The 57,671-nt window shown below is 54.0% G+C and carries 44 protein-coding genes and 2 pseudogenes (1 of these 46 running past the window's edge); 24 read left to right on the top strand and 22 right to left on the bottom strand.

The window, feature by feature from the left end; translation table 11 throughout:
- The 3 genes from ACFPMF_RS25640 to ACFPMF_RS25630 all read left to right on the top strand — a co-directional run.
- On the top strand, positions 1-370 hold the 3' portion of the coding sequence (locus ACFPMF_RS25640) for an NAD(P)-dependent oxidoreductase (protein WP_379850550.1). Its footprint begins 974 nt before the window's first position; only the last 370 of its 1,344 coding nucleotides appear in the window; its start codon lies off the left edge, out of view; the stop codon is at positions 368-370.
- A gap of 94 nt (positions 371-464) precedes the next feature.
- Entirely contained in the window at positions 465-1,733 is a 1,269-nt protein-coding gene (gene preA / locus ACFPMF_RS25635) for an NAD-dependent dihydropyrimidine dehydrogenase subunit PreA (RefSeq protein WP_379850547.1), read from the top strand.
- Positions 1,734-1,886: 153 nt separating this feature from the next.
- On the top strand, positions 1,887-2,081 hold the full coding sequence (locus ACFPMF_RS25630; protein ID WP_379850545.1) for a cold-shock protein: 195 nt from the start codon (positions 1,887-1,889) through the stop codon (positions 2,079-2,081).
- Positions 2,082-2,140: 59 nt separating this feature from the next.
- Here the strand turns inward: ACFPMF_RS25630 and ACFPMF_RS25625 are convergent, their stop codons facing one another.
- The 3 genes from ACFPMF_RS25625 to ACFPMF_RS25615 all read right to left on the bottom strand — a co-directional run bounded on the left by ACFPMF_RS25625 (position 2,141) and on the right by ACFPMF_RS25615 (position 4,296).
- Positions 2,141-2,725, bottom strand: coding sequence for a peptidylprolyl isomerase (locus ACFPMF_RS25625; RefSeq protein WP_379850543.1), 585 nt, complete (start codon positions 2,723-2,725; stop codon positions 2,141-2,143).
- 108 nt (positions 2,726-2,833) lie between these two features.
- On the bottom strand, positions 2,834-3,484 hold the full coding sequence (locus tag ACFPMF_RS25620; protein WP_379850541.1) for a DedA family protein: 651 nt from the start codon (positions 3,482-3,484) through the stop codon (positions 2,834-2,836).
- Between the two features lie 20 nt (positions 3,485-3,504).
- Positions 3,505-4,296, bottom strand: a complete 792-nt coding sequence (locus ACFPMF_RS25615) for a phosphosulfolactate synthase (protein ID WP_379850539.1) — start codon at positions 4,294-4,296, stop codon at positions 3,505-3,507.
- A 141-nt stretch (positions 4,297-4,437) separates the two neighbouring features.
- On the opposite strand from ACFPMF_RS25615, the gene ACFPMF_RS25610 reads away from it, so the two are divergent.
- On the top strand, positions 4,438-4,884 hold the full coding sequence (locus ACFPMF_RS25610) for a PaaI family thioesterase (protein WP_379850538.1): 447 nt from the start codon (positions 4,438-4,440) through the stop codon (positions 4,882-4,884).
- Positions 4,885-4,973: 89 nt separating this feature from the next.
- Here the strand turns inward: ACFPMF_RS25610 and ACFPMF_RS25605 are convergent, their stop codons facing one another.
- Positions 4,974-5,999: an aldo/keto reductase gene (locus ACFPMF_RS25605; RefSeq protein WP_379850536.1), complete on the bottom strand. Its 1,026-nt coding sequence runs from the start codon at positions 5,997-5,999 to the stop codon at positions 4,974-4,976.
- 220 nt (positions 6,000-6,219) lie between these two features.
- Here ACFPMF_RS25605 and ACFPMF_RS25600 point away from each other — a divergent pair, with 220 nt between their 5' ends.
- From ACFPMF_RS25600 to ACFPMF_RS25530, 15 genes are all read left to right on the top strand, one after another.
- Positions 6,220-7,572, top strand: a complete 1,353-nt coding sequence (locus ACFPMF_RS25600; RefSeq protein ID WP_379850534.1) for a sensor histidine kinase — start codon at positions 6,220-6,222, stop codon at positions 7,570-7,572.
- A 60-nt stretch (positions 7,573-7,632) separates the two neighbouring features.
- Positions 7,633-8,007 (top strand): response regulator, encoded by a 375-nt coding sequence (locus tag ACFPMF_RS25595; RefSeq protein WP_379850532.1) that lies wholly within the window; start codon positions 7,633-7,635, stop codon positions 8,005-8,007.
- Positions 8,004-9,050: an adenylate/guanylate cyclase domain-containing protein gene (locus tag ACFPMF_RS25590; protein WP_379850530.1), complete on the top strand. Its 1,047-nt coding sequence runs from the start codon at positions 8,004-8,006 to the stop codon at positions 9,048-9,050. The genes ACFPMF_RS25595 and ACFPMF_RS25590 overlap by 4 nt, the downstream gene beginning before the upstream one ends.
- 255 nt (positions 9,051-9,305) lie before the next feature.
- Positions 9,306-9,923 (top strand): TetR/AcrR family transcriptional regulator, encoded by a 618-nt coding sequence (locus ACFPMF_RS25585; RefSeq protein WP_379850528.1) that lies wholly within the window; start codon positions 9,306-9,308, stop codon positions 9,921-9,923.
- Between the two features lie 41 nt (positions 9,924-9,964).
- Positions 9,965-11,350 carry a TolC family protein gene (locus ACFPMF_RS25580; protein ID WP_379850526.1) on the top strand — a complete coding sequence of 462 codons (1,386 nt, stop codon included), beginning with the start codon at positions 9,965-9,967 and terminating at the stop codon, positions 11,348-11,350.
- Positions 11,351-11,416: 66 nt separating this feature from the next.
- Positions 11,417-12,478 carry an efflux RND transporter periplasmic adaptor subunit gene (locus ACFPMF_RS25575; RefSeq protein WP_379850524.1) on the top strand — a complete coding sequence of 354 codons (1,062 nt, stop codon included), beginning with the start codon at positions 11,417-11,419 and terminating at the stop codon, positions 12,476-12,478.
- A gap of 112 nt (positions 12,479-12,590) precedes the next feature.
- Positions 12,591-15,665 (top strand): efflux RND transporter permease subunit, encoded by a 3,075-nt coding sequence (locus ACFPMF_RS25570; RefSeq protein WP_379850521.1) that lies wholly within the window; start codon positions 12,591-12,593, stop codon positions 15,663-15,665.
- 210 nt (positions 15,666-15,875) lie between these two features.
- Positions 15,876-16,286, top strand: a complete 411-nt coding sequence (locus tag ACFPMF_RS25565) for a DUF2141 domain-containing protein (protein WP_379850519.1) — start codon at positions 15,876-15,878, stop codon at positions 16,284-16,286.
- 57 nt (positions 16,287-16,343) lie between these two features.
- Complete coding sequence (gene guaB, locus ACFPMF_RS25560; protein WP_379850517.1) at positions 16,344-17,816, top strand: IMP dehydrogenase; 1,473 nt, start codon at positions 16,344-16,346, stop codon at positions 17,814-17,816.
- A 333-nt stretch (positions 17,817-18,149) separates the two neighbouring features.
- The gene (locus ACFPMF_RS25555) at positions 18,150-18,485 is read left to right on the top strand and encodes a hypothetical protein (RefSeq protein ID WP_379850515.1); all 336 of its coding nucleotides are present in this window, start codon (positions 18,150-18,152) and stop codon (positions 18,483-18,485) included.
- A gap of 125 nt (positions 18,486-18,610) precedes the next feature.
- A complete protein-coding gene (gene nuoL / locus ACFPMF_RS25550; protein WP_379850513.1) occupies positions 18,611-20,524 on the top strand; it encodes an NADH-quinone oxidoreductase subunit L in 1,914 nt (637 codons plus the stop codon).
- Between the two features lie 30 nt (positions 20,525-20,554).
- A complete protein-coding gene (locus tag ACFPMF_RS25545; protein ID WP_379850511.1) occupies positions 20,555-22,219 on the top strand; it encodes a complex I subunit 4 family protein in 1,665 nt (554 codons plus the stop codon).
- Between the two features lie 208 nt (positions 22,220-22,427).
- Positions 22,428-23,378: an NmrA/HSCARG family protein gene (locus ACFPMF_RS25540; RefSeq protein ID WP_379850509.1), complete on the top strand. Its 951-nt coding sequence runs from the start codon at positions 22,428-22,430 to the stop codon at positions 23,376-23,378.
- 241 nt (positions 23,379-23,619) lie between these two features.
- Positions 23,620-24,525 carry a prohibitin family protein gene (locus tag ACFPMF_RS25535; protein WP_379850507.1) on the top strand — a complete coding sequence of 302 codons (906 nt, stop codon included), beginning with the start codon at positions 23,620-23,622 and terminating at the stop codon, positions 24,523-24,525.
- A gap of 82 nt (positions 24,526-24,607) precedes the next feature.
- Positions 24,608-25,762 carry an acyltransferase family protein gene (locus ACFPMF_RS25530; RefSeq protein WP_379850505.1) on the top strand — a complete coding sequence of 385 codons (1,155 nt, stop codon included), beginning with the start codon at positions 24,608-24,610 and terminating at the stop codon, positions 25,760-25,762.
- 77 nt (positions 25,763-25,839) lie between these two features.
- Here the strand turns inward: ACFPMF_RS25530 and ACFPMF_RS25525 are convergent, their stop codons facing one another.
- The 4 genes from ACFPMF_RS25525 to ACFPMF_RS25510 are packed head-to-tail and all read right to left on the bottom strand — an operon-like array spanning position 25,840 to position 30,394.
- Entirely contained in the window at positions 25,840-26,766 is a 927-nt protein-coding gene (locus tag ACFPMF_RS25525; protein WP_379850502.1) for an alpha/beta hydrolase, read from the bottom strand.
- A 44-nt stretch (positions 26,767-26,810) separates the two neighbouring features.
- Positions 26,811-27,446, bottom strand: a complete 636-nt coding sequence (udk, locus tag ACFPMF_RS25520) for a uridine kinase (RefSeq protein ID WP_379850500.1) — start codon at positions 27,444-27,446, stop codon at positions 26,811-26,813.
- A 28-nt stretch (positions 27,447-27,474) separates the two neighbouring features.
- The gene (gene porZ, locus ACFPMF_RS25515; protein ID WP_379850498.1) at positions 27,475-29,733 is read right to left on the bottom strand and encodes a type IX secretion system anionic LPS delivery protein PorZ; all 2,259 of its coding nucleotides are present in this window, start codon (positions 29,731-29,733) and stop codon (positions 27,475-27,477) included.
- A gap of 19 nt (positions 29,734-29,752) precedes the next feature.
- The gene (locus ACFPMF_RS25510) at positions 29,753-30,394 is read right to left on the bottom strand and encodes a thymidine kinase (RefSeq protein ID WP_379850496.1); all 642 of its coding nucleotides are present in this window, start codon (positions 30,392-30,394) and stop codon (positions 29,753-29,755) included.
- 210 nt (positions 30,395-30,604) lie between these two features.
- Here ACFPMF_RS25510 and ACFPMF_RS25505 point away from each other — a divergent pair, with 210 nt between their 5' ends.
- The gene (locus ACFPMF_RS25505) at positions 30,605-31,780 is read left to right on the top strand and encodes a hypothetical protein (protein WP_379850494.1); all 1,176 of its coding nucleotides are present in this window, start codon (positions 30,605-30,607) and stop codon (positions 31,778-31,780) included.
- Here ACFPMF_RS25505 and ACFPMF_RS25500 read toward each other — a convergent pair whose 3' ends face one another.
- The 3 genes from ACFPMF_RS25500 to ACFPMF_RS25490 all read right to left on the bottom strand — a co-directional run bounded on the left by ACFPMF_RS25500 (position 31,781) and on the right by ACFPMF_RS25490 (position 34,079).
- Positions 31,781-32,635: a TraB/GumN family protein gene (locus tag ACFPMF_RS25500; RefSeq protein ID WP_379850492.1), complete on the bottom strand. Its 855-nt coding sequence runs from the start codon at positions 32,633-32,635 to the stop codon at positions 31,781-31,783. It abuts the gene before it with no gap.
- An 18-nt stretch (positions 32,636-32,653) separates the two neighbouring features.
- Entirely contained in the window at positions 32,654-33,079 is a 426-nt protein-coding gene (locus ACFPMF_RS25495; protein ID WP_379850490.1) for an ABA4-like family protein, read from the bottom strand.
- Positions 33,080-33,278: 199 nt separating this feature from the next.
- Positions 33,279-34,079, bottom strand: coding sequence for an SMP-30/gluconolactonase/LRE family protein (locus tag ACFPMF_RS25490; RefSeq protein WP_379850488.1), 801 nt, complete (start codon positions 34,077-34,079; stop codon positions 33,279-33,281).
- A gap of 1,310 nt (positions 34,080-35,389) precedes the next feature.
- Here ACFPMF_RS25490 and ACFPMF_RS25485 point away from each other — a divergent pair.
- Entirely contained in the window at positions 35,390-35,830 is a 441-nt protein-coding gene (locus tag ACFPMF_RS25485; RefSeq protein WP_379850486.1) for a helix-turn-helix domain-containing protein, read from the top strand.
- Positions 35,831-35,890: 60 nt separating this feature from the next.
- Here ACFPMF_RS25485 and ACFPMF_RS25480 read toward each other — a convergent pair whose 3' ends face one another.
- From ACFPMF_RS25480 to ACFPMF_RS25470, 3 genes are all read right to left on the bottom strand, one after another.
- Positions 35,891-37,099 carry an exo-alpha-sialidase gene (locus ACFPMF_RS25480; protein ID WP_379850484.1) on the bottom strand — a complete coding sequence of 403 codons (1,209 nt, stop codon included), beginning with the start codon at positions 37,097-37,099 and terminating at the stop codon, positions 35,891-35,893.
- Positions 37,100-37,283: 184 nt separating this feature from the next.
- On the bottom strand, positions 37,284-37,925 hold the full coding sequence (locus ACFPMF_RS25475) for a hypothetical protein (protein ID WP_379850482.1): 642 nt from the start codon (positions 37,923-37,925) through the stop codon (positions 37,284-37,286).
- A gap of 79 nt (positions 37,926-38,004) precedes the next feature.
- A complete protein-coding gene (locus ACFPMF_RS25470; protein WP_379850480.1) occupies positions 38,005-38,634 on the bottom strand; it encodes an MgtC/SapB family protein in 630 nt (209 codons plus the stop codon).
- Positions 38,635-38,761: 127 nt separating this feature from the next.
- Between ACFPMF_RS25470 and uvrA the strand changes: the two genes are divergently transcribed.
- A complete protein-coding gene (gene uvrA, locus ACFPMF_RS25465; RefSeq protein WP_379850478.1) occupies positions 38,762-41,689 on the top strand; it encodes an excinuclease ABC subunit UvrA in 2,928 nt (975 codons plus the stop codon).
- Between the two features lie 64 nt (positions 41,690-41,753).
- Here the strand turns inward: uvrA and ACFPMF_RS25460 are convergent, their stop codons facing one another.
- From ACFPMF_RS25460 to ACFPMF_RS25450, 3 genes and pseudogenes are all read right to left on the bottom strand, one after another.
- A complete protein-coding gene (locus tag ACFPMF_RS25460; protein ID WP_379850476.1) occupies positions 41,754-43,232 on the bottom strand; it encodes a RagB/SusD family nutrient uptake outer membrane protein in 1,479 nt (492 codons plus the stop codon).
- A 15-nt stretch (positions 43,233-43,247) separates the two neighbouring features.
- Positions 43,248-46,238 (bottom strand): annotated as a pseudogene (locus tag ACFPMF_RS25455) (SusC/RagA family TonB-linked outer membrane protein).
- 625 nt (positions 46,239-46,863) lie between these two features.
- The gene (locus tag ACFPMF_RS25450) at positions 46,864-47,316 is read right to left on the bottom strand and encodes a hypothetical protein (RefSeq protein WP_379850474.1); all 453 of its coding nucleotides are present in this window, start codon (positions 47,314-47,316) and stop codon (positions 46,864-46,866) included.
- 157 nt (positions 47,317-47,473) lie between these two features.
- On the opposite strand from ACFPMF_RS25450, the gene ACFPMF_RS25445 reads away from it, so the two are divergent.
- Positions 47,474-48,484, top strand: coding sequence for a bestrophin family protein (locus ACFPMF_RS25445; RefSeq protein ID WP_379850472.1), 1,011 nt, complete (start codon positions 47,474-47,476; stop codon positions 48,482-48,484).
- 43 nt (positions 48,485-48,527) lie between these two features.
- On the top strand, positions 48,528-50,114 hold the full coding sequence (locus ACFPMF_RS25440; protein ID WP_379850470.1) for an N-acyl-D-amino-acid deacylase family protein: 1,587 nt from the start codon (positions 48,528-48,530) through the stop codon (positions 50,112-50,114).
- 74 nt (positions 50,115-50,188) lie between these two features.
- Here the strand turns inward: ACFPMF_RS25440 and ACFPMF_RS25435 are convergent, their stop codons facing one another.
- The 5 genes and pseudogenes from ACFPMF_RS25435 to ACFPMF_RS25415 form a co-directional block, all read right to left on the bottom strand.
- Positions 50,189-51,148: a hypothetical protein gene (locus tag ACFPMF_RS25435; RefSeq protein WP_379850468.1), complete on the bottom strand. Its 960-nt coding sequence runs from the start codon at positions 51,146-51,148 to the stop codon at positions 50,189-50,191.
- A 410-nt stretch (positions 51,149-51,558) separates the two neighbouring features.
- Entirely contained in the window at positions 51,559-52,167 is a 609-nt protein-coding gene (locus tag ACFPMF_RS25430; protein WP_379850466.1) for a short chain dehydrogenase, read from the bottom strand.
- A gap of 358 nt (positions 52,168-52,525) precedes the next feature.
- Positions 52,526-53,971, bottom strand: a complete 1,446-nt coding sequence (locus ACFPMF_RS25425) for a DUF1501 domain-containing protein (protein WP_379850464.1) — start codon at positions 53,969-53,971, stop codon at positions 52,526-52,528.
- Between the two features lie 161 nt (positions 53,972-54,132).
- Positions 54,133-57,333, bottom strand: a complete 3,201-nt coding sequence (locus ACFPMF_RS25420) for a DUF1553 domain-containing protein (RefSeq protein ID WP_379850462.1) — start codon at positions 57,331-57,333, stop codon at positions 54,133-54,135.
- Positions 57,334-57,510: 177 nt separating this feature from the next.
- A pseudogene (locus tag ACFPMF_RS25415) lies at positions 57,511-57,671 on the bottom strand (RagB/SusD family nutrient uptake outer membrane protein); the annotation flags it as partial.

Below are 57,671 nucleotides of genomic sequence, written 5' to 3'. Positions count from 1 at the left end.
CTGGCTGGCGGCACCGCATGAAATCCGGGGCGTTGATGGGCAGGTTACGGAATTGATGGGCCGACGAATGCAGCTCGGCGAACCCGACGCCAGCGGCCGCCAAACGCCCGTCGAAACCGGGGAGACATTTTCGCTGGACGTCGATATGGTCATCAAAGCCACCGGACAACTACCCTTTGAGGAGTTGATCAACCAGTGTCAACTGGAAAACCGAAACGGAAGAGTGACCACCAATCACGGCTGCGCCACCAACCTGCGGGGTGTCTTTGCGGGGGGCGATTGCGTGAACGGCGGTAAGGAAGTCGTAGACGCGGTTCAGGCCGGAAAAGACGGTGCCCAGGCCATTCTGAGCTTTTTACAAATTTTATAACGGTATACGGTTTTCAGTGGGCTGACGTCTTCCAGCCACCGTAAAAAACGATAAACCGAAAACCGTATACCGAAAACTGTAAACCGTATACCGTATGGCGGATTTATCAGCAAATTTTCTCGGCATCAAATCCCCGAATCCGTATTGGCTGGCGAGCGCGCCACCGACGGACAAGAAGTACAATGTGCTGCGGGCGCTGGAAGCCGGTTGGGGAGGGGTGGTATGGAAAACGCTGGGCAGTCAGATCAAAAACGTGTCGTCGCGCTATTCGTCCGTCGATTACAACCGGACGCGGATGATGGGACTCAACAACATCGAACTGATTTCTGACCGCCCCCTGGCGCTGAACCTCCGCGAAATTGCGGAATGCGTCCGCGAGTTTCCCGACCGGGCGATGATCGTTTCGCTCATGGCCGACAACACCCGCGCGAAATGGCACGAGCTGATTGCCCAGGTGGAAGATACCGGCGCGCACGGCCTGGAACTGAATTTTGGCTGTCCGCACGGCATGAACGAGCGTGGGATGGGCGCGGCTGTCGGCCAGGACCCCGACATTGCCCGCATGGTGGTGGAATGGGTGATGGAAAAAGCCACGATTCCGGTCATTACGAAGCTGACACCCAACGTGCATTCGGTGGTTCCGGCGGGCCGGGCGGTGGTGGAGGGCGGTTCGAACGGATTATCGCTCATCAATACCATTCAGTCCGTAACCGGCGTCGATCTCGATACGCTGGTGCCGAACCCGAACGTGGCCGGACAGTCGGTTTTTGGTGGTTATTGCGGTCCGGCGGTCAAACCGATTGCCCTGAAAATGCTCACCACCCTCCGCCAGGACCCGGTCACGGCGCGGGTGCCGGTGTCGGGTATCGGCGGTATTAGCACCTGGAAAGAGGCCGCCGAGTTTCTGTTGCTGGGCGCTTCGACCGTGCAGGTTTGCACGGCGGTCATGAAACACGGTTTTCGCATCATCGACGACCTCTGCGAAGGACTCAGCAACTGGATGGATGAAAAGGGCTTCCGCACCCTCAACGACTTCATTGGCAAATCCGTACCGACTCTCACCCAGTGGGAAGACCTCGACCTCAATCACCACCTTGTGGCCCGCATCGACCCCGCCAAATGCATTCGCTGCGGTCTTTGTTACATTGCCTGCGAAGATGCGTCGCACCAGTCCATCCGGCTGGAATACGGAAAGCCGTACAATACGTACACGGTTGTCGAACCGGATTGCGTCGGTTGTAATTTGTGCAAACTGGTATGCCCGGTCGAGCCGTGCATTACGATGGTCGAGCAGCGCCGGAGCGAAGAGTATGTCAACTGGGCGGAATTTCAGCGCCGGGGGATGCCGCTGAACGACCATTGAAAATACGCCCTTAGCCGCTGTTTTTCGAAAAAATCCAGCTTTTTGATGGCAAAATATGCCTTTAACGAAACCTTACCATAATTTTTTGTACAGACAGCAGAGAACTAAAGTCAGAAACGCTTATTTTACAGCTCCATTTTATTCTGCAATGTCATGCCAACAGGTACAGTAAAATTTTTTAATGAAAGCAAAGGCTTCGGGTTTGTTGTACCCGATGACGGAAGTAGTGATGTTTTTGTCCATGTTTCTGCCTGCCAGGATCAAATCCGGGAGCGCGACAAAGTCACTTACGACGTTGCCCAGGGTCCAAAAGGACTAAACGCAACCAACGTAAAACTGGTGCGGTAAGCCGTCGCGAGCCGGTTGGCTTTTGGATGTTCTTCCGTTATAAAGCTAACCGGCTTGCCTTAATTCACCCGCCGGGCGCTGCGAATGATAACCGGTTTTTGGAGCCATTGCCCCTGGCCCTCCGCCGGTCCGGTAGTGCCCCGCTGAATTCGACGCACGACGTCCATTCCTTCCACCACCCGCCCGAAAGCGGCAAACCCCTGTCCGCCGGGGTTTCGTTTCCCGCCAAAATCCAGTTCCGGCTGATCGTTGATACAGATAAAAAACTCGGAAGTTCCGCTGTTCGGCGTCGTTCGGGCCAGCGAGAGCGTGCCGTCCCGGTGTTTCAGACCGGTTTTTTGGGTCGTTTCCTGCGGAATGGGCGGCAACTGCCGGGTCGTATCGTCCTCAAAACCGCCCTGAATTACTTCAATTTTTACGGCATTCTGCGGTTGATTATCCCGCCGGACCACGCGGTAAAACCGGCTGCCGTCATACCGGTTTTCATCGACATACCGCAGAAAATTAGCCACCGAGATCGGCGCTTTGTCCGCGTATAGTTCCAGCAAAATGGATCCGGCGTCTGTCTCCAGCCGAACGCGCTGGGCGTTGACCTGCCCCAACCCGCCCGGAAAAAGAAGGAGAAAAAGCAAAAGGTGTTTCATACGCTTCGGACTTGGTTTCGAACGGTGCAGCACGTCAACAACAAAACCGGGTGGCCGATCAGAACTGTCCTGAACAACCACCCGGTTTTATCTACAGGCTATGGAAACTCAGGCCGTTGCCCGGCCAAACTTCGCTTTGACAAATTGATAGATAATCGGCGCAATCGATAACCCGATGATCCCGAAGATGACCAGTTCAAAGTTATTCTTGATAATGGGAATATTACCAAACAGATAGCCCAGCATGGTCACGCCCACAACCCACAGAATGGCACCAGCGATGCAGTAGCCAATGTATTTGCTGTAGTTCATGCTTCCGGCACCGGCCACGAAGGGCGCGATCGTCCGGACGATCGGAATAAACCGGGCCATGATCACGGTTTTACCACCGTGTTTGTGGTAGAAATTCTCCGTTTCGGTGATGTATTCCCGTTTAAAAAACAGAATTCGCTCCCGCATCTTGATCTGATTGCCCAGGAACTTGCCGACAATATAATTGACGTTATCACCCATCAAAGCCGCCAGAATCAGCAACGGCATCAGGATTTTGACATCCAGCGCCCCGGTCGAAGCCGCGAGGGCTCCGGCGGCAAAAAGCAGCGAGTCACCGGGCAGTAACGGCATGACAATCAGGCCGGTTTCCACGAAAACGATCAGGAATAAAATCACGTAGGTCAGCGTCCCGTACTCGTTGATAATATCGGCCAGGTGCTTGTCCAGGTGTAAAAAGAAGTCGAGAACCGACTGGATAAATTCCATATGTGTAATAGATTGGTGGATTAATGACCCGACCCGAAACCGTTCAGCCCCAGGCCGTCCAGGAAGTGGGTAAACGTATCCCCACGAAGCCCTAACCGGATGGTTTCCAGCGGAATGGCTTCATTGGGTGATATATTTCCCAGATTGACATTGGCCCCCAGCAGTTTTACAAACCAGACCTGCTGTTCCTTCTGTGGGGCTTCCCAGATAATTTTTTCGAAGGGAATCTGCGTCAGAATTTCTTCCACCAGCCCCTGCCGCACTTCCCCGCTTGATCGGAATAAACCAACGGTTCCGCCTTCGCGGGCTTCACCGATCACTTTCCAGGCCCCGGCTTCCAGTTCGGCTTTCATCAGCTGAATCCATTTGTAGGGCGGAATGATCTTGGCTTCGTCCTTAGAACCCACCTCCGACAAGACCGTCACCTGTTTGGCCAACTGACTGATGTAGTTACACTTATCATCGAGATTCATCTCGATTGAACCGTCCGACACTTCGGCAAACTCCAGTCCGTAGACATCGAGCAGCCGCCGGTAATCATCGAACTGTTTCCGAACGACGAACGCTTCAAATAGTGTTCCGCCAAAATAAACCGGAATACCGGCCTCTTTGTAAACCTGAAGTTTCTCTTTCAAATTGGGGGTTACAAACGACGTAGCCCAGCCCAATTTTACGATGTCGACGTAAGCCGCCGAGGTAGACAAAAAATCCTCGACCTGCCGGATACTGAGCCCTTTGTCCATTACCATTGTCAGGCCGTGATCGCGGGGTTTTGTAGTTCGTTCCGGAATGTGGGAAAGCGTATAATTCATTTTGAGGGGATGGCGTATTGACGCAAAAACGCCTAAAATTAACACAAGTCCTGCTACCCCCCAAGAAAAGCCACATATTATACTTGAAAAAACCGGATCAGGCTTGGTTAAATACTATTTTTGTGAAAACATTTTTTGATCATGGCCACCCCCGAAACGAATTCCCGTCTGCCGTTTTTCCGCTCGCTGATCGGTCAGGATTTGCGGCATAGCCCTTCTCCGCTGGGTCGCTGGCTCAACGGCACGGTACGAGCCGCCGAAGAAGGGTCATTGACCGTCGAGTATGAAGTCCGGGAAGAAATGACCAATCCGATGCGGATTCTGCACGGTGGTGCCCTGGCCGCCATTCTCGATGACCTGATCGGAGCCACGGTCTATGCGCTGGGCCGGGAATACATCTATACCTCCGTCAACCTGAATGTCGATTTTCTGCACAGCGCCCGGCTGGGCGAAACCGTCACGGCCCAATCGCGGATTGTCCGGGCGGGTAAAAACATCATCCACGCCGAATGCCAGGTGACAGCCACCGACGGTAAAATCATTGCCAAAGCGGCTTCCAACCTGGTGCAGACGTCGATAAAGCACTGAGGAGCGGTATACAGTTTTCGGTATTCGGTAGCTGACGCGTTCGCTTTTGCTTGCGTCAGCCACTGAAAACTGTATACCGTAAACCGTCCTTATACCGGCAGCGGGTTCAGGTCCGGGTTGTTACGCTGGTGCCAGTAGGGGTAAATGGTGGGCTTGTCGCTCACCGCGTCCAGCCGGGCCACCTGCTCGCGGGTTAAATTCCAGCCGACCGCCCCCAGGTTTTGCCGCAGCTGTTCTTCCGTCCGGGCGCCGATGATCACGCTGGAAACCGTGGGGCGTTGAAGCACCCAGTTCAGGGCCACCTGCGCGACGGTTTTGCCGGTTTCGGCGGCCAGTTCGTCCAGCGTATCCATGATCGAAAACCAGTAGTCTTCCGGAATGGGCGGGCCTTCCCCCCCACCTTCCGCAATCCGGCTACCCGCCGGGGCGGGGTTGTTCCGGCGGTATTTGCCACCCAGCCGGCCGGCGGAGAGGGGACTCCAGACCGTCGTGCCCACGCGTTGATCGAGGCCCAGTGGCATCAGTTCCCATTCAAATTCCCGACTCAGCAGTGAATAATACGCCTGGTGGGTAACGTATTTCGCCCAGCCGTAACGTTCGGAAACCGACAGGGACTTCATCAGGTGCCAGCCCGAAAAATTGGAGCAGCCAATGTAGCGTACTTTGCCGCTCCGAACCAGATCGTTCAGGGCACTCAGCGTTTCGTCGACCGCCGTGTTGCCGTCGAAACCGTGCATGTAATAAATGTCGATGTAATCGGTTTGCAACCGGCGCAGGCTGTCTTCGCAGGATTTGACCAGCCGAAACCGCGAGGAGCCGAAATCATTCGGGCCATCGCCCATTTTAAAGGTGGTCTTGGTCGAAATCAGGGCCTTGTCACGCCGACCCGTCAGCGCCTTGCCGAGAATTTCTTCCGACAAGCCCCGGGAATAAACATCCGCCGTATCGAATAAGGTCAGCCCGGCCTCCAGACACAGATCCACCAGCCGGGTTGCTTCATCCACCTGGGTAGTACCCCAGGCTTTAAAAAATTCGGTACCGCCCCCGAAGGTGCCCGTACCAAAACTCAAAACCGGAACCTTCAGTCCCGAACCTCCTAATTGTCGATATTCCATAGTAATGGCAAATCAGGTTGTACTATGCGTTAAGATCGACGTCAAGTTAGAAAATCCTGTCGTACCGACAGGATTTCGTCCGGAAAAACCGTGTATAAATACGCGTTCGGTCCTGCTCTGCCCCGCCCCGGCCTGAAGTCCGTCGGTACGTTTATTGTAACTTTTCGCCGGAAAACTTAATTTGAGGGTCTAAACCAGATTTTGTGCCCACGGATTGCCTATGGAAATAGCCTCGTTTCTGATTGTCTTTTTTATGGTTCGGTACATCCGGACGTCCCTCCAGACGGCCGTACGGTTTCCGGAGTGGGACCGGATGCTGGTGATGGCCCAATACGCCGGCATGGGGCTGCTAATTGCGGATGTATTTATCGATGCCGATTTCATCAAATGGCTCTGGCACTTTATTCTGATCGCGATGGTCGGGGCCGCCTATCTGCTGAAGGACTTCCGGCCCGTCCGGAACGTCTGGCTGGCGGTGGGGCCATACATCCTGATTTCTTTGTTCAACGACATTGTCGAACTGATCAGCAAAGACTTTTACAACTCGATTGACGACGCCATTGCCATTGCCCAGGTGTTTGCCCTCGTCTGGCTGGTGGCTACCTGGATCAGTGGTCAGAAACAGCAGAAAGCCCTCGAAAAAGAACGCCTGAAACGCCAGCAGGAAGAAGAACAAAACCGCATCATTGCCAGCCAGAACGTGATGCTCGAACAGATCGTAGCGGAACGGACGGCCGAACTGACCCGCCAGAAAGAAGAACTCGAACAAACACTGTCGGAACTGAAAACCACGCAGGATCAGCTCATTCAGCGCGAAAAAATGGCTTCCCTGGGGGAACTGACCGCCGGTATTGCCCACGAGATCCAGAATCCGCTGAACTTCGTCAACAACTTTTCGGAAGTGTCGGTGGAGCTGATTGAGGAGCTGCGGGACGAACGGAAAAAAGAGGAAAGGGATGTGGAACTGGAAGAGGAAATTCTGAACGACATTGCGCAAAACCTGCAAAAGATTACGCACCACGGCAAACGGGCCGACTCGATCGTGAAGGGCATGCTGCAACACTCGCGCGCCAGCACCCACGAACGCGAGCCCACCGACCTCAACGCCCTGGCCGACGAATACCTCCGGCTGGCGTACCACGGTCTGCGGGCGAGCGACAAGTCCTTCAACGCCAGTCTGGTCACCGATTTCGACCCGAATCTGGGTTTGATTTCCGTGGTCCCGCAGGACATGGGGCGCGTGCTGCTCAACCTGTTCACCAACGCCTTTTACGCGACGGAGCAAAAACGAAAAACCGGTCTGGCGGGCTTCCAGCCAACGGTGAAAGTCGGTACGCGACAGCTGGGCAACGACGAAATCGAAATCAGGGTGCGCGACAACGGCTGTGGCATTCCGCAGGCGGTTCTGAACAAAATTTACCAGCCTTTTTTCACCACCAAACCTACCGGTCAGGGCACTGGTTTGGGCCTCTCGCTCAGTTACGACATCGTTACCAAAGGCCACGCGGGCGAACTGGCAGTCGAGACGGCAGAAGGAGAATTTACCGAGTTCATTATTCGGTTACCAACATAAAGACCGGGTTTCCGTATCTTTGAAAGTAAACCCATTGCCCCCTATACAAAACTCGCGCAGATGAAAGTATTGGTTGTTGACGACGAAACGGACGTACAAGTATTGTTTGAACAGCGCTTCCGGCGCGAAATCCGGGCGGGCGAATTCCAGTTTGCCTTTGCCCATTCGGGTGAAAAAGCAATGGACTACCTGAACCAACAATCGTCGGAATACATTCTGATTCTGTCGGACATCAACATGCCCGGCATGAGCGGCCTGGAATTGTTGCAGAAAATCCGGACAATTTACCCGACCTCTCCGCCCACGGTTATGATGATCACGGCCTACGGCGATGCCGACAGTTACAATCAGGCGATGCAGCTCGGTGCCGACGCGTTTCTGACCAAACCGCTCGATTTTACGAACCTGAAAGAAAAACTGAAGAGTGCCTTATGAAGTCTAAAATTCTGGTCGTGGACGATGAAACCGATCTGGAGCTGCTGATCCGGCAGAAATTTCGGCGCCAGATCCGCGAACAGCGATACGAGTTTGTTTTTGCGTACAATGGTGTCGATGCACTGGTCAAAATCCAGGAGCACCCCGACATCGATATTGTACTGAGTGATATTAATATGCCCGAAATGGATGGCCTGACCTTGCTGGAAAAACTCAGCGAAGTCAGCCCGCTGACCAAAACCGTCATTGTGTCGGCCTACGGCGACATGACCAACATCCGGACGGCCATGAACCGGGGGGCGTTCGACTTTATTTGTAAACCGGTTGATTTTGACGATCTGGACGTGACGATGCAGAAAACGATCCGGCACGTCGCCCAACTCCGCGAAACGCTCAAAGCCGTCAAGGAGAACAACATCCTGCGGATGTACGTCGATGAGTCCGTCCTCAATTTCATGGACCGCCGGGAATTTGAATCGTCGCTGATGCTGAGTGAAACCGTGGACGCCACGGCGGTTTTTATCGATATCTGCGGGTTTACGGCCATCACGGAACGCGAAAGTGCCGATACCGTGGTGAAGCTGATCAACCTGTATTTCGACGTGATGGTCAAGGAAATTATTGCGCAGGGCGGTTTTGTCGATAAGTTCATGGGCGATGCCGTGATGGCGGTTTTCCGGGGCGAATACCACCTCGACCGCGCCATCGAAACCGCGCTGGCCGTTCGGAACCACATTGAATTGCTGGAAAAAACCGTCCCCGGCGAACCGGTTTATACGCCTAAAGTAGCCATCGGCATCAATACCGGCGAAATGATTTCGGGCAACATCGGTTCGGCAACGCTCCGGCGGCTCGATTATACCGTGATCGGCGATGTCGTCAATACCGCCCAACGGCTGCAATCGGTGGCGCAGGAAGGCCAGATCATCATCAGCGATGCCGCGTATCAACTCGTCAAAGACTCCTTCCATTGCGAACCGCTGGGCGAAGTGAAGCTGAAAAACAAAGCCAATCCCGTGGCGATCTACGCCGTGCTTGAATAACCACCCGCCGTTCGGGATTTTTAATTCCGCACAAACCTGCCACCTGCTGTTCGGGATTTGTAATCCCGGACGAACCTGCCGCCGATTTGTAATCGCCCCCACCCCGAAAACGCCAGGATTCCGCAACTGTTCAATCCCCTTCCCGACGGTTTACACCCGATTTTTGCCGATTCAGCCTCCATTTTTATGCCATTCAGTAAACACTTCTTGCTTACTAAACAGCGTTCAGTACATTTGTAACGTTACTTAACAAGTATGGGAATTCTCGAGCGTAAAGAGCGCGAAAAAGAAGAAATGCGGAAGCGGATTCTGGATGCGGCCCAAAAGCTGTTTCTGGAAAACGGTTTCGAAAAAGTCAGTATTCGGAACATTGCCGACGCGATTGAATACAGCCCGGCTACGATCTACCTGTATTACAAGGATAAAAACGAGTTGTTGTACGCCATTCACCAGATTGGGTTCAACAAAATGGTCGGGGAATTTCAAACGGCCCTACAAGTCGAAAAGCCGTTTGATCGACTGGTCGAAATGGGGCGCCGGTACGTCCAGTTTGCCTTCGAAAACCCGGAACTGTTTGACCTGATGTTTATTATGACGGCGCCCATGGATGCCCTGGCCTGTAAGAACGACATCTGGGACGAAGGCAAAATGGCGTTCAATATGCTCGTTACCTGTGTCCAGGACTGCATCGATACCGGCGTATTCAAAACGCAGGATGCGGACGTAGCCTCGCTGATGATCTGGAGCTCCGTGCACGGCTATACGGCTCTTTTTCTGAGAAAACGCCTGGAAATGTTTGAAGAAAACCGCCGGAAAGAACTGATGGAAGGGGCATTCGATCTTTTTGTTGAAACCATCCGACGGGGTCTGTAAAAAATTTTTACTTCCAATAAACACCGTTTAGTTTATAACGTATGATTACCAACCTAAGAGTCAGCTACTTGCTGATGGGAATCCTGGCGGCACTGGCCCGGGTGGGTGCGGCCCAATCTGCCGAAAGCACATCGGCCATTCTACGTACGTATATTCAGGAAGGCTTGCAAAGCAATCTGGCACTCAAACAGGAATCGCTCGAAATCAACCGGGTGACAGAGTCGCTGACTCAGGCCAAAGCGCTGTTTTATCCCCGGCTGACGTTTAACCCCACCTACTCCCTGGCGGCTGGGGGCCGGCGGTTACAATTTCCGGTTGGGGACATGATCAACCCGATCTACGCAACGCTTAACCAGCTGGCCGGTTCCGACCGCTTCCCGACCAATATCCCGAACGTCAACGAACTCCTGGCTCCCAACAATTTCCACGACACCAAAGTCAGTGTGCAATATGCGGTTTTCAACACGGACCTTCAATACAACTACCTGATTCAAAAAGATTTACTGTCGGCCCAGGAAGCCCGCAAACGCGTAGTCGAAAACGAGCTACGGTACAACATCGCTACGGCATATTACCAATACCTGCAAACGCTCGACGCGCTCCGGATTTACGATAACAACCGCCAGGTGCTGAACGAACTGGCCCGGCTGAACGAAAAACTCGTCAAGAACAATGTCGCCACGAAAGACGTGGTTACCTCTACCCGCTACGAAATCAGTAAGCTGGACCAGCAACTGGCTCAGGCCGATAAAAACCGGCAGACCGCCAAAGCGTATTTCAATTTTCTGCTTAACCGCGACCTGACCGCCGACATTCTGGTGGATTCGCTGCTGACCCGGACCTTGCCAGCCGCGCCCGCTTCCCTCGCGGAACTGCAACAAAGCGCCCTGCAAAGTCGGCAGGAGTTAAAGCAGCTTGGCGGTTCGCTACGGGCGTCGCAAAACGCCGTTAAACTGAACGAAGCGACTATCAGACTCCCGAATGTTTACGTGGGTGGAAACGCCGGTTTTCAGGGCTTTGGCTACACGTTCAACAACCAGGCCTACGTGGTCGGACAGGTCGGTTTATCCTGGGATCTGTTTAAAGGCTACGAAAAACGCTCGAAAGTGCAACAGGCCAAAATCCAGACCGAGCTCGTACAGACTAAACTCACGGAGGTAGAAAAGCAGGTTCAATTACAGGTATTGCAGGCATATTACGAACTGGATGCGGCCAACGAAAGTCTGGCGGCTTCGCAAACCGGCCTGATCAATGCCGAGCAGACCTTCCGGCTCATCGATAGCAAATACCGCAACGGACAGGCGCTGCTGGTTGAATACCTGCGCTTTCAGAACGACCAGCAAACCGCCCAGATTCAGCAGGTCCTGACGCGCTACGATCTGTTGATCAAGCGGGCTGCGCTCGACCGGGTCACGGCCCTTCCGTGATCGTACCAGGCTTTCCCGCCCCTCTAACCACTATCAAAGCATACGGATTATTAACTCATTATTCTCATGAAAGTCCTTCAATTCATACTGATCTCCCTGGTGACCGGCGGTCTGTGGGCCTGCGGCACAAAAGCCGGGAACAGCCCGGAAAAGAAACCGGCGGAGCAAACGGACGACACGTCGGTACCCGTCAAACGTACCAAAGTTGAATCGGTTGTTCGTTCCGAACCGGTAATCGCGTCAGGGCTGGTATCGTCGGCGGAAGAAGCCCGGCTGTCGTTCAAGATCGGCGGTATCATCGAGAAAGTATACGTCGATGAAGGCCAGGCGGTTCGAAAAGGCCAACTCCTGGCAACGCTGAACCTGACGGAAATCAGTGCGCAGGTAAGCCAGGCGGAGTTTGCCAACGAAAAAGCCGAGCGTGATCTGAACCGGGTCAAAGCCCTGTATGCCGATACAGCCGCTACGCTCGAGCAGCTCCAGAATGCGACAACGGGCCACGAAGTTGCCAAACAAAACCTGACCATTGCCCGGTTTAACCAGAACTACGCCCAAATCCGGTCGACAGTGGACGGCACCGTGACGCGCAAACTGATGAACGAAGGAGAGTTAGCGCCCGCCGGGTCGCCGGTTTTTCTGGTGTCGTCGAACCGCCGGAGCGACTGGGTGGTGCGCGTTGGCGTTTCCGACAAAGACTGGGCCCGGCTGAAAGCAGGCAACCGCGCTACGATTACGCTGGATGCCTACCCCGACCAGACGTTCACCGGCACCGTTAGCGAACTGGCCCAGGCCGCCGATCCCGTCAACAAGCTGTACGATGTCGAGATTCGGATCAATCCCGGCACGGTCAAATTTGCCCCCGGTTTGTTTGCCAAAGTGAGTTTACAACCCGCCCAGAGCCGCCGTTACGCCCTGGTACCGATCGAAGCCATTGTGGAAGGCGACGGCAAAGACGGTTTTGTCTTCGTTCTGACCGACGACCGGAAGCACGTCCGCAAAATCCCGGTTCAGATTGGGTTCATTGATAACGACAAAGTATTGATAACGAACGGACTGACCGACATCTCCAACGTCATCACCGCCGGATCCGCCTACCTGACCGAAACCTCCACCGTCATTCTCCAATGACCCTCTGATCACCTCTGATACTCCCTGATTAACTCTGTGTAACAACCTTTTCAATGATTACACAGAGTTGATCGGAGGACATCAGAGGTGATCAGAGAAACTACTTCATGCCATGAATCTCTCTGAATTTTCCGTCAAGAACTGGCAATTCATGCTGGTCGTCTTCATCGCCGTGGTGGCGCTGGGCGTCAACTCACTGCTGAATATGCCACGGGGCGAAGACCCCGAGTTTACGGCTCCTTCCTTTGCGGTGATCATCGTCTACCCCGGCACCGACGCTCAGGATATGGAAGAACTGGTCGTGGATCCGGCCGAAGCCCGGTTCAATGCCCTGGACGATATTAACCACGTAATCACCACCATCGACGACGGCCTGGCGGTGCTGCGCGTGGAGTACGATTACAATTCGGATCCCGACGAAAAATACCAGGAAATGGTGCGGGAAGTGAACGCCCTGCGCGCCCAGTTGCCTCCTGACATTTTCAACATCGAAATCCAGAAATTCTCGCCGACCGATGTGAATATTGTGCAGGTTGCGCTGCAATCCGAGGTGGCCTCCCACAAGGAGCTGGGCGATTATGCCGATGAGCTGAAGGAGCGGCTGGAAAAAGTAAAAAGCCTGAAAGGTGTAGAAGACTGGGGATATCCGGCCAGCACGGTTCGGATTTCGCTGAACATAGAGCGCATGGCGCAGGAAGGCATTCCGCTAAACCGCCTGGTGGGAGCTTTACAGGCCGAAAACCTGAACATTCCGGGCGGGAGCGTGCAGGCCGGAACGCGCAAATTCAACGTCAAGACCAGCGGAGATTACCAATCGCTGGACGAGATCCGCAATACGGTAGTTTCGACCAACGGCCAGAAAATCATCCATTTGCGCGATGTCGCTGAGGTAGATTTTAATTACGAAGACGAAACGCACATCACGCGCCTGAACGGCCACCGGGCGGTTTTGGTGACGGCGGGACAGAAGATCGGCGAAAACATTGCCAAGGTGGGCGAGCAAATCAACCCGGTGATCGACACGTTCGCCAAAACCCTGCCGCCCCACATCAAACTCGTCAAGAATTTCGACCAGGCCGCCAGCGTCAATGCCCGGTTGAGCCGGTTTGCCAAGGATTTCGGTATTGCCATCCTGCTGGTGGCCCTGACGCTCTTGCCGCTCGGCATTCGGGCCGCCATTGTCGTGATGATTTCCATTCCGCTGTCGTTGTCCATCGGACTTTCACTGCTGAATCTATTTGGTTTCAGTATCAACCAGTTGAGTATTGTTGGACTGATCGTCGCCCTCGGAATTCTGGTCGATGACTCGATTGTAGTGGTCGAAAACATCGAGCGGTATCTGCGCGAAGGATTTTCCAAACGCGACGCGGCCGTTCGGGCTACGAAACAGATCACGCTGGCCGTTATGGGCTGTACTGTCACGCTGATTCTGGCGTTCCTGCCGCTGATGTTTCTGCCCGAAGCTTCCGGTGATTTCATCCGGTCGCTGCCCACCGCCGTCGTGACCACCATTCTGGCGTCGCTGCTCGTCTCGCTCACCATTGTGCCTTTTTTGTCGAGCCGGATTCTGAAAGAAGAGCACAATCCGGAAGGCAATATTTTTATGCGGGCGCTGAAGCGGTTGATCAGCGGATCCTACAGCCGGCTGTTACACACGGCCTTACGGCATCCGGTCCTCACGCTGCTGGGCGCGCTGGCTATTTTTGGCGGAGCTTTGGCGTTGGTACCCAAGGTCGGTTTTGCCCTGTTCCCGGCTTCCGAAAAACCGCAGTTTCTGATCAACATCGAAACGCCGGAAGGCACGAGTTTGCAGGAGACCAACCGGATTGCCCGCTACGTCGAGAGCCAGTTGGGAACCGAGCCGGAGGTCAGGTATTTTACGACCAACGTGGGCAAGGGTAATCCGCGGGTTTATTACAACATTGTTCAGCGGAACGAGGCTACCAACTTCTCGCAGTTCTTTGTGCAACTGCACGATATGCCCCCCGCGCAAAAGCGACAACTCATTGATAAACTGCGGGATAAATTCAAGTATTATCCCAACGCGAAGATCGAAGTCAAAGATTTTGAACAAGGCCCCGACCAGGAAGCCCCGGTTGCCATCCGGGTGTTCGGCGAGAACCTGGACACGATCCGAACCGTAGCCGCCAACGTGGAAAAAATCCTGAAAACGACCCCCGGTTTGATTTACGTCAACAACCCGCTGGCCACCCGAAAAACCGACCTGCGCGTTAAAATCAACAAAGAGAAAGCCGGCCTGCTGGGCATGTCCGTCGCCGACATCAACCGCACGATCCGGCTGGCTATTGCCGGTCTGAACGTCGGCACCTTCAAAGACCGGAACGGCGATGATTTTGTGATCAACGTGACATTGCCCAAAGGCAAGACCACCGACCTCCGCATTGTCAACAGCCTGTATGTCAATACCCTTACCGGCGGCTCGGTCCCGCTGCGCCAGATTGCCGACCTCCAGTTCGAAACCACCACCAATCAGATTCGCCACTACGACAAAGACCGGTATGTAACCGTGACGGGGTTTGTAAAAAGCGATTTTCTGGTCGATAATGTGTATAACGACGTCATTCAGAAACTCGACGCGCTGAAATTTCCGGACGGTTTTCGCTACAAAGCCGCCGGTGAACTGGAAAGCCGCGAAAAATCGTTTGGCGGCTTGGGCACCATCATTCTGATTACGGTTTTTGGTTTTCTGGCGGTATTGATTCTGGAATTTGGAACCTTCAAAAGTACGCTGATTGTCCTGTCGGTCATTCCGCTCGGCATCATTGGGGCCATTGCCGCGCTGTTGCTGTCGGGAAATCCGTTCTCGTTCGTCGCCGTGATTGGGCTGATTGCCCTGATTGGGATCGAAGTCAAGAACTCTATTCTGCTGGTCGATTTCACGAATCAACTCCGCGAAAGCGGCATGCCGCTGATTGAAGCTATCGAGCAGGCGGGCGAAATCCGGTTCGTGCCCATCGTCCTGACCTCGCTCACGGCCATTGGCGGTCTGATTCCGCTGGCGATTGAAGGCAATCCGTTGTATTCTCCCCTGGCGCTGGTGCTGATTGGCGGGTTGATCAGTTCGACACTCCTGTCGCGGATAGTCACCCCGGTTCTGTATAAATTACTTCCCCCTCGCGTTGAGGTAAAGGCCCAGCCGGTTGTGCAGGAACCGGAATTAATTTAAGGTAACCAAACAGGTTTATCGTAACTTAGGGTTTACGATAAACCTGTTTGGCATTAAAACGTATAACAAGCCCATAGAATAGCGCTTATCCAAGTGATGCCGGTAAGGGCTGTTTTGACGCTGCGATGTGTACCATCCCTCCCGGTTGGATTGAATCTAAAACATCAGCCCGCCAATCGGGTTTCCTACTAAACGCTCTTTCCAACCGATATGCTATCCTGGTTCGTTTTTCACTTTTTCACCCTCGTTTATTTTCATTCTGAAGCGACGTTAACGATCAACGTTCAAAACATCAACCGCCAAACCGGACAAATCCGCGTTGCTCTCTATGCGCCCTGCGACGGTTTTCCGTCGAATTGTCAGCCGGTTGCCGGCCAGGTTATCGACCCAACCGGTAATAGTGTCCGCGTCACCTTTGCGGTTAAACCGGGTGACTACGCGGTTGCTCTTTATCAGGACTTAAACCGGAATGGCAAGCTGGATACGAAGCTGTTCGGAATTCCGAGTGAACCGTACGGTTTCAGCAATAATTTTCGCCCCAAGCTGTCGGGACCTAATTTTGACGACTGCCGGGTGCGCATCGACGAGGCCGGAAAAACGATTTCAATAAAATTAATCTGAAGGTTGACAATTTTTTAGTAACTTTACCCGGCAAATAAGATATCCTGTTTATTTGCCATGAGCTTAGACTCCTCGAAATTCCTCTACGAAGCACTTACTTACGACGACGTTCTTCTTTTGCCTGCCTTTTCGGAGGTACTTCCCCGCGACACTCAGACCAACACCCAGCTTACCCGCAACATTCGGCTGAATATTCCCTTGATTTCGGCGGCTATGGATACCGTTACGGAATCGGAACTGGCGATTGCCATGGCTCAGGAAGGCGGGATTGGAATTATCCACAAAAACATGAGTATCGAGGCCCAGGCGGAACAGGTTCGGAAAGTAAAACGCTCGGAAAGCGGAATGATTATCGACCCGATTACGCTGACCGAGGGCGCCACGCTGGCCGACGCCCACCAGATCATGCGGGAATCCAAGATTGGTGGCATTCCGGTGGTCGATATGTCCAATAAACTGATCGGGATTCTGACCAACCGCGACCTGCGCTTCCAGACCGAGCTGTCGAAGCCCGTTACGGACATTATGACCCGTACCAATCTGATTACGGCCCGCGAACGCATCACACTCGAAGAAGCCGAAAGCATTCTGCAACAGTATAAAATTGAAAAACTGCCGATCGTCGACGCCGACAATCACCTCGTCGGATTGATTACCTACAAGGACATTCTGAAAAAGAAAAACCACCCCAACGCCTGCAAGGACGAACTGGGACGGCTGCGCGTGGGGGCTGCCGTGGGGGTGACGCCCGACCTGCACCGCCGGATCGAAGCTCTGGTGAAAGCGGGCGTGGATGTGATTAGCGTGGACACCGCGCACGGTCATTCGCAGGGAGTTATCGACGCCGTCAAAGGCATTAAAGAGCGGTTTCCGAAACTGGAAGTGATTGCCGGAAATGTAGCCACCGGTGAAGGCGCCAAAGCCCTGGCCGACGCTGGTGCCGATGCCGTGAAAGTGGGCGTCGGACCCGGTAGTATCTGTACGACCCGGATCATTGCCGGCATCGGGATGCCGCAGTTAACGGCGGTTTACGAATCCGCCAAAGCCCTGAAAGGCACGGGTGTTCCGGTGATTGCCGACGGCGGCATTCGCTTTTCGGGCGATATTACCAAAGCCCTCGCGGGCGGTGCCTATACCGTCATGGTCGGTTCGTTGCTGGCCGGTACGGAAGAAGCACCGGGCGAAGTGGTGCTGTACGAAGGCCGTCGCTTTAAAACGTACCGGGGCATGGGTTCCGTCGAAGCGATGGAAGAAGGTTCCAAAGACCGGTATTTTCAGGATGCTGAAGACGATATTAAAAAACTCGTGCCGGAAGGAATCGTGGGCCGGGTTCCCATCAAGGGCCGCGTGGCCGAGATCATTTACCAACTGGTCGGTGGCTTGAAAGCCGGTATGGGCTACTGTGGCGCCCGGGATATCGAAACCTTGCAGGAGGCCAAATTTGTAAAAATCACCTCTGCCGGGGTGCGCGAAAGCCACCCGCACGACATCCAGATTCAGAAAGAAGCGCCGAACTATTCATCCCGGTAATAAAAACCGTATCTACCGGACGCATTGATTTAAACGAATGAACCGCCGAGTTGGCCCTTTATCAACCCACGGCTTTAGCGGTGGGAAAAGCGAAAAGAAACCAACTGGTCGCCAACCGTTCTAACGGTTCGGTTCCTACTGACGCCCTATGGCACCCGGTTTTAACCGGGGTTGATCTAAGGCCAGTTCGGCGGTTCGTTCATTTAAATCAAGTAGGCCGTAACTTGAGGCCCAGGAACAAACGAACGGCCTGAAGGCCGTCGATCCGAAAATTTTATGAACAATACTCCCGCAATTTTTCGAGGCAGGCAATAAAAACCGGGTTTGCCCGTTATGAAAAAGCAATCCCAGACGATTTACGAAGTCACGATCCAGTACATTGGCTCCCTCAATGCGCTCCGTCAGCGCGAACCTTTCGTTGTTTTTTTCTCGAACCTCAAAAAGGCCGTTGAAACCATCATCGGTCAATTGGCGCTGAACGGCTGGCCCCTCAAGGTTAACTACACGGCTGTGTATCGCAGCCTCAAACAACGCGGCAGTTACCAGTGCGATTTCGACGTGGCGGGGGCCAAGGTCTTCCGCATCCGAATCGTCCCCCAAATCCTGAACCCGGTTTTGACCACGATGGGCATTGACGAAAAACCGGCTGAGCCGACGCGCAAGAAGTAATTCGCCGGCCGGCCTCACGCCCGGGAACCCGTGAGTTTCCAACCGCCCGACAGCGCTACCGTTTTTTTATTGAACCGTTTATTCAGGATATTTGCCCCGCCGACGATCCACCGCTATCTTGCGCCATGCTTGACGAACATACCGTCCACAACCTCCTCTGGCTTCTGGTGTTGCTGCCCTTTTTGAGCGGTAGTGTCTGGCTATTGGCCGGTCGGCGTACCAACGGCTGGGTTGGGTCTGCGGCTGCGGTTCTGACGCTGACGGGGCTGGTGGTATCCGGCTGGCTGGTTACGCAAACCGGTGCCGAAACTCTCACCTTACGCACGGAATGGCTCGTGATGCCGGGTCGCGCGGTCCCCATCACCTTCCGCGTCGATGCCCTGACGCTGCTGATGCTGGTCATTGTGCATTTCATCGCCTTGCTGGTGCAGGTGTATTCCCTTTCGTACCTCCACGACGAACCGGACCGATACCGCTATTTCGGCTTCCTGAGCGTTTTCGTCGGCTCCATGCTCGGCCTGGTGCTGGCCGGAAACCTGATTGTCATGTACGCCTTCTGGGAATTGGTCGGGCTGTCGTCGTACCTGCTGATCGGGTTCTGGTTCCGAAAACCGGAAGCGGCTGCGGCTGCCAAAAAGGCGTTCATCATGAACCGCATCGGCGACGCCGGTTTTCTGCTCGGGATTTTTCTGCTGCTGTTTCAATCCGGAACAACCGACCTTGCTGAACTCCCGGACTTATTCGTTACGAACGGCCCGCTGGCAACCCTGACCGGTTTTTGCCTCTTCTGCGGCTGCATCGGTAAATCGGCCCAGTTTCCGCTCACCACCTGGCTCCCCGACGCAATGGAGGGTCCAACGCCGGTTTCGGCCCTGATCCATGCCGCGACGATGGTGGCCGCCGGTATTTTCCTGCTGGCCCGGATTCACTTTCTGCTTACGCCCGATGCCCTGCTGCTCATCACACTCGTCGGTACCATCACCATGCTGATGGCGGCTTATGCGGCTCTTTATCAAACCGATATCAAAAAAGTACTGGCGTATTCCACCATCTCACAGCTCGGCCTGATGGTGATTGGCATGGGAACGGCCAACGTCCCCGGCGCTCTTTTTCATCTGACAACACACGCCTTTTTCAAAGCTGGCCTGTTTCTGGCGGCCGGTTCGGTGATCCACGGCGTCCATACGCAGGACATGCGCCGGATGGGCGGTTTGCGAACCGCGATGCCGCTGACCTTCGCGGGCTGGGCGGTTTGCGCGGCTGCGCTGGCCGGTCTGCCGCTGTTTTCCGGTTTTTTATCGAAAGAAACCATCCTGGCCGGGGCTTTTCACTGGGCCGGGCAAACCGGCGGTTTTGCCTACCTGATTCCGATTTTGGCGGTTCTCTCATCCGGCCTGACGGCCTGCTACATGGCCCGCCAGGGCAAACTGGTTTTCTTCGGAACGCACCGCCCGATCGAACCGGCGCACCCGGCCGTCCACGAATCCGGTTGGCTGCTGACGATTCCCATCCTACTGCTGGCGGTTTTATCCCTTGGCTTTGTCTTTTCCGGAAACCCGTTTTCCGCCGGACACAGCTGGTTTTTCGGGCTTTTCCCGCCGGTTGGCGCATCGGAAGAACACCTCTGGATTGCGGTTTTATCCGTATCCGTTGCGGCCCTTGGAAGCTGGCTCGGCTGGCGGATGCCGGTGGTTCCAACGTCCACCTCGCTCAGTCGCCTGTCGGAGCATAACTGGTACCTCGACGGTTTTTATAAACGAATGATTGTCTGGCCTTTTGTTCAGTTCGCCCGGTTTTCGTTCCGGTTCGACCAGCGGATCATCGACCGCCTGGTTGACAGGATCGGGATGGGTAATGTCGTGCTGGCGCACATGGTCAACTGGTTCGACCGGGCCATTGTCGATGGCGTCGTCAACAGCGCATCGTGGCTGGCCCACCGGCTGGGCAGCCTGACGCGTTCGGTCCAGAACGGGCGGGTGCAATCGTACATTGCCAGCGCGGTGGTTGGTTTATTAGTCATTCTTTGGTTTTTGATTTAGTCGGTTCCGGTTTGGTAACCGAAAAATAGTATGCTGTTATCCTTACTGATTTTCCTTCCGTTACTGGGCGCCCTGCTGGTGGTTCTGCTCCCCGACAGCCTGAAAACCGTTTATAAATGGATTTCCCTGACGGTTTGCGGCCTCGAGCTCCTGGTCGGTGGCCTGGTGTATGCCGCTTTCGATCCGGCCCAGTCCGGCTACCAGCTCCTCGAACGCGCCGACTGGATTACCCTGCCGCTGGGTTCGCTCGGGCTGGTTTCGATTGATTATCTGGTCGGAATCGATGGCATCAGCCTGCCGCTGGTGCTGCTGTCGGCGGTCGTGATGCTGGTCGGGGCGGTTTCGTCCTGGACCATCGACAAGCGTCTGAAAGCCTATCACTCCCTGTATTTATTGCTGACAGCCACGATCATCGGCTGTTTTGTGGCCCTTGATTTCTTTCTGTTTTTCCTGTTTTTCGAATTCATGCTGCTGCCGATGTATTTTCTCATCGGTTTGTGGGGGGGGCCGCGCCGGGAATACGCTTCGATCAAGTTTTTCCTCTATACGCTGGCCGGTTCGGTCCTGATTCTGCTGGTCATGATCAGTCTGTATCTGTCGGTCATGGACCCGGTCGAAACCGCCCTGCAAATCGGCCTGATCGGCGACCGGTCGGAAATAACCGGGGAAATCATTCGGCAGGTTCAGTACCTGCTGGCCGATTACAAACTACCGTCGCAGCAAATCGTGCATACGTTTGATCTGCGCTACATGGCCCACGGCGGGAATTACCTGCCCGATTCGTTCCTCGGCCCGACGGGCGAAATCGTACTGTTCGGCATTCCGTCGCGGATGCTGGCGTTTCTCTGCGTCTTTCTCGGTTTTGCCATCAAGCTGCCGGTTGTGCCGGTACACACCTGGCTGCCCGACGCCCACGTTGAAGCCCCAACCCCGGTTTCGGTCGTACTGGCGGGCGTGCTGCTCAAAATCGGGGGATACGGTTTTCTGCGGATTGGCTGGGGATTGTTTCCCGACGGTGCGGCTGAATACGCCCTGCTATTGGCCGGTCTGGGCGTTATTTCCATTGTCTACGGCGGCTTTAACGCCCTGGCTCAGAGTGACCTGAAGAAAATGATTGCGTACTCGTCGGTATCGCACATGGGTTTCGTACTGCTGGGTATTGCCTCGCTGACGCCCGAAGGAATCAACGGCGCGGTGTACCAGATGGCCAGCCACGGCGTACTGTCGGCCATGTTGTTTCTGCTCACCGGCGTCCTTTACGACCGCACCCACGACCGGCGCATCGACAATTACCGGGGGCTGGCCAGCGCCATGCCGGGTTACACGGCCTTAACCGCCATCGCCTTTTTTGCTTCGCTGGGCTTACCCGGTTTTTCCGGTTTTGTGGGTGAACTCTTCACCCTGATGGGTAGTTTTCAATCGCTCTGGCTGCCCGGCTGGATGACCGCGCTGGCCACCCTGGGCATCATTCTGGCGGCTGCCTATTTTCTCTGGACGCTCCAGCGCATGTTTTTTGGCCCACTCTGGTTGCGCGCCGAAACCGCCGGTTCGCTTACCGACCTCGACGCCCGCGAACGGCTGATGCTGATCCCGCTGGCCGCCCTGGCGCTGCTGCTCGGTTTGTTTCCCAACCTGCTGTTCAACCTGACGAATTCCACCATTGCGGAATGGATTCAGCGGTTTAGTGTGGAATAAAAACAGGCCCCCGATGGAACAGACCGGCGCGGATAGAAATCCGTTTTGATCCGCGGGATCGGTTGCCTCCGCGTTCCTATCTTCCCTGGCTAATGACGCAAAATCAGGGAAGTAGTTGACAAAGAACCAATTATTGTCATAACTTGAGGGTTCTGTCCCGTCCTGGACGGGATTTTCTGTTTCTAAACCATAAAGAGCCTACATTCCCATGTCAGAAAAAAAGATTATTGCCGTTTTCGGTGCTACCGGGGCCCAGGGGGGCGGAGTTGCCAGAGCCATCCTCCAGGATAAAAACAGTGAATTTGCGGTTCGGGCCGTGACCCGGGACGTCAGTTCAGAGAAAGCGAAAGAGCTGGCTCAACTGGGCGCTGAAGTGGTTGCGGCTGATATTGATGATGAGCAAAGCCTGCAACAAGCCCTGGAAGGAGCCTATGGCGCCTTCTTCGTGACATTTTTCTGGGCCCATTTTTCGCCCGAGCGGGAGTACAACGAAGCGCGCAGTATGGCCCAGGCGGCTAAACAGGCCGAGCTGAAGCATGTGATCTGGTCAACGCTGGAAGATACGCGCCAGTGGATTCCGCTGGACGACGACCGGATGCCAACGCTGCAAGAAAAATACAAAGTACCGCATTTTGATGCGAAAGGCGAAGCCGACCAATTCTTTACCGATCTGGGCGTTCCCACGACCTTCCTGAGAGCTTCTTTTTATTGGGAAAACTTTATCTATTTCGGGGCCGGGCCCAAAAAGGGGCCAGATGGTAAGCTGTACCTGACCTTACCGATGGCAGACAAGAAGATGGCCGGGGTCGCTTCGGAAGATATCGGTAAATGCGCTTACGCCATCTTTAAAAGAGGCCCGGAACTGATTGGGCAGACCATCGGCATCGCGGGCGATCAGCTGACGGGTCAGGAAATGGCTTCGAAACTCTCCGCAGCACTGGGCCAGGAGGTCATCTACAACTACGTCACGCCGGAGGTATACCGGGGCTTTGGCTTCCCGGGAGCCGATGACATGGGCAATATGTTCCAGTTCTACCGGGATTTCGACGAAGTGTGCAACAGTGTGCGGGATGTACCGTTTTCCCGGGAGTTGAACCCTGAATTACAGTCGTTTGATACCTGGGTGGCGCAAAACGCAGCGCGTATTCCGCTGGATTAACCACCCGAAAATGCACCGCTCCCGATGATAGCCCCTGGGTGGTTAGGCCGCTGAGGGGCTATCCGTTTATGAGCCCCATCTCCATAAGGCGGTTTTTGTTTCTTTCGCCGTGGCCTTTGTCTTATTCGGCCTAATAGGGTTGGTTTTAATTGATAAGTCGGCGTAAATCTGATAAATTACTTGGGCTAAGCCGACCCGACCGGCGGTTTCCCAAACCACTTTCCTAAACTCACCACCAAAAATGTTCTTCTTCGTTCTTGGCCTACTGGCCCTCATCATCGGTTTTGCCGTTAATACGCCTTCGTTAACCTTTTCCCGGTTTTCCCGCCCATTGAAAGTGGTCGGAGTAATTCTCATTCTTATCGGGCTGGCTTCGTCTTCCGTCCGCCAGATCGACGCCGGAACGGTGGGTGTGCAGAGCCTGTTCGGCAGTGTGCAGGATCGGGTGCTGGAAAGTGGGCTGAACTGGGTCAATCCGCTCGTTACGGTCACGGACTTTGACATCAAAACCCAGAATTATACGATGTCGGGCGCGCACGACGAAAGCGGCCAGCAGGGCGACGACGCCATCCGGGTACTGACCGCCGACGGGCTGGAAGTGGTGATCGATCTGACGGTTTTGTACCGCGTTATCCCGACGGAATCACCCAAGATTTACCGCAGCATCGGTGCCGATTATTCCAACAAAGTGGTTCGACCCATCACCCGGACGCGCATCCGCGACAATGCCGTGTATTACGATGCGGTATCGCTGTATTCGACCAAACGGGATGAGTTTCAAAACCGGATCTACAAAACCATCGAGTCGGATTTGCGCAATCGGGGCATTCTGCTCGAACAACTGCTGATTCGGAACATCAACCTGCCCGCTTCGGTAAAAACCACCATTGAATCGAAGATCAACGCTGAGCAGGAAGCGCAGAAAATGCAGTTTGTCCTGCAAAAAGAACGACAGGAAGCCGAGCGGAAACGCGTGGAAGCGCAGGGCATTGCCGATTACCAGAAAATTCTGGCCACGGGCCTGTCCGACAAACAGTTGCAGTACGAACAGATCAAGGCCCAGCGCGAACTGGCGGCATCGCCGAATTCCAAAATCGTGGTGCTGGGCGGTCGTGGCAGTGTGCCGTTGATTCTCAATGATAAGTAACCTCTAAACCCGCTTGCCGCCAGCCAATAGCCCATTCTTGGGTCAACGCAGTATTAGAGAAGGTTCCTTGTTATTATTTGGTATGCAATCAACTTCTACAGCCGCTACTGAGCCTGCACTTGCCCAACCCGCCCCCGTCCGGCGCCTGATGTCACTGGATGCCCTGCGGGGTTTCGATATGTTCTGGATTGCGGGGGGAGAAGAGATTTTCCACGTGCTGGCCAAAACCACCGGCTGGGCTTGGGCCTTTTTCATGGCCGAACAGTTTACGCACGTCGAATGGGACGGTTTTCGGCCTTACGACTGCATCTTTCCGCTTTTCCTGTTCATGGCGGGCGTTTCGACGCCGTTTGCCGTTGGCAGCCGGCTGGAGCGGGGCGTACTGAAAAGCGAGTTGGCCCGGAAGATTATCACGCGCGGCCTGCTTTTAACCCTGATCGGGATCGTCTACAACAACGGTCTGTTTGTCCACCCAATCAGTGAAATGCGGTTTCCGAGCGTACTGGCCAGGATTGGTCTGGCCGGAATGTTCGCGCAGTTGATTTATCTGTATTTCCCGAATCCGAAGGTGCAGTATAGCTGGTTTGCCGGGATACTGCTGGGGTATTGGGCCGTGATGAAACTCGTCCCGGTACCGGGTTGCGGAGCGGGGCTGTTAACCCTGGATTGCAGTCTGGCGGGTTACATCGACCGCTCCATTTTACCGGGCCGTCTGTACCTGAAAGTACACGATCCGGAAGGCCTGTTCTCCACCATTCCTGCCATTGGAACCGCCCTGCTGGGCATCTTCTCCGGGCAGTTGCTGCGCAGCGAGGGGCCTTCTGCCCACCGCGACCAGAAAACGCTGTGGCTGGTGCTGGGCGGTGTTTCCTGCCTGATTCTGGGGTATAGCTGGGGCTGGATTTTCCCGATCAACAAAAACCTGTGGACCAGTTCGTTCGTGTTGGTGGCTGGTGGCTGGAGCATCCTGATGCTGGCCTTGTTTTACTGGATCATCGATGTAAAAAAAATCAGCGGCTGGGCGTTTTTCTTCACCGTCATCGGAATGAACTCCATCCTGATCTATATCGCCGGGGACTTTATCGACTTTGAATTTACGGCCAAATACTTCTTCGGCGGTCTCCTGAGTTTCTTCTCCGAACCCATCCGGGCCGTGGGGGCGGTTTTGGCGCTGCTGGCCGTGAAATGGGCCTTCCTGTATTTTCTGTATAAGAAGAAGGTTTTTTTGCGGGTGTGAGGTTAATTACCCAGCGTTTATCAGAGGGAATCAGAGCTTATCAGGGCTTCCTCTGATAAACGCTGGGTAATAACATTTTATTTCTTCTCCAGCAATCCCAGCGACCGCAGCCAGTTGTCGCAGGCGGCAGGCCAGCCTTCAATCGAGCCTTTGCCTTTGACCCGGAGCGCGTAGCCGTGGCCGCCCGTCGGATAGAGGTGCATCTCGGCCGGAACGTTAAATTTCTTCAGCGCCAGGTAGTAATCGATGCTGTTTTCCACCGGCACGCCCTTGTCGTCTTCTGCATGGACCAGAAAGGTCGGCGGGGTTTTCTCGTCCACCTGCAATTCATTCGAGTAATACGCCACCTGTTCCGGGCTGGCATTCTTACCCAACAGTTTCTCCCGCGACCCCACGTGCGCTTTCGTTCCAAAAGTCACCACCGGATACATCAGAATCGCGAAGTTCGGTTTGGCGTCTTCGCTGGCGCCGGGTCCCCGGTGGTAGTGCGTCGATAAGGTCGAAGCCAGGTGCCCGCCCGCCGAAAAACCGATCACACCCAGCCGGTCGGCGTTGATGCCCCATTTGGCGGCATGCTGGCGAATGAGCTTCATGCCCTGCATGGCATCGGCCAGCGGCACTTCGTGTTTGTTGGTCTGCGTGCGGTCGTCGGGCAGGCGGTGTTTCAGCACAAAAGCCGCAATACCGCGTTCGTTGAACCACTTCGCCATTTCTTCGCCCTCGTGTCCGTAGGCCAGAATGCTGTAGCCCCCGCCCGGAATCACCATGATGGCGGCTCCGGTCGCTTTGTTTTTGGGCGGTAGAAAAGCCGTCAGCGTGGGTACTTTCACGTCGCTGATGCGGAGAATACCATCTTTGCCCAGTTCTGCTTTTTCCTGAACGGCATCGTTGGCCACGGCATTGGGAATCTGATTCGTGGGCCAGAGATCGAGGGTTTCCGGTTTTTGCGCCATAACGGTGGTGGTCAGCAGGGTCGCTGCGAGCAGCGTAAGTTTAGAGGTCATAGGGGTCAGGAGGTTAAGGATCGCCAAAACGGCATACGGTTTTTCTAGTTCGGAGCCAAATTAGCGACTTTCCCTTTCAAATACCCAATCACCACGTCCAGCCCTTTCTGGTAATGGTGGTTGTTGGGAATCACAATATCGGCTTTGGCTTTGTGCGGTTTGATGTATTCGCGGTAGGTTGGACGAACGTGGTATTCCCACTGGTGCTTGATCATTTCGGGCGACAGCGCACGCTCGAGCTGATCGCGGGTCATCCGCCGTTGGAATTTGATTTTATTGCTGGCGTTGATGAAAATCTTCAGGTCCAGCTGCTCGGCCACGTCCTCAAAATGAAAGGCAAAAATACCTTCCACCACGATGATGGGCGTCGGACGGAGGACGAGTTTCTGGGGAACGGCGTTCGGATTGTTGAACGTATACTCCACGGTTTCAACGATTTTCCCTTCGTGCAATTGCCGGATGTGTTCCGCAAATTGGTGATGATCAATCGTTTCCGGCAAGTCAAAATTGGGGACGCCGATCTCGTCGCGCGGAATCTGATCGATGGTTTTGTAATAATTATCCTGCGAAATCAGGCAAATTTCGTCTTCCGAAAAGGCGTCGATCAGCCCTTTTAAAAACGAGGTCTTTCCGGAAGCACTCCCGCCCGTGATTCCGACAATGAATGGTTTGTTGATCATTCTACAAAAATAAACCATCGGCGCAGAATTACCGCACGACCGCCAATTTCCCGGCCAGCCCCTCCTTCCCGTCCGCCGTGACCGCAAAGACGAAGTAAATCCCGGTTTCGGCCGCACGGCCCCGGTAGTCACGGAGATTCCAGGTCGCCATCCCACCCTGCGAACGGGTTTCGTAAACAAGCTGTCCACCCGCATCCATGATTTTGACGACGGTATTTTCCACCAACCCCCGAACACTGACCAGTCCGCCGAAATCGGGCCGAACCGGATTCGGGAAAATCGTGATTCCGGCGAAAACCGGTACCGGTTCGCTGGCGGTTCCGCCGTATGAAACCAGACCGCTGGTGGTTGCAATAAAGACTTCGCCGTTCGTCGGCTCAATCGCCAGCGCACGGATCTGCGACGACGGCAGTGGGCTGTTCTGGCTCGTAAAATGGTCGATCAAAACCGTACCGTCTTCATTGAAAAGGTACAGCCCGTTCACCGTTCCGATCCATTTCCGGTTGCCCCCATCCACCGCCAGCGCCGTGACGGACTCTCCACTCAGAAGCCGGTTTCGGTCAAAAATCGGGCGGTAGGCCGTCACGGTTCCGGTAAAAACCGCCATCGGATTGTCAAAAACCGCCACGCCATTGTCGGTTCCGACCCAGATCAGGCCGTCGCGGTCCCGGACCATGGCCCGCACGTTGCGATCCGGCAAACCGCCCTCGCCCAACTGGTCGTACAACAGCCGCGTTCGGTTCGTAGCCGGATCGAACACCTGCATGCCTCCACCGTTGGCCGGACTGAGCCGCATCCAGACAAACCCATTGTCGGCGATGAGCAGCTGCTGAACGTCGCCCCGGCTGGGTGTGAAGGGGTCAAACTGCCCGGTTTTTCGCCGGACCGAAACCGTCGTTTGTCCAACATTCAGGCTCGGTGTGGCCAGCCAGAGTTCCCCGTTCGGGTCAACGGTCAGACTGCTGATGTTCGCCAGCGCCCGGTTGACGACTTCCGGCGGATTTTCACCCGAATACGACCATAAACCGCCCCCAAAACTGCCCAGATAGGTTCGCTGATCGGTCGGATTGTATACCGCCGTGCTAAAGTCCGTCGGCAGGGAGGTTGTTAAAACGTTTTGCCATCGGCCCTGTTGAAACCGGTCGAAACCCCGCCGACGGCGCAACGGTTTCAGTTCGTCGGTAAAACCGCCCGGCAACGCCAGCATCTGTGCCATGGGGCCCACCGAAGCCAGTTGCTGAAAAACATCCGAAGCCGGACCATCCGGACTCACGGCCTGTACGGTGGTTCCGGTGATCCGCAGCAAACCGGACAGCGAATCGGCGACCCAGAAACTTCCGGCGGCTTCCACGATTTCTTTCGGTTCGCCGACCAGCGCATTTTGCAGCAAACCGCCTGACGGTCGCAGCAACTGATCGGGTGCCGTCGCCACCCATTCCGTAGCCGTTGGCAGTAACCCGGTAATGGCGGGAATGGATTGAATCACCACCCAGCGTCCGCCCTGCCGCTGGGCCACACCCTGACCCGGAACGGCCACATATACCTGATTGCCAACGCCAACCACCGAACGCACCGGCGCACCCGGCGGCAGAGGCACGGTTTTCCAGCTGCCGAAAAACGCCAGATTGACCGAGGGAGCAAACCGGGCCGCCAGCAGCCCGCGCGAGGTAGCCGCGTAGATGGAATCATTGGCAAAGGCCGTGGCATACACCGCCACGGACGTGCCATTTGGGCCGATGTTGCGGTATGTATCCCGAATCTCCGTTTTCGTCACGTCCAGCACGACAATGCCGAAGTCGCAGGCCAGATACGCATCGGTGCCGGTACGGGTCAGGAGATGAATGCGCTTGCTGCCGGTAATCTGCGTCGCATCGCGTATAAGGGTAATCGTCTTTACATCAACAGGTTCGCCCGCGTCGGATACCGTCAGCAAATCAAGGGTGCCGCTGCGGTAGCCAATCAGCAGGCGTTTCTGGTCGGCGAGGTACGCCAGTTGGCTGACGCCGGTTTCACTAAAACCATCGTCGCGACTCAGGCGCGTGGCTTCGTTGGCCGTCGGATCGTACGAGAAAAAACCGTTCTCCGACGCGCAATAAATCCGGTTCTGAACAGCCGCGACGGTTTGCGCCGATCGATAACTGGGGTGCAGGTGCCAGGTGCCGGGCTGGGCTAAAGAGTGAAGAGTGAAGAGTGAAGAGTGAAGAATTAAAAAAAGAATATAGGTCAGACTCCTTCCCGGCAAAGCCGGTTTTAACCGATTCCAGCTACCTTCAAATCCATACCGCATAACTCATAATTCTGAACTCTTAACTCTTAATTCTCAACTCATTACTGTCTTCATACACCCATTCCTTGCTCACGACCTGCGAACCCAGGTTATAACAACGGCGGCAGCGGGCTTCGTAGCTCTCGGTTTCGCCGAGCAAGACCTTTTCTTTGGAAGGAACCAGCCGGTAGGAATAATTGGCAATGTCGCCACAAACAACGCAGATGGCGTGGACTTTCGTGACGTATTCGGCAATGGCCATTAGTTGCGGCATGCAGCCGAACGGTTTGCCTTCAAAATCCATGTCGAGCCCGGCCAGAATGACGCGCCGGCCTTCGTTGGCCAGGGTGTTGCAGACTTCGATCAGTTCTTTATCGTCGAAAAACTGGGCTTCGTCGATGCCCACCACCTCGCTGTCTCCGGCCAGCGCCAGCATCTCCCGTGCCGACAGAACGGGTTGCGACCGGATCGAGTTGGCGTTATGCGAAACGATGTTTTGCTCGTGGTAGCGCGTATCGACCAAGGGCTTGAAAATGACAACCTTAAGCCGGGCAATCACGGCCCGATTCACCCGCCGGATCAGTTCCTCGGTTTTCCCGGAAAACATCGATCCACAGATCACTTCAATCCAACCCGTACGAAGGTGGGGCGGTTCACGTCGGCGGTTGGGTTCAATAAACATACGTTTTGTAGCGTTGAATAAAAGAATTGAACACCTGGCAACAGCCGTGGTAACAAAGACACTGATAAAGCCCGACAACCACGTTATTTCTCACGAATCTGGCATTTTTCTTGTTGTGACAAAAAAGCCGCCCTTCCAATAATTTCACCAATGTCCGAACGGAATTTTCTGAGCGAAAACCATATCTTTACAAAGCAAAGATATTTTGATATGTCGAACAAGTTCAATTCTTCTTCCCTCACCGAATATTGTAAATCGTACGCTCGCAAAGTGGCCGGTGATTTCTTTGCCCATCACACGGTCATCAGCGGTCAGGAGTTGTTGAAACTAAGCCCGGTCAGCCAGGTCAACTTGTTTGTCATCAGTACTTTATCCGAAAAATGGCGCAGCGATGCCGAGCGTTTTCGCAGCCCGTATTTCGATTTTGAACACCCGGATGTCCGGCAGGCCATGCAGGTGTTTATGAATACCATCTCGCAGCACATTTCGGTACGCCGGGAACACCTGGAACCGTTGCTGGCTGATGCGACCCGCCGGACGTTGATTCTGATTTTCGATCCGCGTCATTATTTCGACGAAGCCCTTCGGAATCAGCCCGATTTCTCGCTGTCGGCCGATGCGGCTCACCAGCTGACGCGCTATACCCAGATCAATAAATTTGTTCCGGCGGCTCTCGAAGAGCGGATGAAAGGCAAGAGCGTGGTGTACGTCAACCAGGCGTTGAACTGGCTCGATGAGATTTTGATGCAGCGCGGCCGGGAACTGGAAAAACCGGAGAAATACATCCCGCTGTTTTCCGAAAAAGTCCTGCTCGACCCGGGCGTTTTGCTCCGTAAATCATCCTACGACTTTGCGCCCCCGCAACCGGTTTCGACCGCCAATAAGTCGTTTTTCGATACGGAAGTTGACGATCCGGCGGTTCCGCCAACGAACGGTCTGGAAGTTGTCGTTAATGGCAGCGGAGCGGATTCGGAAACCACTATAAAACCGCATTTTCTGGACAATTCGGGCCCCTCTGCCGAACCGCAGGCCCCCTCGATGCAGCCCAGTCAGGCGACGACGCATTTGAGCGAAGTTTCCACGGTGAGCCCGAAGGGGGATGAAGAGTCGAGCGGTCCGGTTACCATCGGCGAAACGTTTTACCGGGCCCCCATCGAGAGCATCAGCAAAAGCATTTCGCTGAACCAGAAGTTTATGTTTATCAATCAGTTGTTCAACGGCAACGCAGCTTCCTACAACGAAGCGATTGAAGAACTGAACCGCGCCACCAGCTACGATCAGGCCCGGGATCTGGTTTCGTATCGCTATGCCGCCCAGTACCTGTGGGACATGAGCAGCGACGAAGTCGCGATGCTGATCGATATTCTGAAACGGCGGTTTGCGTAGTTACTGCGGTTCGACTGTATAACCTTCTTTTTTGAGGAGTTCGATCAAGCCGTTGGGGCCTGGCAGGTGTAGCGCGCCCACCGCCACGAACGTGGGCCGGGCCGCCATCAGACCCGGCAGACGCTTCATCCAGTTGTGATTGCGCTCATCGACCAGGTACGACATATCCCCGAAGGATTTGCCCTGTTTTTCGCTCAGTTTCCACATGCCCTGCAAGTCTTCCTTCAGGTAAAGCTCTGTAACGGATTTACCCATATCGTACATATCCGCTTTACTTTTGACCATCTCCACCAGTTGCTGCGCCTGTTTTTCAACCGGGTCGTGGTCGAGCAGGAAGGACATTTGCTCTTCCATCGTTTCGAAGGTCCCGATGGTTTTGTTGCGTTTCCGGCCGTCGCTGGCAAAATACAGATCGATGGGCAAACCCGTAAATGTACTGAGCGTATCCGACTGTTTCTGGGCGTACGTCATGCTCAGCATGGTGGCGGTGATGATCGGTTTGATCTGATTGAACAGGCCGAGATCGAAGCCCGTAGCCCGTTTGAATTCGTCGGCGACCAGCGTATAATCCGGTTCGGCCAGCAGTTTGTTGAGGCTTTTGTCAAGCATCATGCTGCGCATCATCATCGATAGCATCGCCGATGAATCGATCTCGGTTTCGACCACCACGCCTTCCGCCCCTTCGTAGGCGGCTTTCACCTTCGGCTTTTGATTCAAGTAACTATCTTTCAGAATATGGTACGTTCCAAACAGATACGAGGGCTGTTTCAGGCCATTGCCCGACACTTTCCACAGCAGCGACTGCGAAAAAGCCGTGGAAGAAACCAGCAGCAGTAAAAGGGAAATCTTTTTCATCAAGACAAAAATAACAACTCAGTAGATTTTCTGTCGTTTCACCGAGCGGATGATCAGGTACAGCAGCAAACCGACCGGCCCCGCCAGAAAGGTAAAAATCAGACACAAAACCAGCGCACCGTGGGGAATACCCCGGCGGTGGCTGTTACGCATCATCCAGCACCCCACGGTCAGGTCGAACGCCAGGTAGTGAATCCAGCCCGCCAGAACCGCGTCGCTCTGGCTAAATAACGTTTTTATCCCTTCCAGCGTACTGAACGACTGCAAATCCAGACCACTCTGGCCGAAAAAAAGGTAATAAATATAAAAAACCGCCAGCAAAGCCGGAATCAGGAGGGATTTAGTGAGGAAGTCGGTCGGTTTCCAGCGGGGAGCGACCATCATCAGAATCCATTGGGGCAGAACGAGGGCATTGACAATCTGGAAGACAGTATCGGGGGTCATCGTGGTGGTTGAGTAGGACGAGTGTAAGGTACCTGACTCCCGAACAAAAACCAATCCAACCCGTTCCGAACCGCCGGAAAATGATTATATGACCCCAAACCGGTTTACCAGCCTAGTCCGATGACGGCGTTGACGCACAGGGAAAGGCTGCGCGATGGTTGTTTAGGTAAAAAGATATCGGTTAACCCGACCATATTGATTAGTCACGGATGCACAGCAATTGCCCTTTTTGGGTTTCTGTCACGACCAGCCCGAGCTGCCTGGTGGGATCGAAAGCGCAGTTGGTGGGGTTTTCGCCGGGGAGTTTGATCGTTCCCGCGAGCGTACCGGTCGGTTTGTAGACTTGCAGACAACTGCCGCCGTAGATAGCCGCATACAGTAAATTATCCGGCCCGAGTGTCAACCCGTCCGGTCCAAAACCGGTCGGCCCGGTTTCAGCCCAAACCGTCGGACTGATCCAGTTCAGACCGGTTCCATCCCAGCGACCGGCCCAGATTCGCTTCCGGTGGGTTTCGGCCACGAGCAGCGTACGGGCGTTGGGCAGGAAGGCAATCCCGTTGGGATAAAACAGGGTTTCGGAGATTTTTCGGACTTCGCCCACCGCCGTACAAACCCCGACAAAGCCGGGTTGATCTTCATCGGGCGAACCGGGACACGTAAAAAGCAAATTTCCTTCCGAGTCAAACGTCAGGTCGTTGGGCCAGTCGAGCGGGTCGTCGCCGATATGATCGACAATGGTTTCGGGTTCCTGATCGGGGTAATTAATGCACCGAATAGCCTGAAAACCGGAGTCGCAGAACCACAGCCGGTCGCGGTCATCGATGTACAGGCCATTGGGTCGGCTGCCGATGCCCAGATGAAGCCGTCCGCTGGTTCCGTCCGGTTTCAGCCAGAACAAGCTGGCTCCTTCCTGCTCCACGCACCAGAGCGTACCGTCCGATGCAAAAGCCGGTCCTTCCGGAAACCGTAAACCCGTGGCAATTACGTCGATTGTTCTCATTCAGCGTTGCTTGTTAAAAGTCCAGTAGCAGCTAAACAAGAAAAGATTTAATCCGGTTACTAAATCATAAATTTAACGGGACCGGCATATCCCAAACCGTAAATTGCGATGCTGAGGTTTGTGGCCCGGATGACCATTGCGGTATCTGTTACGGAGGCTTTCTCAGCCCAACCCTCGAAGATTTTATCCCGTGGCCGGGTTCTCATGCGGAGTTTTTTTATTCTACGGCTCCTGTCTTTCCCATTACCCCGATTTTTACTCGTTTATCAGACTAAAATACTGACCTTTTTCGCCCGATTCATTCCGCGACTCTAGCCTGTTTATTCCGTCTTTTCATCTCTCTAACAAGTAGTTATTAAAAAAATATAGTGCCTGCTGGTCACTTGCTGTTAAAAAAAATTCCGTAAACTACTTAGGTCTTCGATCTAACTGGAGTGTAACCTTTATCCGTAAGGAGAGACAATCGTTTCCAAGGCCATCAAACAGGCGTTTTTCTGCGAAAATTATTATGAATAAACTTAAACTAAAACAATACTCTATAGTATCAAACAAATAATTCACACAATTTCATTAAACTATTCTACTAATAAATTTAATTATACAAATAATCGCTTTGATGTCACGTAAAGTGATTATAATCTTTATAGCCATTCAATACTGGATAAAAGCAGGAATAGTACTTAGGAAATTCTTCTGGACCCGGTTAAAATTAGCGAGGATAGTATTCTTTTTATATACAATTGCAAACAACCCTTTTTACCAATTTACTGTCTCCTATATGGGAATTAGACCTCATTAGCTGTACCTGGCCGGGTAAGTACCCGACGTATAGAACCCGTATTTCGCACAATTCATGAACATGTCCCGGCTAGTTAGCGTCTGCTTTTAATAGAGTTTTCTACCATTTGGTAGCGATACCGATTAGAACAGAAACGGCGTCCACCTGTGCCTGTTTAACAAGACATGCTGAATGCCGGATTAGAAGTTAATTTTCTCCTGTCTCTCTGTCACAAGTTCATACAGTACGCTCGAAAAGTTACTGTATCCGACTCAAATCTGTCCTAATTACCACCGATCCATTTATAACTATAGTGGCCTAAAACTGCATTTATCAATGCGGCTAATGTGGGATTGATACGGTCCATTTGTAAAGTATTAGGGCACTTATGATTTACTCTGGCCGTCTGAAAACTAGGCTTTCAGCTGGATTGATTAAATGGGCTTCCGAACGATTAAGATCACACCATAAAATACCCGGTTACGTAACTTTTTCGTGACTTAAAAGATTCGATTAACCCTTTAACCCTTTTATGTACCTCAGTAAAGAAAATCTTCAGCAACTCCGCCAAATTGTTCGTGGAGGAACGAAACGCCCCTTTGAAAAACGCTGTCAGTGTATTCTTTATCGGTATTATGGAATGAATATTCAGGAGCTTTCTCAGATTTTTGAAGTCGATCAGCGCAGTATTCATAACTGGCTCAACCGCTGGCAGCAAAAAGGACTTGAAGGCTTATATGACAAAAGCGGACGGGGCAAAAAACCGAAGCTGGATCCGAGCGATCCGCACCATATAGAGGCTGTTCAGAGGGCCGTCTCGAAATATCCCTATGACACCCGGCTAGCCTTGGCGGAACTCAATAGGCAGCTACCACGCCCGGTCAGCCCAAGCACTTTTTTTCGGTTCAGAAAACAGCAATTTGGGGATGAAGGGCCGAAGACAAACGGTTCGTCTCCGGCAGCTTCCGTTTAATCTAAAACACAAGATTCTGATAACCAGCCCATTTCCCAACAAACCTGTTGAAACTTTTCGTCATAAACTGGCAACCGGTTTCTTCCGGAATTTCTTGATCCGGTGAAAGGTCAGAAAATTGGCGTCGTGGTTGTTGTGCGCTCCGCCCAAGCCATCGTCGTAAGCCGTCCGTGATAGAACAATAATGTCCTTGCCGTCGAACAGCCAGTCAACATACTGAAAACCGTGTTTAACCACCTCGGGATGTTGGAGCACAATCTGGCGTAAGGTCCAGGTTTTCAGATCATTCGAACTGCAAAGTGCCTGCGTATTGCGCAAGCTGGCCGGGTTTTTCCCGGTATTCGCCTGTTTGACTTCCTGGGGAATGTAATTCGTCAGCATCCAGTACAATTTCGATTTGGGGTCGTAGCGAATGGTGAACTTTTTACTTCCGCCGGGAAACGGTACAAAACCGCTATGGCTAGCAAACGTTGCGGTTTTTCCATCCGGACTGATGCGCACAAAAGCGGCTTTTTCGTCCAGCGATTTCCGGTGATCCACGCGCAGAATGTCCAGGATTTCGCCCTCAGGACTCAAAACCGCATTGCCTTCGAGCCAGCCGCCAAACTCCCTGTTCAAATACGTCGAATCATACCGCAGCACGTTGCTGCTGGTCCAGCTGGCGGCTTTCATTGGGTCGGCTTCCAGCGGCATAGACATCATAAAAGCCCCATACCGTTTGCCCCATTGTCTGATCGGCCCCATGGCATCTTCCATCGCCCGCCAGAGCCGCCCGTTATGTTCCAGAAACGGCACCGGCGCGCAATGGTATTCACCGGCCAGCAAAAGGCCATTTTCGCCGTCGGTCGGATTCGTCCAGGTAACGCCCCCATCGTCGGATTTGCGAATAATGGTATTGCCGTGGTGTTTGTCCGTCCCGAAGAAATACAGGCCGTTGCGGTGTACGTAGAGTTTCGACCAGAACTGGCCGTTGATTTCCGAAATCTGCGTCCAGGTCTTCCCCTTGTCGGAGGAGCGGTAAATGCGCGAATTAGGCTGCACAAACTCATTGGATTTCGGGCCAAACAAATCGTGCGACGCCAGGTAATCGCCGTTGGGTAGTACGCACAGGCTGGGCGAACCGATATACAGGCCCGAAGACGCCGGACTGTGGGCGACGATGGCTCCCGGCACCCGGGAGAAGTCGGGGGTTTGCCCGACTCCGTCCCCAAGCGACGAAAGGAAAAGAATACCGGATAACAGGAAGTAGTGAAATCTGCCAGGAGTCATATGACAGGAAGTCGAACCGGCTTTTTATTTACTCAATAAAGTCACAGATTTAGGAACATCTCGCATTCCGTCCCAACTCTCTTCGCTTAACCCACGCATCCTGCCGTGCGTGGGTGTTGACTTTCGGCACAAGACCCTGCGGTTTTTCGGTTGGGCAACAGCGGTTCATCACCCAGCGGAGCCGTCAGAAGAACGATACCCGGATTACCCACGGGCTGCCGCCGTAAACAAACGACGAGAACGTGGGATCTGCGTTGTAACTCAGGTTGTACAAGGCCGTTAAATTGACCCCAAACCGGCGGCTGATCGGTTGCGAATACGTTAATCCTACCAAACCGGCACTGACCCAGCGACGCTGCGTTTCGTACGGAATGATGTTGTAGTTCGTATAGCCAATGTTCGTGTTTTCAAATTCTCCGTGTACGTAGAGATTCTTGATCACATTCGGCAGAATTTCGTACATCCCAAACGCCCGCCCGCCGTACTGATTGGCCCGGTAAATTTCAGTGGCCCCGCCCTGGTAATACAATTTGGCCCGGTAATAGACGTAATTGATACCAACGCCCAGAATAGCCCGCTCGGAGGCCTGGTAAGCGATGACGGGTGAAACGCCAATGCTGAAGGGATTGCCAATAGACACATTGCTGATGCCGCCCCCAAACCGCAACCGTTGGGCAAAAGGCAGCGGATCCCCTTCGGGAGTTTTCGTTTTCAGGGGATCTCTGCCATCTCCGCGCCGATCTTCGGGATCCTCGGTAATTTGCCCGAAGGCGACACTGCTACTTACCAGCAGGATTGCCAGTAAGCCTTTCTGTATGAGGTTCATAGAGTTGATTAATGAACAAAAATGGATACTCAGTTTAATAAACGAAAAAATAGGTGTTTTTAGTCCGTACGACTTCTTTTCAGAACTCAAACTCTTTCACATTCGGGTCGTTGAGCAGCCGCTGGATGCAGCGTTCGTGGGCTTTTTCCGGCCCGTTGACCCGCCAGCGCCCAATGATATCGCGGCCAATCCGCTGCTGAATCTGCCGCTGCGGGTGTAGCCCGTATTCCCTGAAAACCGTCTCGTAATGGTCCAGCGACCGGTTTTCGAACGCCGTCACGATCCGGTATTGCCGGGCCTGGTTGACGCGGGTGATCCGGCCCGCCAGAACCGGCAACACCAGCAGCGTAGTACCGATCACGAGAAAACCGCCCACCGCCAGATCATAAAATCCGCCCCCCAGCGCCATCCCGATGGCCGCCACGGCCCAAATGGTAGCCGCCGTCGTCAGCCCCTTCACGCTGGTTTCCTGCCGGAAAATAATTCCGGCCCCCAGAAACCCGATGCCGTTCACGATGTTGGCCGCAATCCGCTCGTCGTCACTGAACCGGCGGGATACAATGGTGAACAGCGCCGATCCGACACAAATCAGAATCGTGGTCCGCAGCCCCGCCGATTTGCTGCGGTATTCCCGTTCGGCCCCGATCAAACCGCCCAGCAGCATCGCCAGCAGAAGTTTCAGTATATCTTCCTGGTTGATGAAATCCATTCGCTTCCCGTTTATCGACTACTCCGCCCAATCCCGGTTTCCGGCCAGCCTATCATGTGTTCCGAAAGGAAACCATCCTTCCAAAAAAACCGTTAGCCCAAAGATAGACTTTTGTTAACTTTATCGAATGAATTTATCAGTTAGTCTGCCGCCCGACGGCTCCTTTCAACACCCCGACATTGAACAGCTTGATCCGAAAGAATACATCATCATCAAGGGTGCCCGGGTACACAATCTGAAAAGCATCGACGTTGCCATTCCCCGGAACCGGTTGGTGGTGATTACCGGCCTTTCGGGCTCGGGCAAATCGTCGCTGGCCTTCGATACGTTGTTTGCCGAAGGGCAGCGCATGTACGTCGAAAGTCTGAGCAGTTACGCCCGGCAGTTTCTGGGCCGGATGGAAAAACCGGAAGTCGATTACATCAAGGGCGTGTCGCCGGCCATTGCCATCGAACAGAAAGTAACGACCCGCAACCCCCGCTCTACGGTTGGAACGACCACCGAAATTTATGATTACCTGAAACTGCTTTTCGCCCGCGTGGGGACGACCTACTCGCCGGTTTCGGGCGGAGAGGTCCGCAAAGATACGGTGACGGACGTGGTCAATTACCTGTATACCTACGAAGCGGGTCAGCGGGTGATGATTATGGCTCCGCTGCACATCCGACCCGACCGAACGCTGGCCGACGAGCTGAAAATATTGCTCCAGAAAGGCTACACCCGGATTGTGGCCGATGGCGAGGTGCTGTTCATCGAAGACGTTCTGGAAAAAACCGTCGACGAACCCAAGCCGGGGGCCGACCTCGAAATCCTGATCGACCGGAGTACGGTGCAGTTCGACGAATCCGGACAACCGGAGGAAGATAACCAATACCGGTTTTCGGACTCCATTCAGACGGCTTTCAACGAGGGGGAAGGCGTTTGCCGGGTCGATGTCGTCGGCAAGGCATCCCGGATTTTCTCGGATAAATTCGAACTGGACGGCATTACGTTCGAAGAACCGAGCGTCAACCTGTTCACCTTCAACAACCCCTACGGCGCGTGCCGGCGGTGCGACGGTTTTGGGAAAGTGCTGGGCATCGATCCGGACCTGGTTTTTCCGGATAAAAACCTGTCGGTCTTTGAAGGAGCCATTGCGCCCTGGCGGAGCGAGAAAATGAACGACGAATTTCTGCGACCGCTGCTGAAGAACGGCATTCGTTTCGATTTCCCGATTCACCGGCCTTACAAAGATTTGACGCCAGCGGAGAAAGATGTTCTCTGGACCGGCAACAAGTACTTTCAGGGCCTGAACGCGTTTTTCGATTTCGTGGAAAGCCAGACCTTCAAGGTGCAATACCGCGTGATGCTGTCGCGCTACCGGGGAAAAACCACCTGCCCCGAATGCCGGGGCTCGCGGCTGCGACGCGATGCGAGCTACGTCAAGATTGCCGATAAATCGATTACCGACATTGTGCTGATGCCGATTGGTGAGGCCGCCGGATTTTTCCGGCAGCTGGAACTGCCCGCCCACCAGCAGGAGGTTGGCAAACGCCTTTTGACCGAAATCCGCAACCGACTCGATTACATGGAACGCGTCGGGTTAACTTATTTGACCCTAAACCGGCTGACGAACACCCTGTCCGGCGGTGAATACCAGCGCATTAAACTGGCCACCTCGCTCGGCAGTGCGCTGGTCGGTTCGATGTACATTCTCGACGAACCCAGCATTGGCCTCCACCCGCGCGACACGAAGCAACTGGTCAGCGTGCTGGAAACGCTGCGCGACCTGGGCAATACGGTCATCGTGGTCGAACACGAGGAAGAAGTGATGCGGGCCGCCGATCAGCTCATCGACATCGGCCCCGACGCCGGTACGAACGGGGGGCATCTGGTATTTCAGGGAACGTGGGAGGAAATTAAGCGTTATGAGTTACGAGTGAAGAGTTACAACGAGGAACAACTCATAACTCATAACTCTTCACTCAGAACTCAGAACTCCCACACCATTGCTTTTCTGACGGGGAAAGAAACCGTTCCGGTGCCGAAGTTCCGGCGGAAAGCTACGCACTGGATTGAGGTGAACGGAGCGCGGGAAAATAATTTGAAAGAGCTGGACGTACGGTTTCCGCTGAATACGTTGACGGTGGTGACGGGCGTGAGCGGCTCGGGCAAATCGACGCTGATCCGGAAAGTGTTGTACCCGGCGCTGACGCGACTGAAGGGCGACGGTTCGGAGGAAGCCGGTAAGCACGAAAGCCTGGGGGGCAGTCTCGACCGGATTTCGGCCATCGAGATGATCGACCAGAATCCGATTGGCAAATCGTCGCGCTCGAACCCGGTGACCTACATCAAGGCCTACGATTATTTGCGGTCGGTCATGGCCGAGCAGCCCGTCGCCAAGGCGCGGGGCTACAAACCGTCGCACTTCTCGTTCAATGTCGATGGCGGTCGCTGCGAAGTGTGCCAGGGCGAAGGCGAAGTGAAGATTGAAATGCAGTTTATGGCCGACATTTACCTGAAATGCGAGGGTTGCAACGGCAAACGGTTCAAGCAGGAAATTCTGGAAGTAACGCTGGCCGACAAGAATGTGGCTGATATTCTGGCCATGACGGTTGACGAAGCCATTGATTATTTCCGGAAAGCGGACGGAAAAATGGTGGACAAACTAATGCCGTTGCAGGATGTTGGGTTGGGGTATATTACACTCGGCCAGTCGTCGAACACCCTGTCGGGCGGAGAAGCGCAACGCGTGAAACTGGCGTCGTTTCTGGGCAAAGGCAATCCGAACAAAGGCGGTACGCTCTTCATTTTTGACGAACCGACCACCGGTTTGCACTTCCACGACATCCGGAAACTGCTGAAAGCCATCAATGCGCTGGTCGATCAGGGCGATAGCGTGATCATCATCGAGCACAATACCGAAATCATCAAATCCGCCGACTACCTCATCGATCTGGGGCCGGAGGGTGGTGAAAAAGGTGGTTACGTCACCTTCGCCGGAACGCCCGAGGAGCTGGTCAAACTGCCGGAAGGCGAAAACTACACGGCGGATTTTCTGCGGGGAAAGGTGTAGCGTTTTGGGAATCGTTCATTAAATCAAAACCGCCCGGCCAGTGCCGGGCGGTTTTGATTTTTCTTTACTGATTCAGATTCGGATTGATCGACGTATCGGTATACGGCAACGGGAACCAGTAATTAGCCTTGGTAATGGGCTTGATGGGTTGCAGATCGTCGGGGCTTTTGGCCGCATTGGCCGCTTCGACGCGTTCGAGCCGGATCAGGTCAAACCAGCGGGTCCGCTCACAGGCAAATTCCCAGGCCCGTTCCTGCACCACGGCGTCGGCAAACTGAGCCGCTGTCAGCCCGTCAGCGGGCGTCAGCGGTTTTGCCCCGGCCGGTAGTCCCCGCAGCCGCACCTGGTTCAGGGCATCGTAAGCCGCCTGATCGGGGCCACCGGTGCCGCGAGCCTTGGCTTCGGCGTAAATCGTCAGCACGTGCGGATACCGCATCATCACCGATGGCAACGAAATACTGGACGTTACGATATTTCCCTTGATGTACCATTTCTGGTAATACGGATGTTTGGTCAGGCTTTGCTGCCAGGGAATTTTGGTGGCCCCCAAGCCAAACTGCGTCCGGAACGTCGCATCCTTGCGGGGACCAGCCGGGAAGCTGTTGAAGAAATTCAGTTCGGCAAACATATCGTCCCAACCCCCTTCTTCGCCCGGCATCGTCGTGTTGCCGTAGGTTGCATTGGCCGTGCCGCTCCCGCCCGTAAACCCGTTGATCTGGAACACCGATTCCGGAATGATGGCCACCGCCGGATCGTTCGCAAAAACTTCTGCAAAGGTCGGCATGAGTGCAAAACCGTATAAGGCCCGGTTGTCGATCACTTCTTTCGCTTTGGCGGCCGCCAGATCATAGTTTGCGGTTAGTTTCAGGGGCCAGCCCGCCATCGTCAGGTAGACATCGGCCAGAAACGCTTTCGCCGAACCCGCGTTGGGGCGACCCGGATCGCGCCGGGTGTTGGGCAGCATGGCCTCGGCTTTTTTCAGGTCATCCACAATCAGGGCGTACACTTCCGCGGGGGTCGACTTCTTTATCGTCAGCAAATCACTTGAGTACTCACCCACCGTCACGAGCGGAATATTCCCGTAAAACCGGGTCAGCCAGTAATACGAAAACCCGCGAATGAAATACGCTTCACCGGCAATGATGTCGATCGTCGCTTTCGTCCCTGTCGTTTTCTGGTAATTGTTGATCACGTTGTTGGCACCCTGAATGGCTTTGTAACAACCGGTGTAAACGGCCCCCGAGCGCTGGTTGGTCGTCGAGACGTTGAACTGGTCGAACTCGCGCCAGTCGGCCTTGTTGCTGGCGGGGTGGGTCGTCACGTCGTCGCTCCCGATGGTGGCCGCATTGGCCGATGGGTGGATAAAGCCGTAGCCCCACTGGTTCGCCAGGCCCCGGTAAGCCCCGGTCAGGGCCGATTCCAGTCCCTCCTGCGTCGAGAGCACGTTTGGACCATACAGCAAACCCGTAGTATCTTCTTCCAGGTAATTTTTGCAGCCTGCTCCCAGCGAGGCTACCAGGGCAAATAGGAGTATCTTTTTCATGGATTGTCAGAGGATTTAAAAGCCCAGATTGATGCCGAACGTGTAGGTTTTCGCGTTGGGATACGAACCGTAGTCAATCCCGATGGCGGTGTCGGTATTCGAACCCACCCGCGCCGATTCCGGATCGGGCCCTTTGTAGTTCGTGATTGTCAGCAGGTTGGTGGCACTGGCAAAAACCCGGATATTGGCTTTATTCCGCAGAAAACCGTTCGGGATGTTATACGAAAGGCTGACGTTTTTCAGCCGCACAAAGCTCCCATCTTCCAGAAACCGGCTCGACTGCGTAAAGGGCTGGTAGGTTTTCGTGAAGGCCGGAACGTCGGAGGTTTCGTTGCCGGGCCGGTAGTAATCCCGGATTTCCGACAGGATAAACTGCCGCGCATCCCCCGAGCCCGAGAGCGCAGCCGCCCGGGTGTAGTTCAGTTTATCGACGCCGAATACGCCGTTCAGGAACACGTTCAGCGTGAAGCCCTTGTAGGTTAACGTGTTGTTCCAGCCGCCCGTTGCTTTCGGAAACGCCCGGCCAATAATCTGGAAGTCGTCGGTCGTGATGGTGTTATCGCCATTCAGATCCTGGTAATGCGGATCGCCCGGCACCCGGCCCTGTTTGGCGGCCTCATCGGCTTCGTTCGGCTTCCAGGTACCGAGGTATTTCAGCCCCCAGTACGAACCCAGCGGTTCGCCCGGCATCAGCATAAACTCGTTGGTGGTCGACATCCCCGCGCCCACACCGGTGCCGGTGCCCAGCCGGGGCAATCCGCCCAGACTCAGCACCCGGTTTTGCAGCGTGGAGAAGTTCAGGTTGGTTTCCCAGCGAAAACCGCCTTTGTCGACGGGTGTTCCGCCAATCGAAAACTCAAACCCTTTGTTTTCAATCTCACCCACGTTGCGGGTTTGCGATCCGCCCCCGGCATAGCTCGGAATGGCCACGTTCAGGAGCAGGTCGGTCGTATTTTTCCTGAAATAATCGGCTTCGATCCGCAGCCGGCCATTCCAGAATTCCATCTCCAGTCCCACATCGGTCTGGCGGGTCGTTTCCCATTTCAGGTTGACATTCCCCGGATTTCCCAGAATCACGCCCGCCGTGGCTGCGGTATTGTTGAAAGCCACCACCGTGGTTCCGTAGGTCGACAGGGTAGCGTACGGGTTGATGGCCTGGCTTCCCGTCATGCCCCAGCTTCCCCTCAGTTTCAGGTTGCTGAAAACACCGAGACGTTTGATGAATTCTTCTTCCGATAACCGCCAGCCGAGCGCTACCGACGGGAAAACGCTGTACCGGTTGTCGGAGCTGAATTTGGACGAACCATCCCGCCGAACGGCCGCCGTCAGCAGGTATTTGTCTTTGTAACCGTAATTCACCCGGCCCAGCAGCGAAAGCAGCGTCCATTTCTGGTAACCCGACCCCACGGTCGCGGCAGCATTGCCGCCAATGTTGTCATACCCCAGTTGCGGAAACCGCAGGCCGGACGCACTGGCCGTGAAGTTCCGATCCGTAAACTGCTGCGTTTCCAGAACCGCCACGGCATTGATGGAATGATCACCCGCTTTGAGGTCATAATTCAGCGTATTCGTATTTTGCAGCGTCACCTGCTCCGACGAATACCGGCTGGCATTCGGCACGTTATTGGACAGGCGTTTGCCCGTAAAATTCAGGTTCTGGGCGTTCAGGTAATTGACCGCATATTGCAGATCGAGCGATAAGCCCTTGATGGGCAGCTTGTAATTCAGCCCGCCGTTGATATTCAGGCTCGCGCGTTTGGCGTCGATGGACTGGTCGTAGAGGAAATCCAGCGGGTTGCGAAAAACCGACCCAATCGGGTCGTTGAACGTCGGCTGTCCATCCGCCCCGTAGGCTGGCGTAGTCGGTGCCTAGGCCAGCGCCTGCACGATCGCTCCGCCGTCGAGCGTATTGTGGTTTTTGGATTGGGTGCCCCACAAATTGATGCGGAACGACAGTTTGTCGTTGACCTGCGTGTTCAGGTTGGTACGCAGGATATACCGTTTGAAACCGCTGTTGTTGACAATTCCGTTCTGATCCAGAAAGTTACCCGAAATCAGAAAGGTCGTTTTTTCGCCCCCGCCCGAAACCGTCACCTGGTGCTGCTGGCCTCCGCCGTTCCGGAAAACCAGGCTTTGCCAGTCGGTGCCACCGTTCTGTTTGAACTGGGCGATCTGTTCCGTCGTAAACGGCAGGTTCGAGCCGGTGGCCGTGGCCCGGGCGTTCACGATTTCGGCAAATTCGCCCGCCGGTAACACGTCGTAGCGCTTGATGTTCTGCGCCAGGCTAAACTGACCTTCGTAAGTAACTTTCAGGCCCCGGGCTCCTCTTTTGGTCGTGATGATCACCACGCCATTGGCCCCGCGACTTCCGTAAATCGAGGTGGAAGCGGCATCTTTCAGCACCTGAATGGTTTCGATATCACTGGGGTTGACGAAGTTGAAGTCGGCTCCGACGTATCCATCGACGATATACAGTGGGTTGTTATTCCCCAGAACCGAGTTGGCCCCCCGAATCCGGATGCGGGCATCCCCGCCGGGTGCGCCGTTGGTTTGCGTCACCTGCACGCCCGCAGCCCGGCCCTGGAGCACCTGATCCAGGCGCGTAACGGGTTGTTGGGCAAATTCTTTCGTCGAGATGGCTGTCAGGGCGCCGGTTACATCGGTTTTGCGTTGGGAACCGTATCCCACCACCACGACTTCATTCAAGGTCTTTAAATCTTCCACCAGCCGGACGTTAATGACCGAGCGCCCATTGACCGGAATCGTCTGGCTGACGTAACCGATGTTGGAAAAAACCAGCGACGCATTGGTGGCGGCATTCAATGCAAAGTGACCGGACGCATCCGTGGCCGTTCCCAAGGTGGTACCGCTTACCTGCACGTTCACGCCGGGAAGTCCCTGGTTATCCGGGCCCATTACCTGACCGGTTATCCGGGCTGTCTGAGCCACGACCCATCCCGGCCCCAGCCACACCAGCAAAAAGAAGAGTTTTAGAGATTTACGCATAGTTGTACGAGGGATTATTGGTAAGGAAAAAGAATGCAGATCGGGCGCCGGGCAGAGCCCGATACCCGAACGGAGCTTGTCGCTTTTTATCCGGTCAGTGGGGATAAATGGAGCTCAGGGTGCTTTTATCATGCCGTAAAAACTGAAGGTAAGTATCGTAAAAATAGCAGCTTAATCGTTTAAGCAAATACTACAAACAACCCGTTCTGGTCAGGACGTCTACGGGTTGAAGCGAACAATCACTTCACAATCAGACGAACTCGGATGGATAGGCTAAGATTACATTGGTGGCTCTGGCGATGGCCAGTCAACGTTGTACGGTGGGCTTCCTGGCTCAAGCCAGGGAAAACAAAGTGGCCAAAACGGATTTCGGGCTACGAACCTCCGGCTGATGGGACAGTAGGCTTTAGCATTGTTTTTTTAGGATCGATTTGTTGTTCATGACAATCAAAACTATGCTTAATCCTTTAAACAAAAAAGCTTTGGTAATTTTTTTTTGTTTTCTTGTGCTTAATGAAGTCGGTTCAAAATCATCTAAAAAGCCAGCGGGTGAAAACCGGGTAGCTTCGGGCGTTTTCTTTGAAAAAAGTTTCAGACGGTTTTGCCGTAAAACCGGGCGTCATACTTACTTTTTGACACGCCTGTATTTTTCAATAATGATCCGGTCAATACCCAGTTTTTCCAGCTTTTCCACGCCTTTCTGGGTCAGCGTATCGCCGGAAATGGTAACGACAAACTGGAAATCGTGATTTTCCCAGGCTTTATCGATGAAGTAGTCCAAGTGCTCCGTGTAAACGCTGTCCGTTAGCGTATACGTTCCTCCTCCCGCCGTGAACGGAACAGCGGCCGAATCGGGCGTTGGGCGCGAATCGTGGTTCAGAAAGGCAAAATGCGTGTCGTTGATGATCTTGATCATCTTCTGGTTCGGATTGAAGGTCGAAAACGTCGAATCCCGCTCCGTGGCAGTCGCCGAAATCAACTCCCACGTACCGGCCAGCGGAACCGTCCCCGGTTTGGGTTGGCAGCCATTGAGCAAGGAAATGACGGATCCCAGGAGAAATAGGCGTGTAAGGATCATGGTGTAATGGATTGAAAATAGATATAATAAAGAAAACCGGTAGCGGGTTTGTAATCCCAATTCCTTATTTTTAACCAACTGCGCGTTTCGCGTCCCGATCAACCGGGGCGTATTGACGCAAACGCCCGCTGCTTCTTCACTTCATCAAGGTAGTCATATGTACGTAAAACATTACTTTAATTATAAAATCATCTACTTCATCAGCTGGCGGCTGCTCCTCTGGTCACTTTTTACGGGCTCGCTCGCCTTGTTTACCTACCAGTATTTGGGCTGGAAATGGGTCTCGGTGCCCTGGCTACCAGTTTCCCTGATTGGTACGGCCGTGGCTTTTTATGTTGGTTTCAAGAACAATCAGTCGTACGACCGAAGCTGGGAAGCCCGGAAAATTTGGGGCGGCATTGTCAATACCAGCCGTTCGCTGGGCGCTAGCTGCCGGGCCTTCCTGACCGGCAAGGACACTTCCGTCCCCCCAGAGGAGGTCAACGCCGAAATACGCTGCTTCATTTATCGCCATTTAGCGTGGCTGTATGCGTTAAAACACGCCATGTGGCAACGGACGCCCTGGGAGCATCAGCAGATGGACAGCGTTCGACAGCGTAATTTCTTTCGGCAACGCATTCATTTTTCTTCTTTTGAAGAAGAAGCAACCCGTTGCCTTAGCCCGGATGAACTGGCCTGGATCAACACGAAAAAAAACAAGGCCACGCAACTCCTCGACCGGCAAGCCCAGCATCTGGCCGCTCTGAAAAACAAAGGCTGGCTAACTGACTTCGAGCACATTACGTTACAAAATCTCCTGAATGACCTCTACAATGAACAAGGCCGGAGCGAACGCATAAAAAACTCGCCCCTCCCGCGTCAATATGCCACTTCCAGCGCCATCTTTATCTTCATTTTTACGTTTCTGCTCCCCTTCGGGATGCTGAAGGAATTTGAATCGAATGGCCCCGAACTGATCTGGTTATTACTGCCCTTTAACCTGGTGGTATCGTGGGTATTTTCGTTGATGGAATATACGGGCGATTACAGCGAAAACCCCTTCGAGGGGATGATCAACGATGTGCCGATCCAAAGCATCGTGCGGACCATCGAGATCGACCTAAAAGACATGCTGGGCGAAACGGAATTGCCCGAACGAATGCAGCCCGTAGAAAATGTACTATTCTAAAAAAACCGGCGGTTTTGGTGAGCTTACGAACCCGACACACACGATGAAACACCTGCTTTACTTCCTCTTCATCAGCACGTTTGCTTCGGGCCAATCCTACGATCTGGTCATCCGGAACGGCCGTGTGGTCGATGGCACCGGCAACCCTTGGTATTACGCCGACGTGGCGATTCAGAATGGAAAAGTAGCTAAAATCGGCCCAATTCCGGCGACGGACGCCAAAACCGTCATCGACGCGAAAAATCAGATAGTGGCACCCGGTTTTATCGATGTACACACCCACGTCGAAGGCAGTTTGCAGGACCGGCCCGAGGCTGAGAATTTTCTTTACGACGGTGTGACCACGCTCGTCACAGGCAATTGCGGGAGTTCGGCCACGAACCTGCGGCTTTTCTATGATTCGCTCCGCACCAGCGGTTTTTCGCCCAACCTGGCATCAATGATTGGCCACAATACCGTACGGCTGAAGGTAATGAAAATGGCCTTTCGCGAACCGACGGCCAAAGAACAGGCCGAAATGGAAGCCCTGGTGGAACAGGCCATGAAAGACGGTGCCGTCGGGATTTCGACGGGCTTGATTTATACACCCGGTACCTACGCCCGCACGCCCGAGATTGTCAACCTGGCGAAAGTGACCGCGCGTTACGGCGGGGTGTATGCCTCGCACATGCGCAACGAAGGGCAGGACGTCAAAAAAGCCATTGCCGAAGCCATTCAGATTGGTCGCGAAGCCCGGATTCCGGTCGAGATTTCACACTTCAAAGTTGCCAGTAAGCCAATCTGGGGTTCTAGCGTCGAAACCGTGGAGATGGTGGAAGCCGCCCGGCGCGAAGGGCTGGATGTAACCGTTGATCAGTATCCATATACGGCGTCGAGCACCTCGCTGTCGAGCATTGTTCCCTCCTGGGCGCTGGCCGATGGCGATTCGGCCACGCTGGCCCGGTTCCGCGATCCGGCCACCCGCGCCAAAATCCGGCAGGAGATGCTGGAGGGTCTGAAGAAAAACGACCGCAAAAACTATGAATATGCCGTCGTCGCCTATTATCCTGCCGATACGACCTTCAACGGGTTGAGCATCCATAAAATTAACCAGACGTTGAATCGCAAAAACAGCACCGAAACCGAAGCCGATCTGGTGCTGGAATTGATGCAAAAAGCCGCTATGAGACGCATTCAGATGGTATATCATACCATGTCGGAAGCGGACGTGGCTACCATCATGCGCTATCCGAACACGATGGTGGCCTCGGATGCGGGCGTGGCGCGGTTTCAGTCGGGCATGCCGCACCCGCGCGGTTACGGCACCAACGCCCGCGTGCTGGGCCGTTATGTCCGGGAGCAGAAGGTGATTCCGGTCGAAGAAGCCATTCGGCGGATGTCGTCGCTGCCCGCCCAGCGGTTTAAACTTGACGACCGGGGGCTTCTGAAACCCGGTTTTGCCGCCGACCTCGTGATATTCGACGAAAAAACCGTCAGTGACAAGGCTACTTACGACCAGCCCCATGCCTATTCAAGCGGTTTTTCGTATGTGCTGGTCAACGGTGTTCCCGTGATTGAGAACGGCAAGCACACCGGCAAACGACCGGGGCAGGTTCTGATGGGCAAGGGGTATGTGGGAAAAGGAGAATAAAGTCAGGTTGTCACTAAGGGCCGAAAATCCTAAACCGGACGGCGTTCGTTGGCTGTGCCCCAGCCGAGCTTACCTTATTTTGGAATAACTAATGGCAGGTGTTTTTCCGGGTTAAATACCTCATACCGATACTGAATCCAATCCGTATGGCCGTTTTTGGCATACCCTGTAAAAAAGTTCTTTTTATGCCAGTCAACCGATTGCTTTTCAGCAACCGATAAAGCGACGGTACGGATTTCACGCTTGTTTCGCAGATCGGTGGTGTAGCGGTGCCGTTCTCCTAGTAACCGGTTTTGTGCGTTGTAGTGATACCAAACCGTATCCGGGCCTGCCGGTATATAAAAACGCCCTAAATACATGCTATCAAACCAGGCCATTTTTAACCGGCCTGCGGAATCGTAGGCATACTGTCGCGAAAAGTGATAAACCGTATCGTACTGAGGCTCAGCGGGCATCTTCATCACATACAGGCGATAAAACCGCCGAATCCGTTTTTGACTATCGCGATCCCAACGGCTACTATCCACTACCTGGGAGGCTGGGCGACCTGCAGGCCAGTAACTGCTTTCCTGTCTTTTTATGATCGTATCTCCACTCACCGAATAAGCCAGATAGCGTTTAGTAAACCCTTCTTCTTTAGGATTACCAAACCGGGAAAGCGAGGCATGACGATGCGACTCAAGGACTAATCGCCCCCGGGAATCGAACCGCTGCCGTAAGGTATCAATCGTAATATCTCCGGCTCCGGCGCTATCGCTGTGGTAGAAGTAAATAGAGGTGACCGGCTTATCTCCTTCGTAGATAGTTAACCATTTTGAGTTGGTGAGGCCAAAATTATATACTTCCAAAATCCGATTGTGGTGGTCGTAGAAAACCGTTTCAATGTGTTGTCCATTCTTCCATTTGGTTCGCAAATAAGCAATCTGATCCATTGGAGTTTGGATTCGGGGAATGGACGAATCAAGGTTTTTATCCACCGAACAGCCTGAAAGCGCCACCACAAGGCTCAAAAGGAAAAGTGATCGGACAATCATGGGTCTACAGGATTACGGTTAGCGCGGTTACGACGGTTTTCTATATCGTCGGCCTACGCCCAAATTTAAAAACAAAAAGTACTTTTTATTGCAAAGTAATAGATTCCAACGACATCTTCAATCATGTCCGTGATGATGGCCTATAATTTTCGAATGAAGAATGATCGGTTAAAACCGACCAAACGAAGTCGTCTAACTCAGCCTAATTCCGTGTAAGCCAATCTATGGCTTTCCACCGCCGGATTACTTGCAGTCCTTAGGGGTCAAGCGGCCGCCTTACTGGTGTGGAATAACTACCTTTTGCGACGGTCTGAGCCACTTTTTTAACGGCCAACTCAACGGTCAACGAGTTCGCGTTGAGTTGGTTTAGGTAGTTTGGCTAAGTCGTTTTGGCAACTCCAGCCCAGCGTTTAAGCAGGAGCGTGACCATCCACAAAAATCGCAGTCCCGTTTTGACCATTCTCCACGGCGTCCAGATAGGTTCTGGCTACCGTAGCAGCCGTCGGAAATTGCGTTGCATCCATGCCAAACATAGTCGCTGTCTCGGCAACCAGGGGTGGATGGACAATAACCACCCGACGTCCCTCGGTCATTTCTAAAGCAGCTCCTCTTACAAAACCTTCCAAACCTGCATTGACCATGGCAACCATTGCGGTATTAGGCCAGGGTGCATACGCTAGAATTCCCCCCGTCATCACAAACGCACCATTGGGCCGAATCTTGACCTTTCCCTTTCGCAGTGCATTGATCTGACCCATCAACTTACTGGACAACGTTACCTCAATTTGCGCGTTCGTTAGCTGATCTAAGGAACTAAAGGCTGCCTCCCCACCAATAGCCAGAATCGCGTCCACCTCAGGCATCTGCTCATAAAAGGCATCGAGGCTGGACTGGTCGGTGAAGTCCAGGCTGGGCTGCGTGGAACGGGAGGCACCAATGACCTGGTGCCCCTGTTGGGTGAAAAGACTGGCTACGGCTTTTCCAATGGTACCCGAAGCTCCAATCAATAATACATTCATTGGTTATACATGCTTAAGTAAGAAATCATGAGTAGCTCAATGGGTTCTATACGGTATTTTTGCCATCAAAAGCTAACAAACAACAAGTAACTGAATGATATTTTATTTATCTAATAATATGATCATTTTTTAAATATACTTCGAGTATCATACCTATAAACCGCATCTCAAATCACGCCCGGTTTGTAAGATCCTTAAGCTGTCAAGAATCAACCGAGGCATTCCAGGCTATCCTCCGTTGATTTTTCAACGTAATTGATACGTCTGTTTTGGACTGTAACTTGCCTCCAGGCTACTAAAAGAAAAAAGGCCTGTGAAGACACAGACCTTAGTAACCTCAACCGAATACCGGGTCACCTCACGCCAGAATCCCCTTCACCAGCTTCCCTTCCACATCCGTCAACCGGAACCGGCGGCCCTGGAACTCGTAGGTCAGTTTTTCGTGATCGATGCCCAGCAAATGGAGCAGCGTGGCCTGGAAGTCGTGGACGTGCACCGGATTTTTGACGATGTTGTAGCCAAACTCGTCGGTTTCGCCGTAGGTAATACCCGGTTTGACGCCCCCGCCCGCCATCCACATCGTGAAGCAGCGCGGATGGTGGTCGCGACCGTAATTATCTTTCGTCAGCTTGCCCTGTGAGTAGTTCGTCCGGCCAAATTCACCGCCCCAGATCACCACCGTATCGTCGAGCAAACCGCGTTGTTTCAGATCCTGCACCAGAGCCGCCGACGCCTGGTCGGTGGCCTTGCACTGCTTGGGCAAGCCTTTGGGCAAATTGCCGTGCAGATCCCAGCCCTGGTGGTACAACTGCACAAACTTCACATCCCGCTCCAGTAACCGGCGGGCCATCAGGCAATTGGCCGCATACGTCCCCGGATTGCGGGCTTCTTCGCCGTAGAGATCGAACACCCAGTCGGGTTCGTCCGACAAGTCCGTGACTTCCGGCACGGAGGTTTGCATCCGAAACGCCATTTCATACTGCGCAATGTGGTTCGACACTTCGGGGTCACCGTACAATTCTTCCTGCACCTGATTCAGGTCTTTCAGTGCATCGAGCATCGACCGCCGATCCGCCGAACTGTACCCGTTGGGGTTGTTCAGGTACAAAACCGGGTCGCTGCCGGAGCGGAACTGCACACCCTGGTGTTTCGACGGCAAAAAACCGTTGCCCCACAGGCGGGCGTATAACGGCTGATCGCGCGGGGCATCTTTCGACACCATGACGATGAACGCGGGCAGGTTTTCGTTGGCCGAACCCAGGCCATAACTCACCCACGAACCGATGCTCGGCCGACCCGCCAACTGGTTTCCGGTCTGGAAAAACGTCAGCGCCGGGTCGTGGTTGATCTGCTCGGTATACATCGATTTGATGAAACACAGATCGTCCGCAATTTTACCCGTATACGGCACCAGCTCACTCGCCCAGGCCCCACTCTTCCCGTATTGCCTAAATGTATAGGGCGAACTCACCAGCGGCAGGGCCGACTGCTGGGCGCTCATGCTCGTCAGCCGCTGGCCTTTCCGCACGGATTCGGGCAAATCTTTTCCGTGCATTTTTTCCAGATACGGCTTGTAGTCGAACATCTCCAGTTGCGACGGACCGCCACTCTGAAACAGATACACCACCCGCTTGGCTTTCGGAGCGCGGTGCGGCACGGTTTCGATCCGCTCGGCTGGATTCGAAAAAATCTGCGAAGGCAGCAACGAGCCTAATGCCAGCGAGCCCAGTCCCCACGAGGCTTTATTCAAAAAAGACCGCCGGTTGAACGTATCCGCCAGACTTTGCGCCAGTTTATCTTTCATAGCTTTAACACGTACCCACGGACTTTAGTCCGTAAGATTCCGAGACTTCTATTTATTATCTCAACTATCCAGATTTCACGAACTAAAGTCCGTGAGATTCCGAGACTTCCATTTATTTTCTCAACTATCCAGATTTCACGGACTAAAGTCCGTGGGTACTATTAATGTTTGGTAATAAACGCTTCCGAGTTCATGACCGTGCTGGCCACAACGGCTCCGGCCGCCAGGGCGGGTCGTTCTGCGGTGCTGGCTAGTTTGTATTCCCCGGCTTGCAGCCACCCCTGCATTTTGGCGGGGTTCTGCTTAAACTTCTGGTATTCCTGCTCGTACAGTTTGGTCAGAATCGCCAGTTCCTTCCCCACAGGTTTTCGGCTGGTCAGCAGCTGAAACACCTGCATCAGTCGGTCGGGGGTCGTCTTATACTGCTCAAACGAGCGGACGGCCACGACTTTGGCCGCTTCGACAAACTGCGGATCGTTGAGCAACACCAGCGCCTGCAGGGGCGTGCTGGTTTTCTGCCGCTGCACCACGCAATAACTCCGTGAGGGCGCATCGAAGGTGTTCATCGACGGGGGCGGATTGGTCCGTCGCCAGAACGTGTACAGACTCCGGCGGTACAGTTTTTCGCCGGTATCCTGTTCGTAGGTCGTGTTGTTGACCGCCCATAAGCCTTCCGGCTGGTACGGCTTGACGCTTTCGCCCCCCAACCGGCCGGACAACAAACCGCTTGAAGCCAGGGCATTATCCCGGATCATTTCGGCCGTCAGCCGGTACAACGGGCCGCGCGCCAGCCAGGTGTTTTCGGGATCTTTCTTCAGTAAATCCGGTCGTCCGCGCGACGATTGGCGGTAGGTGGCCGACATAACGATCAGTTTCTGCATGGCTTTTACGTTCCAGCCACTGTCCCGAAACTGCACCGCCAGCCAGTCGAGCAGTTCGGGATGCGTCGGCAAATTACCCTGATTTCCGAAATTGTCGGCCGATTTGACCAAACCTGTTCCGAAGTAGGTTTGCCAGTACCGGTTGACCACCACGCGGGCCGTCAGCGGATTGTCGGGATGAAGCAGCCATTTAGCCAAACCCAGCCGGTTTTTAGGATATTCTTTCGGGAAAGGCAGGATACTGGCCGGCACGTCGGGCTGAACACGCTCACCGGGTGCATCATAAACCCCGCGTTTGAGCAGGTGCGTGGGCCGGGGCGTTTTCATTTCTTCCATTACCATGATTTCCGGCACTTCTTCCACCACCCGGTTTCGTTCCGCCCGCAGTTTTTGCAGCTCCGCATTCTGTTGCTGGTACGTCGGCGAAACCGTGCTGAAATAATATTCCTTCAGCCGATTTCCATCCATACCCGTCACCACCGGATTTCCCTGCACCAGCGCCAGAATTTCCGGGGGTGACAACGCCCGGTTATACACCACCAGATCGTCGAACGAACCCTTTTTAAAACCGGGGCCGCGCATATCGGCCCCAACCATCAGCCCGGTTTGCTTGCCCTTGAACAGAATGTCTTTATACAGATTATCTTTTTCGGTTACCAAAGCTGCTTCCTGCCCATCGACGAATAACCGCAGCCCGCTGGCCTTGCTGGAGCCGTCGTAGGTCATCGTCAACTGAATCCATTTTTCCTTCGGCAACACCTGTTTGCCGATTCGGATGATGGCGTTATAGGGCCAGGTGTGCGCCATCAGCAGTTCAGCTTTGCCGTCGCGCAGGTTCAGAAAATAGCCCCGGAAATTGTACAGAATATCGCCGTTGCCCTTGTGAACGAGCGCGGCTTTGTTCACATCCCCGGGAATATTGACCCACACGCCAATCGTAAACGGCTGCGAGCGGTTGAAAATACCAACATCGCCCAACGTCAGAATATCGTCGCCATTCGATTCAAACGCATTGCCGTTTTTGCCGGGCACCAAAACCGGGTCCAGCACCTTGCCCGTATCTTTCCTGCTGACCGCATTCAGAAATTTTCCGTTCACCAGTTTATCGAACGTGAAGTGGGCCTGCAAACCTTTTTTGAAATCGAACGGAACCGCCGATCCGGTTTTGGTCTGCCACTGCGCAAACGTCGGTTGCTCCCGCTGAACGGTCTGGCCCAAGGCGGTTTCGGCGGTTTTGATTTTGGTATCCAGAAAAGTCAGCAGGCTGTCGTGCTTCGATTCGGTCAGCAGCATGGTCGGCACCGGCATGGCGTCGTCCCAGGAGATTTGCCCGGCTTCATCCACGTTGTTGAAAAAGGCAAACAGGCTGTAATAATCCTTCTGCGAAATCGGGTCGAACTTGTGGTCGTGGCAGCGCGCGCATTCCATCGTCATCCCCATCAAAGCCGTTCCGACGGTATTGGTGCGGTCGGCCACGTATTCGATCCGGAATTCCTCGTTGATAATCCCACCCTCCATGTTCTGCGAATGGTTCCGGTTGAAACCCGTCGCCAGCCGTTGTTCGCGCGTTGCCTTGGGCAGCAGATCACCCGCCAGTTGCCAGGTAATAAACTGGTCGAACCGCTGGTTCTGGTTAAAGGACTTGATGACCCAGTCGCGCCAGGGCCACATCGGGCGGTAGCGGTCCACCGTATAGCCGTGCGTATCGGCATAGCGCGAAACGTCCAGCCAGTCGACGGCCATTTTCTCGCCGTAATGCGGTGATTTCAGCAAACGATCCACCACCTTCTCATAGGCATTCGGACTCTTATCGGTCAGAAACGCATCCACTTCGGCCACCGTGGGCGGCAAACCGGTGAGATCAAGCGTCACCCGACGCAGCAGGTTTTCCTTATCGGCTTCGGGAGCGGGCGTAAATCCTTTCTCCTCCAGCTTGCTCAGCACAAAGTAGTCGATCGGATTTTTGGACCAGGCGGTATTCTTAACAGGCGGTAAAGCCGGTTTTTCCGGTTTGATCAGCGCCCAGTGCGGTTTGTATTCGGCCCCCTGCTCGATCCATTTGATCAAAACCGCTTTCTCGTAATTGGTCAGTACCCGGTTCGACGACTTCGGCGGCATCATCTCCTCCTCGTCCTTTGTGATCAGCCGGTAATACACCTCACTTTCGGCCAGGTCGCCGGGGACAATCGCGTGTTTTTTATTTTTGGCTTTTTTCAAAGCCGCCATGGCGCCTTCGCGGGTGGCCAGTTCCAGACCGCCCTTCTGGCTAGCCTTGTCGGGGCCGTGACAGAAAAAACATTTATCCGACAGAATGGGCTTTACGTGCAGGTTATAATCGATTTTATCAGGCAGCTGATCCGCGACCTGCTCAATTTCGGCGGGTTTCTCGACCCCTCCACAACCCTGCGTCAGCCAAACCGTGCCAACCCACGCCAACCCCACGAGCAAGCTACCAAACCGACTTATTTTGATGCGCTTCATTATCACTGGTACACTGAACGAAAAACTGAACCAAATTTCTACCCGAAAAACTCCTGGATTCTAAACCATTATCCCAGCCGCTTCTACTGGAAACCGGCTGGAACAACGAACGAAACCGCTACCTTTCTTCTAAAAGCTACTTCCTGATAAACTTCTAATTTACACCAATTTATTCAATTAGTTAGGATACCCCGGATTCTGGGGTTTCAGGTTGGGGTTGTTCAGCATCTCCTGCTTGCCCAACGGCAGCAGCAGGTGCTTCTCCTGCAAGGGCTGATTCGAACTCAGGTTGACGTGACCCACAAAGTTGTCGAACCCGTTGGTCTTCTCGTTGTACA

Origin of the sequence: Larkinella bovis (genome assembly GCF_042655385.1) — a bacterium.
In the GTDB taxonomy this organism is placed as follows: domain Bacteria; phylum Bacteroidota; class Bacteroidia; order Cytophagales; family Spirosomataceae; genus Larkinella; species Larkinella bovis.
Note: the sequence above shows the minus strand (reverse complement) of the source record. Positions and strands in the feature narration are given on the sequence as shown.

Coding starts and splice junctions, on each gene's coding strand:
- preA (WP_379850547.1), top strand. CDS start 465: ATGGCGGATTTATCAGCAAATTTTCTCGGCATCAAATCCCCGAATCCG.
- ACFPMF_RS25630 (WP_379850545.1), top strand. CDS start 1,887: ATGCCAACAGGTACAGTAAAATTTTTTAATGAAAGCAAAGGCTTCGGG.
- ACFPMF_RS25625 (WP_379850543.1), bottom strand. CDS start 2,725: ATGAAACACCTTTTGCTTTTTCTCCTTCTTTTTCCGGGCGGGTTGGGG.
- ACFPMF_RS25620 (WP_379850541.1), bottom strand. CDS start 3,484: ATGGAATTTATCCAGTCGGTTCTCGACTTCTTTTTACACCTGGACAAG.
- ACFPMF_RS25615 (WP_379850539.1), bottom strand. CDS start 4,296: ATGAATTATACGCTTTCCCACATTCCGGAACGAACTACAAAACCCCGC.
- ACFPMF_RS25610 (WP_379850538.1), top strand. CDS start 4,438: ATGGCCACCCCCGAAACGAATTCCCGTCTGCCGTTTTTCCGCTCGCTG.
- ACFPMF_RS25605 (WP_379850536.1), bottom strand. CDS start 5,999: ATGGAATATCGACAATTAGGAGGTTCGGGACTGAAGGTTCCGGTTTTG.
- ACFPMF_RS25600 (WP_379850534.1), top strand. CDS start 6,220: ATGGAAATAGCCTCGTTTCTGATTGTCTTTTTTATGGTTCGGTACATC.
- ACFPMF_RS25595 (WP_379850532.1), top strand. CDS start 7,633: ATGAAAGTATTGGTTGTTGACGACGAAACGGACGTACAAGTATTGTTT.
- ACFPMF_RS25590 (WP_379850530.1), top strand. CDS start 8,004: ATGAAGTCTAAAATTCTGGTCGTGGACGATGAAACCGATCTGGAGCTG.
- ACFPMF_RS25585 (WP_379850528.1), top strand. CDS start 9,306: ATGGGAATTCTCGAGCGTAAAGAGCGCGAAAAAGAAGAAATGCGGAAG.
- ACFPMF_RS25580 (WP_379850526.1), top strand. CDS start 9,965: ATGATTACCAACCTAAGAGTCAGCTACTTGCTGATGGGAATCCTGGCG.
- ACFPMF_RS25575 (WP_379850524.1), top strand. CDS start 11,417: ATGAAAGTCCTTCAATTCATACTGATCTCCCTGGTGACCGGCGGTCTG.
- ACFPMF_RS25570 (WP_379850521.1), top strand. CDS start 12,591: ATGAATCTCTCTGAATTTTCCGTCAAGAACTGGCAATTCATGCTGGTC.
- ACFPMF_RS25565 (WP_379850519.1), top strand. CDS start 15,876: ATGCTATCCTGGTTCGTTTTTCACTTTTTCACCCTCGTTTATTTTCAT.
- guaB (WP_379850517.1), top strand. CDS start 16,344: ATGAGCTTAGACTCCTCGAAATTCCTCTACGAAGCACTTACTTACGAC.
- ACFPMF_RS25555 (WP_379850515.1), top strand. CDS start 18,150: ATGAAAAAGCAATCCCAGACGATTTACGAAGTCACGATCCAGTACATT.
- nuoL (WP_379850513.1), top strand. CDS start 18,611: ATGCTTGACGAACATACCGTCCACAACCTCCTCTGGCTTCTGGTGTTG.
- ACFPMF_RS25545 (WP_379850511.1), top strand. CDS start 20,555: ATGCTGTTATCCTTACTGATTTTCCTTCCGTTACTGGGCGCCCTGCTG.
- ACFPMF_RS25540 (WP_379850509.1), top strand. CDS start 22,428: ATGTCAGAAAAAAAGATTATTGCCGTTTTCGGTGCTACCGGGGCCCAG.
- ACFPMF_RS25535 (WP_379850507.1), top strand. CDS start 23,620: ATGTTCTTCTTCGTTCTTGGCCTACTGGCCCTCATCATCGGTTTTGCC.
- ACFPMF_RS25530 (WP_379850505.1), top strand. CDS start 24,608: ATGCAATCAACTTCTACAGCCGCTACTGAGCCTGCACTTGCCCAACCC.
- ACFPMF_RS25525 (WP_379850502.1), bottom strand. CDS start 26,766: ATGACCTCTAAACTTACGCTGCTCGCAGCGACCCTGCTGACCACCACC.
- udk (WP_379850500.1), bottom strand. CDS start 27,446: ATGATCAACAAACCATTCATTGTCGGAATCACGGGCGGGAGTGCTTCC.
- porZ (WP_379850498.1), bottom strand. CDS start 29,733: ATGCGGTATGGATTTGAAGGTAGCTGGAATCGGTTAAAACCGGCTTTG.
- ACFPMF_RS25510 (WP_379850496.1), bottom strand. CDS start 30,394: ATGTTTATTGAACCCAACCGCCGACGTGAACCGCCCCACCTTCGTACG.
- ACFPMF_RS25505 (WP_379850494.1), top strand. CDS start 30,605: ATGTCGAACAAGTTCAATTCTTCTTCCCTCACCGAATATTGTAAATCG.
- ACFPMF_RS25500 (WP_379850492.1), bottom strand. CDS start 32,635: ATGAAAAAGATTTCCCTTTTACTGCTGCTGGTTTCTTCCACGGCTTTT.
- ACFPMF_RS25495 (WP_379850490.1), bottom strand. CDS start 33,079: ATGACCCCCGATACTGTCTTCCAGATTGTCAATGCCCTCGTTCTGCCC.
- ACFPMF_RS25490 (WP_379850488.1), bottom strand. CDS start 34,079: ATGAGAACAATCGACGTAATTGCCACGGGTTTACGGTTTCCGGAAGGA.
- ACFPMF_RS25485 (WP_379850486.1), top strand. CDS start 35,390: ATGTACCTCAGTAAAGAAAATCTTCAGCAACTCCGCCAAATTGTTCGT.
- ACFPMF_RS25480 (WP_379850484.1), bottom strand. CDS start 37,099: ATGACTCCTGGCAGATTTCACTACTTCCTGTTATCCGGTATTCTTTTC.
- ACFPMF_RS25475 (WP_379850482.1), bottom strand. CDS start 37,925: ATGAACCTCATACAGAAAGGCTTACTGGCAATCCTGCTGGTAAGTAGC.
- ACFPMF_RS25470 (WP_379850480.1), bottom strand. CDS start 38,634: ATGGATTTCATCAACCAGGAAGATATACTGAAACTTCTGCTGGCGATG.
- uvrA (WP_379850478.1), top strand. CDS start 38,762: ATGAATTTATCAGTTAGTCTGCCGCCCGACGGCTCCTTTCAACACCCC.
- ACFPMF_RS25460 (WP_379850476.1), bottom strand. CDS start 43,232: ATGAAAAAGATACTCCTATTTGCCCTGGTAGCCTCGCTGGGAGCAGGC.
- ACFPMF_RS25450 (WP_379850474.1), bottom strand. CDS start 47,316: ATGATCCTTACACGCCTATTTCTCCTGGGATCCGTCATTTCCTTGCTC.
- ACFPMF_RS25445 (WP_379850472.1), top strand. CDS start 47,474: ATGTACGTAAAACATTACTTTAATTATAAAATCATCTACTTCATCAGC.
- ACFPMF_RS25440 (WP_379850470.1), top strand. CDS start 48,528: ATGAAACACCTGCTTTACTTCCTCTTCATCAGCACGTTTGCTTCGGGC.
- ACFPMF_RS25435 (WP_379850468.1), bottom strand. CDS start 51,148: ATGATTGTCCGATCACTTTTCCTTTTGAGCCTTGTGGTGGCGCTTTCA.
- ACFPMF_RS25430 (WP_379850466.1), bottom strand. CDS start 52,167: ATGAATGTATTATTGATTGGAGCTTCGGGTACCATTGGAAAAGCCGTA.
- ACFPMF_RS25425 (WP_379850464.1), bottom strand. CDS start 53,971: ATGAAAGATAAACTGGCGCAAAGTCTGGCGGATACGTTCAACCGGCGG.
- ACFPMF_RS25420 (WP_379850462.1), bottom strand. CDS start 57,333: ATGAAGCGCATCAAAATAAGTCGGTTTGGTAGCTTGCTCGTGGGGTTG.